Origin of the sequence: Blautia argi (assembly GCF_003287895.1) — a bacterium.
GTDB lineage: Bacteria > Bacillota > Clostridia > Lachnospirales > Lachnospiraceae > Blautia > Blautia argi.
This window is the reverse complement of the sequence record NZ_CP030280.1, coordinates 153,606-211,276: the sequence shown is the minus strand read 5'-3', so window position 1 is coordinate 211,276 and position 57,671 is coordinate 153,606. Positions and strand designations below refer to the sequence as shown.

Annotated in this window: 54 protein-coding genes, 1 tRNA gene and 3 pseudogenes (2 of these 58 cut by a window edge); 3 read left to right on the top strand and 55 right to left on the bottom strand. The window is 37.8% G+C overall.

The features are described from left to right. Positions 1 to 1,071, bottom strand: partial view of an MFS transporter gene (locus DQQ01_RS01160; protein ID WP_111917839.1) — the 5' portion only. 306 nt of this gene lie to the left of the window's left edge; the window shows 1,071 of its 1,377 coding nt (coding positions 1-1,071); the start codon lies at positions 1,069 to 1,071; the stop codon falls past the left edge of the window. Between the two features lie 248 nt (positions 1,072 to 1,319). Between DQQ01_RS01160 and DQQ01_RS01155 the strand changes: the two genes are divergently transcribed. Both DQQ01_RS01155 and DQQ01_RS01150 read left to right on the top strand, forming a co-directional pair. After that, positions 1,320 to 2,378: an AraC family transcriptional regulator gene (locus tag DQQ01_RS01155; protein WP_111917838.1), complete on the top strand. Its 1,059-nt coding sequence runs from the start codon at positions 1,320 to 1,322 to the stop codon at positions 2,376 to 2,378. A gap of 214 nt (positions 2,379 to 2,592) precedes the next feature. Next, positions 2,593 to 3,801 (top strand): metal-dependent hydrolase family protein, encoded by a 1,209-nt coding sequence (locus DQQ01_RS01150; protein ID WP_111917837.1) that lies wholly within the window; start codon positions 2,593 to 2,595, stop codon positions 3,799 to 3,801. An 883-nt stretch (positions 3,802 to 4,684) separates the two neighbouring features. Here DQQ01_RS01150 and DQQ01_RS16220 read toward each other — a convergent pair. The 14 genes and pseudogenes from DQQ01_RS16220 to DQQ01_RS01080 all read right to left on the bottom strand — a co-directional run bounded on the left by DQQ01_RS16220 (position 4,685) and on the right by DQQ01_RS01080 (position 16,280). Beyond that, a complete protein-coding gene (locus tag DQQ01_RS16220; protein WP_111917836.1) occupies positions 4,685 to 5,509 on the bottom strand; it encodes a ParB/RepB/Spo0J family partition protein in 825 nt (274 codons plus the stop codon). Further along, complete coding sequence (locus tag DQQ01_RS01140) at positions 5,499 to 6,284, bottom strand: ParA family protein (RefSeq protein WP_101695154.1); 786 nt, start codon at positions 6,282 to 6,284, stop codon at positions 5,499 to 5,501. The genes DQQ01_RS16220 and DQQ01_RS01140 overlap by 11 nt, the downstream gene beginning before the upstream one ends. Continuing rightward, complete coding sequence (locus DQQ01_RS01135; protein WP_072447189.1) at positions 6,263 to 6,520, bottom strand: DUF6462 family protein; 258 nt, start codon at positions 6,518 to 6,520, stop codon at positions 6,263 to 6,265. Before DQQ01_RS01135 ends, DQQ01_RS01140 begins: the two co-directional genes overlap by 22 nt. A gap of 32 nt (positions 6,521 to 6,552) precedes the next feature. Next, the gene (locus tag DQQ01_RS01130) at positions 6,553 to 6,789 is read right to left on the bottom strand and encodes a DUF6462 family protein (RefSeq protein ID WP_072447191.1); all 237 of its coding nucleotides are present in this window, start codon (positions 6,787 to 6,789) and stop codon (positions 6,553 to 6,555) included. Positions 6,790 to 7,028: 239 nt separating this feature from the next. Next, a complete protein-coding gene (gene lysS, locus DQQ01_RS01125; protein ID WP_111917835.1) occupies positions 7,029 to 8,984 on the bottom strand; it encodes a lysine--tRNA ligase in 1,956 nt (651 codons plus the stop codon). A gap of 34 nt (positions 8,985 to 9,018) precedes the next feature. Continuing rightward, a pseudogene (gene greA / locus DQQ01_RS17965) lies at positions 9,019 to 9,502 on the bottom strand (transcription elongation factor GreA). Positions 9,503 to 9,678: 176 nt separating this feature from the next. Continuing rightward, positions 9,679 to 10,635 carry a tRNA dihydrouridine synthase DusB gene (gene dusB / locus DQQ01_RS01115; RefSeq protein ID WP_111917834.1) on the bottom strand — a complete coding sequence of 319 codons (957 nt, stop codon included), beginning with the start codon at positions 10,633 to 10,635 and terminating at the stop codon, positions 9,679 to 9,681. A gap of 1 nt (position 10,636) precedes the next feature. Next, the gene (locus DQQ01_RS01110; protein WP_111917833.1) at positions 10,637 to 11,416 is read right to left on the bottom strand and encodes a type III pantothenate kinase; all 780 of its coding nucleotides are present in this window, start codon (positions 11,414 to 11,416) and stop codon (positions 10,637 to 10,639) included. A gap of 1 nt (position 11,417) precedes the next feature. Next, a pseudogene (locus DQQ01_RS01105) lies at positions 11,418 to 11,754 on the bottom strand (DUF6145 family protein). A gap of 12 nt (positions 11,755 to 11,766) precedes the next feature. Next, entirely contained in the window at positions 11,767 to 12,570 is an 804-nt protein-coding gene (locus tag DQQ01_RS01100) for a biotin--[acetyl-CoA-carboxylase] ligase (protein WP_242980475.1), read from the bottom strand. Positions 12,571 to 12,575: 5 nt separating this feature from the next. Next, positions 12,576 to 13,565 (bottom strand): ornithine carbamoyltransferase, encoded by a 990-nt coding sequence (gene argF / locus DQQ01_RS01095; RefSeq protein ID WP_111917832.1) that lies wholly within the window; start codon positions 13,563 to 13,565, stop codon positions 12,576 to 12,578. A gap of 43 nt (positions 13,566 to 13,608) precedes the next feature. Beyond that, positions 13,609 to 14,784 (bottom strand): annotated as a pseudogene (locus DQQ01_RS18330) (patatin-like phospholipase family protein). Positions 14,785 to 14,788: 4 nt separating this feature from the next. Then, positions 14,789 to 15,838, bottom strand: a complete 1,050-nt coding sequence (locus DQQ01_RS01085) for an SPFH domain-containing protein (protein WP_242980471.1) — start codon at positions 15,836 to 15,838, stop codon at positions 14,789 to 14,791. Position 15,839: 1 nt separating this feature from the next. Continuing rightward, positions 15,840 to 16,280 carry an NfeD family protein gene (locus tag DQQ01_RS01080; protein ID WP_111917831.1) on the bottom strand — a complete coding sequence of 147 codons (441 nt, stop codon included), beginning with the start codon at positions 16,278 to 16,280 and terminating at the stop codon, positions 15,840 to 15,842. A gap of 457 nt (positions 16,281 to 16,737) precedes the next feature. Here DQQ01_RS01080 and DQQ01_RS01075 point away from each other — a divergent pair, with 457 nt between their 5' ends. After that, the gene (locus DQQ01_RS01075; RefSeq protein WP_111917830.1) at positions 16,738 to 17,112 is read left to right on the top strand and encodes a helix-turn-helix domain-containing protein; all 375 of its coding nucleotides are present in this window, start codon (positions 16,738 to 16,740) and stop codon (positions 17,110 to 17,112) included. Here the strand turns inward: DQQ01_RS01075 and DQQ01_RS01070 are convergent. The 40 genes from DQQ01_RS01070 to DQQ01_RS00880 all read right to left on the bottom strand — a co-directional run. Next, on the bottom strand, positions 17,109 to 17,846 hold the full coding sequence (locus DQQ01_RS01070; RefSeq protein WP_111917829.1) for a cell wall hydrolase: 738 nt from the start codon (positions 17,844 to 17,846) through the stop codon (positions 17,109 to 17,111). The two genes, DQQ01_RS01075 and DQQ01_RS01070, sit on opposite strands and share 4 nt — an antisense overlap. Positions 17,847 to 18,042: 196 nt before the next feature. Next, positions 18,043 to 18,855, bottom strand: coding sequence for a TrmH family RNA methyltransferase (locus DQQ01_RS01065; RefSeq protein WP_111917828.1), 813 nt, complete (start codon positions 18,853 to 18,855; stop codon positions 18,043 to 18,045). Between the two features lie 80 nt (positions 18,856 to 18,935). Continuing rightward, positions 18,936 to 19,937 (bottom strand): 6-phosphofructokinase, encoded by a 1,002-nt coding sequence (pfkA, locus tag DQQ01_RS01060; RefSeq protein WP_111917827.1) that lies wholly within the window; start codon positions 19,935 to 19,937, stop codon positions 18,936 to 18,938. Positions 19,938 to 20,000: 63 nt separating this feature from the next. Then, complete coding sequence (locus DQQ01_RS01055) at positions 20,001 to 23,483, bottom strand: DNA polymerase III subunit alpha (RefSeq protein ID WP_111917826.1); 3,483 nt, start codon at positions 23,481 to 23,483, stop codon at positions 20,001 to 20,003. Positions 23,484 to 23,499: 16 nt separating this feature from the next. After that, entirely contained in the window at positions 23,500 to 24,090 is a 591-nt protein-coding gene (locus DQQ01_RS01050; protein ID WP_111917825.1) for a class I SAM-dependent methyltransferase, read from the bottom strand. A gap of 81 nt (positions 24,091 to 24,171) precedes the next feature. Continuing rightward, positions 24,172 to 25,011, bottom strand: coding sequence for a CvfB family protein (locus DQQ01_RS01045; RefSeq protein WP_111917824.1), 840 nt, complete (start codon positions 25,009 to 25,011; stop codon positions 24,172 to 24,174). Positions 25,012 to 25,022: 11 nt separating this feature from the next. Further along, on the bottom strand, positions 25,023 to 25,727 hold the full coding sequence (locus DQQ01_RS01040; protein WP_111917823.1) for an acyl-[acyl-carrier-protein] thioesterase: 705 nt from the start codon (positions 25,725 to 25,727) through the stop codon (positions 25,023 to 25,025). Positions 25,728 to 25,935: 208 nt separating this feature from the next. Then, positions 25,936 to 26,007 (bottom strand) — tRNA-Gln (locus tag DQQ01_RS01035). 244 nt (positions 26,008 to 26,251) lie between these two features. Beyond that, positions 26,252 to 26,845: a VanZ family protein gene (locus tag DQQ01_RS01030; RefSeq protein WP_111917822.1), complete on the bottom strand. Its 594-nt coding sequence runs from the start codon at positions 26,843 to 26,845 to the stop codon at positions 26,252 to 26,254. Positions 26,846 to 26,883: 38 nt separating this feature from the next. Then, complete coding sequence (locus DQQ01_RS01025) at positions 26,884 to 27,783, bottom strand: acyltransferase family protein (protein WP_162624211.1); 900 nt, start codon at positions 27,781 to 27,783, stop codon at positions 26,884 to 26,886. A 209-nt stretch (positions 27,784 to 27,992) separates the two neighbouring features. After that, complete coding sequence (locus DQQ01_RS01020) at positions 27,993 to 28,763, bottom strand: hypothetical protein (RefSeq protein WP_111917820.1); 771 nt, start codon at positions 28,761 to 28,763, stop codon at positions 27,993 to 27,995. Between the two features lie 71 nt (positions 28,764 to 28,834). Beyond that, positions 28,835 to 29,764 carry a glycosyltransferase family 2 protein gene (locus DQQ01_RS01015; RefSeq protein WP_111917819.1) on the bottom strand — a complete coding sequence of 310 codons (930 nt, stop codon included), beginning with the start codon at positions 29,762 to 29,764 and terminating at the stop codon, positions 28,835 to 28,837. A gap of 87 nt (positions 29,765 to 29,851) precedes the next feature. Then, positions 29,852 to 30,946 carry an acyltransferase gene (locus DQQ01_RS01010; protein ID WP_162624210.1) on the bottom strand — a complete coding sequence of 365 codons (1,095 nt, stop codon included), beginning with the start codon at positions 30,944 to 30,946 and terminating at the stop codon, positions 29,852 to 29,854. 14 nt (positions 30,947 to 30,960) lie between these two features. Beyond that, positions 30,961 to 31,956 carry a glycosyltransferase family 2 protein gene (locus DQQ01_RS01005; RefSeq protein WP_111917817.1) on the bottom strand — a complete coding sequence of 332 codons (996 nt, stop codon included), beginning with the start codon at positions 31,954 to 31,956 and terminating at the stop codon, positions 30,961 to 30,963. After that, complete coding sequence (locus DQQ01_RS01000) at positions 31,950 to 32,918, bottom strand: glycosyltransferase family A protein (RefSeq protein WP_111917816.1); 969 nt, start codon at positions 32,916 to 32,918, stop codon at positions 31,950 to 31,952. The genes DQQ01_RS01005 and DQQ01_RS01000 overlap by 7 nt, the downstream gene beginning before the upstream one ends. Positions 32,919 to 32,920: 2 nt before the next feature. Next, entirely contained in the window at positions 32,921 to 34,453 is a 1,533-nt protein-coding gene (locus tag DQQ01_RS00995; RefSeq protein WP_111917815.1) for a lipopolysaccharide biosynthesis protein, read from the bottom strand. Positions 34,454 to 34,465: 12 nt separating this feature from the next. Next, positions 34,466 to 35,629 (bottom strand): polysaccharide pyruvyl transferase family protein, encoded by a 1,164-nt coding sequence (locus tag DQQ01_RS00990; protein WP_111917814.1) that lies wholly within the window; start codon positions 35,627 to 35,629, stop codon positions 34,466 to 34,468. A 52-nt stretch (positions 35,630 to 35,681) separates the two neighbouring features. Beyond that, positions 35,682 to 36,608: a glycosyltransferase family 2 protein gene (locus DQQ01_RS00985; RefSeq protein ID WP_111917813.1), complete on the bottom strand. Its 927-nt coding sequence runs from the start codon at positions 36,606 to 36,608 to the stop codon at positions 35,682 to 35,684. Between the two features lie 52 nt (positions 36,609 to 36,660). After that, positions 36,661 to 37,656 (bottom strand): glycosyltransferase family 2 protein, encoded by a 996-nt coding sequence (locus DQQ01_RS00980; protein ID WP_111917812.1) that lies wholly within the window; start codon positions 37,654 to 37,656, stop codon positions 36,661 to 36,663. Positions 37,657 to 37,693: 37 nt separating this feature from the next. Next, complete coding sequence (locus DQQ01_RS00975; protein ID WP_111917811.1) at positions 37,694 to 38,692, bottom strand: glycosyltransferase family 2 protein; 999 nt, start codon at positions 38,690 to 38,692, stop codon at positions 37,694 to 37,696. Positions 38,693 to 38,704: 12 nt separating this feature from the next. Then, a complete protein-coding gene (locus DQQ01_RS00970) occupies positions 38,705 to 39,898 on the bottom strand; it encodes a glycosyltransferase (RefSeq protein ID WP_111917810.1) in 1,194 nt (397 codons plus the stop codon). Next, on the bottom strand, positions 39,898 to 40,608 hold the full coding sequence (locus DQQ01_RS00965; RefSeq protein ID WP_111917809.1) for a capsular polysaccharide synthesis protein: 711 nt from the start codon (positions 40,606 to 40,608) through the stop codon (positions 39,898 to 39,900). The genes DQQ01_RS00970 and DQQ01_RS00965 overlap by 1 nt, the downstream gene beginning before the upstream one ends. Positions 40,609 to 40,617: 9 nt before the next feature. Beyond that, positions 40,618 to 41,700 (bottom strand): EpsG family protein, encoded by a 1,083-nt coding sequence (locus DQQ01_RS00960; RefSeq protein WP_111917808.1) that lies wholly within the window; start codon positions 41,698 to 41,700, stop codon positions 40,618 to 40,620. A gap of 19 nt (positions 41,701 to 41,719) precedes the next feature. After that, entirely contained in the window at positions 41,720 to 42,514 is a 795-nt protein-coding gene (locus tag DQQ01_RS00955) for a glycosyltransferase (RefSeq protein ID WP_111917807.1), read from the bottom strand. After that, positions 42,507 to 43,634 (bottom strand): glycosyltransferase family 4 protein, encoded by a 1,128-nt coding sequence (locus DQQ01_RS00950; RefSeq protein ID WP_111917806.1) that lies wholly within the window; start codon positions 43,632 to 43,634, stop codon positions 42,507 to 42,509. The genes DQQ01_RS00955 and DQQ01_RS00950 overlap by 8 nt, the downstream gene beginning before the upstream one ends. A 14-nt stretch (positions 43,635 to 43,648) precedes the next feature. Next, a complete protein-coding gene (locus tag DQQ01_RS00945) occupies positions 43,649 to 45,019 on the bottom strand; it encodes a Na+/H+ antiporter NhaC family protein (RefSeq protein ID WP_111917805.1) in 1,371 nt (456 codons plus the stop codon). Further along, positions 45,019 to 46,650: a hypothetical protein gene (locus DQQ01_RS00940; RefSeq protein ID WP_111917804.1), complete on the bottom strand. Its 1,632-nt coding sequence runs from the start codon at positions 46,648 to 46,650 to the stop codon at positions 45,019 to 45,021. Before DQQ01_RS00940 ends, DQQ01_RS00945 begins: the two co-directional genes overlap by 1 nt. A gap of 2 nt (positions 46,651 to 46,652) precedes the next feature. Continuing rightward, positions 46,653 to 47,585: a sugar-transfer associated ATP-grasp domain-containing protein gene (locus tag DQQ01_RS00935; protein ID WP_111920789.1), complete on the bottom strand. Its 933-nt coding sequence runs from the start codon at positions 47,583 to 47,585 to the stop codon at positions 46,653 to 46,655. Between the two features lie 81 nt (positions 47,586 to 47,666). Next, positions 47,667 to 48,224 carry a hypothetical protein gene (locus DQQ01_RS16200; RefSeq protein ID WP_242980470.1) on the bottom strand — a complete coding sequence of 186 codons (558 nt, stop codon included), beginning with the start codon at positions 48,222 to 48,224 and terminating at the stop codon, positions 47,667 to 47,669. A gap of 13 nt (positions 48,225 to 48,237) precedes the next feature. Continuing rightward, the gene (locus DQQ01_RS16195; protein ID WP_242980469.1) at positions 48,238 to 48,687 is read right to left on the bottom strand and encodes a hypothetical protein; all 450 of its coding nucleotides are present in this window, start codon (positions 48,685 to 48,687) and stop codon (positions 48,238 to 48,240) included. Between the two features lie 276 nt (positions 48,688 to 48,963). Further along, entirely contained in the window at positions 48,964 to 49,860 is an 897-nt protein-coding gene (locus DQQ01_RS00925) for an NAD(P)-dependent oxidoreductase (protein WP_111917803.1), read from the bottom strand. Between the two features lie 13 nt (positions 49,861 to 49,873). Next, entirely contained in the window at positions 49,874 to 50,698 is an 825-nt protein-coding gene (locus DQQ01_RS00920) for an aldolase/citrate lyase family protein (protein WP_111917802.1), read from the bottom strand. Position 50,699: 1 nt separating this feature from the next. Then, complete coding sequence (locus DQQ01_RS00915; RefSeq protein WP_111917801.1) at positions 50,700 to 51,305, bottom strand: sugar transferase; 606 nt, start codon at positions 51,303 to 51,305, stop codon at positions 50,700 to 50,702. A 10-nt stretch (positions 51,306 to 51,315) separates the two neighbouring features. Continuing rightward, complete coding sequence (locus tag DQQ01_RS00910; protein WP_278278162.1) at positions 51,316 to 53,274, bottom strand: polysaccharide biosynthesis protein; 1,959 nt, start codon at positions 53,272 to 53,274, stop codon at positions 51,316 to 51,318. 108 nt (positions 53,275 to 53,382) lie between these two features. Next, on the bottom strand, positions 53,383 to 53,589 hold the full coding sequence (locus DQQ01_RS00905) for a hypothetical protein (protein ID WP_111917799.1): 207 nt from the start codon (positions 53,587 to 53,589) through the stop codon (positions 53,383 to 53,385). A 233-nt stretch (positions 53,590 to 53,822) separates the two neighbouring features. After that, a complete protein-coding gene (locus DQQ01_RS00900; protein WP_111917798.1) occupies positions 53,823 to 54,521 on the bottom strand; it encodes an LPXTG cell wall anchor domain-containing protein in 699 nt (232 codons plus the stop codon). 16 nt (positions 54,522 to 54,537) lie between these two features. After that, complete coding sequence (gene srtB / locus DQQ01_RS00895) at positions 54,538 to 55,311, bottom strand: class B sortase (RefSeq protein ID WP_111917797.1); 774 nt, start codon at positions 55,309 to 55,311, stop codon at positions 54,538 to 54,540. Then, positions 55,308 to 56,342, bottom strand: a complete 1,035-nt coding sequence (locus tag DQQ01_RS00890) for an LCP family protein (protein ID WP_242980468.1) — start codon at positions 56,340 to 56,342, stop codon at positions 55,308 to 55,310. The genes srtB and DQQ01_RS00890 overlap by 4 nt, the downstream gene beginning before the upstream one ends. 14 nt (positions 56,343 to 56,356) lie before the next feature. After that, positions 56,357 to 57,211, bottom strand: a complete 855-nt coding sequence (locus DQQ01_RS00885) for a hypothetical protein (RefSeq protein WP_111917796.1) — start codon at positions 57,209 to 57,211, stop codon at positions 56,357 to 56,359. A gap of 20 nt (positions 57,212 to 57,231) precedes the next feature. Continuing rightward, on the bottom strand, positions 57,232 to 57,671 hold the 3' portion of the coding sequence (locus DQQ01_RS00880; RefSeq protein ID WP_199797975.1) for a CpsD/CapB family tyrosine-protein kinase. It continues 250 nt past the right edge of the window; only the last 440 of its 690 coding nucleotides appear in the window; its start codon lies beyond the right edge, outside the window; it ends in the stop codon at positions 57,232 to 57,234.

Genomic DNA, 57,671 nt, shown 5'->3' with positions numbered 1-57,671 from the left:
AGCATTCACTCCGCCTCGCATTGGTGCAGTTCCAGCTGACTTTCCTACAAGACCGATAACAATTGCTATGAAACAGAATTCTGTATTCCCGCCGATGAGCGCCAGAATACCTCCTGCGATTCCAAATACTGCTCCCCAGATTGAGACCCTGCGAATGCCAAATTTTTCTGTAAGCTGTGGTACAAAAAGAAGAATGATCATTGCCGGGATCATACCAACCATGCTCAATGTTCCCAGCAATCCGGCATTGTTCAGTTTATATGTTGTATAATAAATACCAAGACCACTTGTTACTCCACTTGCTAGATACATAACGAGATACCAAACCAGGAGCATAATAAAATATTTATTTTTAAAAAGGAGCTTAACCGACTCTATAAATCCGATCTTATTCTCTTTTTCCGTTTCATTTCCACTTTCCATCAGTTCACTGTCTGATAATTCTTTTACCGCTAAAACAGGAATAAAAAGAAAAACAAAACAGATCAATGAATAGATCAATGACACGATCGTCCATCCGTGCTGTCCCCCGCCAAAATACTCTACCAGGTCAGATGTAAATGTACCGATCAAAATAACAGCCAATCCCGCAAAAATAAAACGGTAACTTCCCAATTGGACACGTTCTTTTTGATTTTTTGTTACGAGTGCAGTTAAAGATGAGTATGCAATATTGCTCATCGTGTAAAATACAACTCCCATAAGTGTATAGGCGATAAATATATACACATACTGCGTGTTCTTTGTAAAACCAGACGGTACGTTAAACAGCAAAAAGGTAAAAAAAGCTACCGGGAAAGCGCTGAGTGCATACCAGAATCTCGCCTTTCCCATTTTACTCTTTGTCCGATCGATAATCCTCCCCATTATAACATCTGATACTCCATCCAAAAATTTAGAAAGCATCATGATAACGCCGATCACTCCTGAGCTTATTCCTAAAGTATTCGTACAGTAGATCATAATAAATGATGCCACAAAGGTCCAACAATAATTAGATCCAAGATCCCCGACTCCGTATCCCACCTTCTGGATAAGGGTTAAATATTTTTTTTCTGACGTATTTTCCATTCCTCTTTTCCACCTTTCTCATAAAATTTGTTAAAATATAGTTTCCGGAAACATATGATAAATGTTAATTTAATACTACTTTTTTCTCCGAAATATCCAATAATAAAAACAGGACACAACCACCACTTTATATCAAAAACGCGCCAAAATACTGCAAAGCACTTTCATACAGATCTCATCCTATAGTATAATAAGCCTAACACAAGAATGGAAATTCGATCAGTCCACCAGAAGGGAGTTCAGAATACATGCACAATACCACTAGTTATCAAAATATGTATCCAGGTCCTCAAAATGCATTCGATATTTATTATTCTGACAGTTCCATATCAGCTCTATATGAGCTAAAATCCCCCTATCTGCTGATAAAAGAAGTATTTGACTATGACAGTGATCTCTTTAAGACATATGCAGAGGCTCCTCACTATTTTTACCAGAATGAGCATGTGCTCTCAGAAACTATTAAAAATTTTTCCCGACGACATCAACACAACTTTTTTGAGATCATGTTTGTAATGAGGGGAAGTACAGAACAAAAGATCGAGGACCAAAAATACCTCTATCACGAAGGACAGTGCTGTCTACTGGATTATTCGGTCCGTCATCGTGAATTACCTTTCCAAAATACCACTCTATACTTTTTAATGCTTTCAGATGATTTTGTTTCTAAATTAATGGCAAATGATCTTTCCATTAACAAGGAAGGGGTCCTCAGCCAAAGACAAAATAAAATATATGACTTTTTTCGAAGATCATTAAACAATCGAGAGAAACAATACCTTGATTTTTATCCAAAAGTTCCTGTTGACAGGATCACTCCTGCGCTGGAAGATCTCTTTGACCGATTATCGGAAGAAAACCAGCATTTTTCTTTCGGAAGTTATGCCGCAGCGCAAGGTATGATATCTAAAATTTTAGGGATAATGCTTGATTACTCTCTTTATACTTCACGTAAAATATCCGTGGACAATAGTAAAGATGAATATTTATTTATACAGATCCAAAGGCTTCTGGAATCCCACCGCGGTAAGATCAGCCGTCAGGAAATCTCGGATATCCTTCATTACAGTGACAGTTATCTGAATAAAATCGTCAACCGTTCTGTGGGAATGAGTTTGCTTGAATACCGAAAATTTTTTATGATCAAAGAGGCTGCACGCCTGCTTTCCTGCACTGACAAAACAATCTCGGAGATCATTGATGATCTGGGATTCTCAGGGCACACCTATTTTAATAGCTTTTTTAAAAAACAATACGGTGTTACGCCTGCCCAATATCGGAAAAACAGCCAGCTACGATCAAAATGAGGATCCTTTTTTCGTTAATTGGAACAGATCAACTAAATATCCTATTTTATTTTTTATGAAGAGTATTGTATTGATAATTGTGTTTATTTATTGAAGTTTTGAAAATATTAGATTTCGTTTTCAAAGCTCTAGTTGGTGGTTTTACAACTGTTACAATTGCTTCAGTTGTTTTTGCAGGTATTATTGTACCTATGATTTTTTAGGAGGTAGAGAGATGAAGAAAATAATAAAATGTGGTCAGCTATTTACAGCAGAGGATGAAAGTGTTCAACACAATATGTGTATTGTGATAGAGGATAATATAATTATAGATGTTATCAAAGAAAATTTGTGCAAGGATGAAGGTGAAGTTATTGATTTAACAGATAAGTTTATAATGCCCGGATTAATTGACGCCCATGTACATGTATGTTTAGATGGTTCACCCACAATAGATCCTATGTATCATAAACTTCCAGAAGAAGTTACAATCAGTGCTATGTTAGAGGCTAAAAAGGATCTTATGGCTGGATTTACTACTATAAGAGATGAAGGTGGAGTTAATTTTTCTGATATAGCAGTTAAGAAGGCTATTGATAATAAACTCATAAAAGGACCAAGAATGTTTGTTTCGGGTCCGGCCCTAACTTCTATAGGTGGACATGGTGATAGTCATTTTAGTCCCCAAATTTTGAATGCATCTTTGGGAATTGTTGTGAATGGAGCGGATGAGGCAAGAAATGCTGCCAGATTAAATTTAAAGTATGGAGCAGATCAAATAAAACTTTTTGCAACTGGAGGTGTTATGTCATTCGGAGATGAGCCAGGTGCAGCAGAATTAACATTTGACGAAATGAAGGCGGCATTAGAGATTGCTAATTTAAGGGGAAGAATTTCATCAGCACATGCACATGGAGCAGAAGGAATCAAAAATGCTATCAAGGCAGGCGTAACATCTATTGAACATGGAATGCTCATAGATGAGGAAGCAATGGAGATGATGGTAGAACATGGTGTATATTTAATTCCTACAATAATTGCGGCAGAACGAATTATTGAATTTGGGAAAAAAGGTGCACTTCCAAAATGGATGGCCGAAAAGGCGGAGGAATGTTTAAAAAATCATGGAAAGCATATTAAAAGAATGATTGATATGGGAGTTAAGATTGGATTTGGCTCAGATGCTGGATGTGCATTCGACAATCATGGTGATCAGGGTTTTGAGTTTGAGTTAATGACAAGGTATGGATTTTCTCCAGCTGGTGCACTACTTTCTGCAACAAAGGTAAATTCTGAACTTCTAAAACTACAGAACCAGATTGGAACAATTCAACCGGGAAAATTGGCAGATATTGTTGGATTTGATAAAAATCCATTGGAAGATATTTCTGTTATGACAGAGTGTTCATTTGTTATGAAAGATGGAGAAGTTTACAAATCATGAAATAATATAGAGTGATTTTAAAATAGCTATGATATTAGGGTACAGTAAACTGTGCTTTATGTCATAGCTATTTTATCTTATGCTTTATGTTGTTAACTTAATCATACTATTTTATGTAGAGATAAAGACGTTAGAGATAGATGATATTTCTTTTCAAACATATACGACGCCTCCTTACAGCTTGATTATAGGATAACTTTGATTATTTGGAAAATATGCAATATGGTAGGAACAATGACCGCAATAGCAAACGGTTTAGGGTTCGATATGATTCTAAAAACTTCTTAACACTTGCCTTGCAAATTAGCAAGGATTTTCAAAAATTTCAATTCAATTAGCTGGAAGGGCATTTTTATTAGCAGAAACACGTTTTTCTTGCTAATATTTCTTAGCAAACCATTTGCCTACTTGTTTTAAAAATCTCGATTAAAAATGAACTTGTCTTAGCAGAAAATTCTAACCTTTTTCCAAAATCGAATAATATCTCAAAAATAAAGAAAACCGAAAACCCGCATAAATACTGGGTTTTCGGTGGATTGTCTGGCGTCGCTAAGAGGATTTGAACCTCCGGCCTACCGCTTAGGAGAGCTCTGTGGTTACTAACAGATATCATATTCCGGCTACCATCCCCTTGCAAGCGGGAATGATAAACAATATGTAATCAGCAGAACCAAGCAGAAATACATAAAAATGGATCTGTGAGCTCGCTCACATGAGACATTTTTTGTAGTTTTATTTGGCGAAGCCACACACCGAGGAAAACCGCAGGTTTTTCGAGGTTGGCTCTGCCTGATTACATGAATATTCAATTGACCAGATTTCTATTATTACTATACACCGTTGTTGTTGATTTGTCTATGGCGATTCGACCACGACAGCTGATTTAAATACGAACATATCCAGTTGCCGGCCCGGCACCTACTTTTGCGATATATCCACTTTTAACCAGTTCCGTTAGGGTCCTTTCTACAGTTACTTTGCTTATATCCGGACATAACTCCATGATTTCTTTTTTGGTAATTTTCCCTACCTTATTATCAATCACTGCCTTTATTCGATCCGGCTTTGAAAGGCTTCTGTTTTTCAGGTGCTCTACACGTCCCTCAAACTCACTGTATGCTTTCAGAATAATTCCCAGATAATATTTCACAAATGACTCATATCTGTTTTCATTCTCGTGCCATCCATTGGAACTTTCCTGTAATGCTTCATAATAAGTTTCTTCTCTTGATTTCTTACCCAACTTGTGGCCATTATGACCACAAGTTAAATCAACTCTTTTTCCCTGTCTCTTTATCGCATCCAGTTTCATCTTATAAGCAAATCCCTTTTCACTCGGAAGTAACTCTTCTCGCTGAATATTCGCATCTACCATAGCAATCACTGCATCATCATCTGACAGTTCTCTCACGATTGCAGGAATAGTTTCCAATCCAGCTATAGCTGCCGCATGCATCCTTCGATGACCGGATATCATTTCATATCCATCTTCACCATCAGATCTTAATAAAACTGGTGTCAGTACCCCGTTGCCCTTTACACTCTCTATCAAATCTGCCATCTTTTCATCATCCAATACTTTGAAAGGATGATCTTTAAATGCATGGATTCTATTTATTTCTATTTCCATTGCAGATTCTTCATTGACTACTCCCAGCAATTCATCAATGCTTGTCAATTTGATTTTTTCTCCGCTTCTATTTTTCATTTTCCAAAACCTCCTGCGTCAAATTTTCATAAGCCATAGATACTTTTCCATTTGGACAATGACAATAAATACTTTTTCCTTCCGCACTTGCTTCAGCTACCTTAACTGACAGTGGAATGACATTTTCAAAGATAGAAATCTTAGATCCATAAGTTTCTCTCACTCTGGAAGCAATATCTTTGGCGTAATTAGTGCGAAAATCCACCATTGTCAAAAGAATTCCATGTATCGTTAACTTCCGGTTCAATCTCTTCTTTACCATAGAAATAGTCCTGATCAACTGTTGAAGTCCTTTAACCGGCAGATATGCAGCTTGTACAGGTATCAGAACCGTATCAGAAGCTACTAAGGCATTGATGGTCATCATGCCTAAACTCGGCATACAATCAATCAAAATATAATCGTATCGTGATCGCATCGTATCAATATATTCCTTCATGATCAGTTCTCTGCTCATTACATTACTCATGGTTACTTCCAGAGCAGATAACTCAATATTGGCCGGTAGGAGATCCACTTGTTCCTCATGATGTAAAATGCCTTCGTCCTCAGCAATTTCCTCGTCATTGATAATATTCATCATAATAGTTGCAAGTGTAGTTCCAATATCATCCGGTTCTACATACCCAAGACTAGCAGTCAAACTTCCCTGTGGATCCGCATCGATCAATAACACTTTTTTTCCTTGTCTTGCCAATCCTACCCCAAGATTTAAAGTCGTTGTACTTTTTGCAACTCCGCCTTTCTGGTTTGCTACTGAAATAACCTTTCCCATTCTTCTTTCTCCCTTCTGATATTTTCTCTCAGATATTTTTCAAATGTGCTTCGCTTAATTAGAACTTTTTTTCCAACCTTATAAACTGCTCCTGCCTTGTGAGATAATCTTACGATTGGCTTATATCCAAGCTCGTAATAATCCATAGCTTGTTTATAACTTATAAATTCATGTTGCATAAATTCTATATCTTCATCATCAATAAGATTAGAAAACATCCATACCTTTCCATGCATCTCAACTAAATTCCTTTCTCCGATTTGTCATCTTATTTTTCATGAAATTGTTCAAGATATTCATCAAAGATTTCTCTGTTTATCAAAACGATTCCTTCCATTCTGTAAATCGCACCCGCATCATTTGCAAGTTCCATCAACTTTTTATGTGACAGGCTATATACGATTTCTGCTTGTTGATAACGAAGAAATTTTCTTCTAAGTCGACGGGCTTCTTCTTTTACCTCTGAACGCTTCTGTTGGTTATAGTACATATTTTCTGTTTTCAAATCTGTTTCTCCTTTCAGCTTTTACTCAACCACAACGGACATTGTTAATGAATAAAAAAAGGGCACTCTCTGAAAGATTTTTCTTTCAAAAAGTGCCCTCAACAATCTATATTGTTGGAGTAGTATTACTGACAACTAATCACCATTCTTCATGATGATTCATGTTGGAATACAAATTTGTTGTCAAATTGTTGTCAAAGAAAATTTTTGTTGTCAAATTGTGAAGTATTTTTACTCACTTAGTACAATTTTGCTCCTGCCGGAATGTGATCATCCAGGATCAGAACATTCAATCCTTCTCTTCCTTCTACAAGGTGTGTAGCGGAGATGATCATACCGCAAGAATCAATTCCCATCATCTTACGTGGTGGAAGGTTTGTGATTGCAAGCAATGTCTTTCCAACCAGTTCTTCCGGCTCATAATAATCGTGAATTCCGCTTAAAATCACACGTTCTACGCCACTTCCATCGTCTAATACGAACTTCAAAAGCTTCTTAGATTTTGGAACTGCTTCACATTCTTTTACCTTTACAGCACGGAAATCTGACTTGCTAAATGTATCGAAATCAACCATGTCTTCGAATAATGGTTCTACTTCTACATTAGAGAAATCAATCTTTTCTGCCATGTCAGATGTAGCGGTAAATGTTGCAACAGATTTTGCCGGAGCAGACTGTGCAGCATTGTTAGCTTCATTCTTTGCGGCTCCCATGCTCTTCATTGTCGGGAACGCCAGAACGTCACGGATTGCCGCAGAATCTGTCAGCAGCATAACCATTCTGTCAATACCGAATCCGATACCGCCTGTTGGAGGCATACCGATTTCCAGCGCATGAAGGAAATCTTCGTCTGTGGTGTTTGCTTCCTCATCGCCCTGTGCCAGAAGTTCTTCCTGGGCTTTGAATCTTTCTCTCTGGTCAATGGGGTCGTTAAGCTCTGAGTAAGCATTTGCCATTTCCCAGCCGTTCATAAAGAACTCAAATCTCTCTGTATATTCCGGATTCTCCGGTTTCTTCTTCGTCAGCGGAGAAATCTCAATTGGATGATCCATAACAAAAGTTGGCTGAATCAGATGCTCTTCTGCAAACTCTTCAAAGAACAGGGACAGAATATCGCCTTTTTTGTGGCGTTCTTCGTATTCCACATGATGTTCTTTTGCCACAGCTCTTGCTTCTTTTAAGGTATGGATTTCATTAAAGTCCACGCCTGCATATTTCTTAACCGCATCTACCATAGTGATACGTTCAAACGGTTTTCCTAAATCCATTTCCACGCCATTATAGGAGATTTTTGTAGTACCCAGAACTTCCTGCGCCACATGACGGTACAGGTTTTCTGTCAAATCCATCATGCCGTGGTAGTCTGTGTAAGCCTGATATAATTCCATTAAGGTAAATTCAGGATTGTGTCTGGTATCCAGACCTTCATTACGGAACACACGTCCGATTTCGTATACGCGCTCCATACCGCCTACGATTAATCTCTTTAAGTATAATTCCAGAGAAATACGCAGCTTAAAGTCCTCGTCCAATGCGTTAAAGTGTGTTTCAAAAGGACGAGCTGCCGCACCGCCTGCATTGGCAACCAGCATTGGTGTTTCCACCTCTAAAAAGCCCTGGCTGTTCAGATAATTTCTCACACTGGCAATGATTTTTGAACGTTTGATAAAGGTTTCCTTTACGTCCTCGTTCATAATCAAATCCACATATCTCTGACGGTAACGCAGGTCTGTGTTTGTCAGACCATGGAATTTTTCCGGAAGAGGATTCAGGCTCTTGGAAAGCAGTGTCACTTCTGTAGCATGAATGGAGATTTCACCTGTTTTGGTCTTGAATACTTCACCCTTGATGCCTACAATGTCACCAATATCCATTTTCTTGAAATCTTTATAAGAATCTTCCCCGATATTATCTCTTGCTACATAAGACTGAATTGCGCCCTGTAAATCCTGAACACTGCAAAAAGAAGCTTTTCCCATAACACGCTTTGACATCATACGTCCTGCCAGGGAAACGCTCTTGCCTTCTAATTCCTCGAAAGCATTCTTAATTTCCATACTGTGATGTGTTACATCATACTTTGTAATCTGGAACGGATCTTTTCCTTCCTCCTGAAGCTGGGACAGCTTCTCACGGCGTACCTTTAATAACTGGTTCAAATCCTGCTCCTGTGCTTTCTTCTGCTGTTCTGCCACTTTCTCACACACTCCTTACATTTATTTGGTATCTTTAAATATTTCTTTCGATTTCGAGTACCTTATATTCCATAATACCTGCAGGCATTTCTACGGAAACGGTTTCTCCCTTTCTTGCACCGATAAGAGCCTTTCCAACCGGTGATTCATTGGAAATTTTACCTTCCAGGCTATTTGCCTCTGTAGAACCTACGATTTTAAACTCCATTTCCTCTTCAAATTTCTACATCGTAAACCTTTACCTTACAGCCAACGCTGATTTTATCCAGGTCAACCTCGTCTTCTACTACAACCTCAGCGTTTTTCAGAATCTTTTCGATTTCTTCGATTCTGGCCTCAATATCTCTCTGCTCATCTTTTGCTGCATCGTATTCTGCATTTTCAGATAAGTCGCCTTGTTCTCTTGCTTCTTTAATTTTTTCTGCTACTTCTTTTCTGCGTACAACCTTTAAGTCATGTAATTCTTCTTCCAGCTTTGTCAGTCCCGCATACGTCAGTATTGTTTTCTTTTCTTCCATTTTAATTCTACACCCTTTCTCATATATTCATAATGGAACCACGGATTTGGCACCCTGTCCACATAAATACCTCTACTTAACAGTCATAATATTATAAATAATAGATATGCGAATGTCAAGCCAAATAGCCCTTTCTGCCCAAAATACATGGTAAAATCAGCAAAATCCGGCTTTCTTTACATTCGACTCACCAATTCTTCCAACTGTTCATAGGTTTCCACCTCGTTCACCTGCCTGCGTACCGATGCAGAATGAGGCATGCCTGAGGTATACCATGCCACATGCTTCCGCATTTCCCGCATTCCTGTATAAGCTCCCTTGTATTCCAACTGCATTTTAGCATGACGCAGCATAGTCTTTTTCACTTCCTCCATGGACGGCGGCGGCAAAAGTTCTCCTGTATTCTGATAATGCAGAATCCGGGAAAACAACCAGGGATTTCCCTGTATGGCTCTTCCTATCATAATTCCATCGCAGCCGGTTTCCTGTACCAGCTTTTCTGCCTTTTCGGGAGAATCCACGTCCCCGTTTCCCATAACCGGAATGGACACAGCCTCCTTTACCCTGCGGATAATGTCCCAGTCTGCCTGCCCTGCATAATATTGCTCCCTGGTTCTTCCGTGTACCGCTACTGCCGCAGCGCCTGCGTCCTCTGCGATTTTTGCAATTTCCACTGCGTTGACCGAATCCTCTGTAAAGCCTTTTCTGATTTTTACGGTTACAGGCTTTTCGATGGCTCTGGACACCTTATACACAATTTCGTGTACCAGCGCCGGATTTTTCATCAGAGCAGAACCTTCTCCGTTATTTACCACCTTTGGCACCGGACAGCCCATGTTAATGTCCAGAATGTCGAAATTCCTATGTTCAATCTGCTTTGCAATCTCTGCCATCAAATCCGGTTCAGAGCCAAAAAGCTGCAGGGAAACCGGTCTTTCCCGCTCCTCAATCTCCATAAGGCTTTCTGTATTTTTATTTTTAAAATAAATGGCTTTTGCACTGACCATTTCCGTGCAGATAAGCCCTGCGCCCTGCTCCTTGCACAGCAAACGAAATGGCAGGTCTGTTACTCCTGCCATGGGCGCCAGTATCAGATTATTCTCAAGGGTTACATTTCCAATCTTAAGCTTCATCTCAACCTCTGCTTCTCTTCGTTTTTTCGTAAATAATCCGAAGCCCCTCCAGGGTCAACTGGGAATCATACACATCAATGCAGTCTGTTTCATCTGCAATGATTTTTCCCAGTCCGCCAGTAGCTACTACCTTCAGATTTTCAAGTCCTGCCTCTTCTTTTACCTTTTTCACAATATATTCCACCTGTCCGATATAGCCGTATACCAGACCGGCCTGCATACTGCTGATGGTTTCCCTTGCCAGAATGGACTTGGGCTTTTCAATGGCGATTTTAGGAAGCTTTGCTGCGTCCTGCCACAGGGCCTTTGCACTGATTTCAATTCCCGGTGAGGTGATTCCCGCCTCAAAGCTGCCGTCCTCGCTAATCAGGTCATAAGTAGTGGCTGTACCGAAATCCAGCACCAGAACAGGTCCGCCGTACATCTCGTAAGCTGCCACAGCGTCCACAATCCGGTCCGCGCCTACCTCCTTTGGATTCACTGCCGTAATGCGGATTCCGGTCTTGCAGCCCGGTCCCACATTCAGAGGTTTCCGGTCAAAGTATTTAATCACACTGCTGGTAAGGGAATGCATCACGTCCGGCACCACAGAGCTGATAATCACATCTTCGATTTTCTCCTTTGCAATCCCCCGGTATTCCAGCATGTTGCACATCAGAATCCCGTATTCATCAGAAGTTCGGCTCTGTCTTGTTGTCATACGAAAGGTTCCAAGCAGCTCCTTTTTTTCAAATACACCTAAAGTTATATGGGTATTTCCTACATCAATCACTAACAGCACTTTATTCTTCAACCTCCTCTCCCAGGAAGAACACCCGGTAGTAAAGCTCCAGAGATTCCAGCAGCTCTTTCTTTTTCTGCTGCAAAATCCTTAATTCTCAGCACACTTCCAATCTCATCAAACATGGCGTCTGCCTCCAGAGCTTCCACCTTAAACTGCAGACTTCCCTCTTCATCAAATTCCAGAGTCAGGACACCTCCGATTTCCTCTGTATACAGAACACACATAATATGCAGTTCGTCCTGTATAGACTGGGGAAGAGATGCAAAATCTTCATTAAAATAATATTTCTGTTCATAAGCGCTTGCACCGCAAAGCACTACCTTATCCTTGTACATTTTATTCTCCCTTTATACATAGCTGTACAGCCCTCTTACAGAAACCTCACCTGAAAGAATCTGCCGTACTGCCCCTTTTTCGTCCTCCACCAGAAGCTCTCCCGAAGCAGTGATTCCTCTGGCAATCCCCAGACTCTCGCTGTCCTTTTCCAGTATCCGTACCTGTTGGTTCAGATTCAGCAAAAGGTTTTCATACTCATTTTTCAAAAGGCTCAAATCCTGGGTCTTCAAAAAACACTTATAATTTTCCTCAAACCGTTCCAGAACCCTTGCCGTTACCTCTTCTCTGCAAACCGCGCCTCCCTTTTGAAGCGCCAGAGAGGTAGCCTTATCCTGAAGTTCCGGGGGGTAATCTGTCTGATTCATATTTATGCCCACACCAATGCTGACATATTCCGGCTTTTCTTTGCCGATTCTCATTTCTGTGAGAATCCCACAGATTTTCTTTCCTGCAAGCACCACATCATTTGGCCACTTAATTCCAGCCAAAAGTCCGGCGCTTTCCCGGACAGCCTGAGCTACGGAAAGCCCCATAACCAAAGTCAGGGAAGCAGCATTTACAGGCTCTATGGGCGGTCTTAAAAGCAGAAGTGTCATATAGACATTTTCCCCTGCCGGAGAGTCCCACACTCTTCCGAAACGCCCCTTTCCTGCGGTCTGCTTATCTGCCAGAAAAAGCACCGTGTTCCGGTTTGCCAAAAGACAGGACTCCGCCTCCTCCTTTGCCCAGGTAAGGGTGGAATCCACACTGTCCTTTTGATAAATCTGCTCTATCCACTTTGTTTTCAAAGCCTTCCTCATACTTTTTGCTGTCATATGTTTCATGCCCCTAAGGTGGCTGCCATCACAGCTTTTATGGTGTGCATTCTGTTTTCTGCTTCATCAAAAACCACAGACCGGGGAGATTCAAAGACCTCGTCTGTAACCTCCATCTCCGTAATGCCAAACCGTTCTCCCATTTCTTTTCCGATAACGGTTTCCAAATCATGAAACGCAGGCAGACAGTGCAGGAAAATCGCCTGTTCTCCTGCATTTTCCATAACCTGTTTTGTCACCTTATAAGGACTTAATTCCCGGATGCGCTCTTCCCACACCTCGTCAGGCTCTCCCATAGAAACCCATACGTCTGTGTAAACGACATCAGCGCCCTTTGTTCCTGCTTTTACATCTTCTGTAAGTGTAATGGTTCCGCCGGATTCCTCTGCAAATTTTTTACATTCCTGCACCAGCGCTTCATTTGGGAAATATTTCTTCGGCGCACAAGCCACAAAATGCATACCCATTTTCGCACAAAGCACCATAAGGGAATTTCCCATGTTATAGCGGGCATCTCCCATATATACCAGTTTCACACCTTCTACTCTTCCCAGATGTTCCTTTATGGTTAAAAGGTCTGCCAGCATCTGTGTGGGGTGATATTCATTAGTCAGTCCGTTCCACACCGGAACTCCTGCATATTTTGCCAGTTCTTCCACCAGTTCCTGTCCATAGCCTCTGTATTCAATTCCATCGTAAATTCGCCCCAGAACTCTGGCAGTATCTTTAATGCTCTCTTTTTTTCCAATCTGGGAGCTTTTGGGATCCAGATAAGTCGTTCCCATACCCAAATCATGAGCTGCCGTTTCAAAAGAACAGCGTGTCCTTGTGCTGGTCTTCTCAAAAATCAGAGCAATATTCTTTCCTCTTAGGGTATCTGTCAAAATCCCCTCTTTTTTCTTTCTTTTTAGCTCTGCCGCCAGATTTACCAAATATTCAATTTCTTCTTTTGTAAAATCCTTGAGTGTCAAAAAGCTGCGTCCTTTTAAGTCCATATCCGGTTCCTCCCTGTTTATCTCTCTTTATCACAATCAGCGCTTACAGCAGTATATCCTTTGACAAAATCTGCATAAAAGGCGCTGGCTGCTGCCCCTTAAATTTCTGCAGTTTCTCTTTTACCTTATCCTGCAGTTCTTTCAATGTGTAAATTTTATATTTTTGAATTCTGCACAGTCTTGCTGCTGCCTCCAACATGGACAGATACAATTCTCTGTAGCTCCAGTCCTTTGAAAGCTTGAGTCTGTCTGCGATCACCGGCAAAATAATCTCTGTGAGATTCCGTATTTTTCTGTTTTCCCCTGTATCCAACTTAAACTCCTCTGCCAGATACGCGTAAATCTCACTGTCCAACTCTGTCAGTTGCTTTAAATAATAGCACTCTTCTTCCTGTTCATCAATATAATATATTTTTCCTGCCAATCCGTAAATCAAAACGCATGGTGTCAAAATACCCGCGTTCCATATTTCTTTTGCTGGTTTTCGGGTTAAAATCCAGAATATTTCCCAGATTTACAGAAGGCGCCACAGTATAAACTGTGGTATCCTCCGGAATTTTCACCTTTTTTTCTCTTCCGATACCGAAAATCCGGATAACAAGAATATCCTTATATCCCCGCTGAATCAACGAGCTTAAAGGAACGTTGTTAATCGCGCCCCCGTCTATATAGGTTTTTCCGTGAAGCTTTTCATTCTTAAAAATAGGAAACACATAAGCGCTTGCCAGAAGATAATCCTTGATAAGCTCCGGCTCTGCCTCCTTAATATCAATATATCCAGCTCCCAAAATTCGTCTATACTAAAAGTAAGCACATACAAATCTATGGGAGAATTCTGTATTTTTTCCTCGTCCACGCAATCTGCGATTAACTGCTTCAAGGGCGTAACGTCCAGCCCTCCCCCGGCAAGATGATCCAGCATGCCCCGCAGCTCCTGTTTGTCAATTTTCTGATGCTGGAAAAGCTTTCCCACCACCTCATCGTCCACAGACATAATCTGGGAATAAGAAATATTCTTCCAAAGCCGCTCTGCTGCCTCTATATCATTCATACAGATAAGCGCCCCGTTTAAAGCTCCCACACTGGTTCCTGCAATCCCTTTCAGTTTCACCCCGGCTTCCTTTAACGCCTTCCATGCTCCAATCTGATAAGCGCCCTTGGCGCCTCCGCCCTCCAGCACCAGTCCGTATTCTTTTGTAAGGTCTATCTTTGCTTCCATATTCTCACCCCATGCATTCTCCTATAAAGTAAAGAAAAGGAACTGAGCACAAAACGCACACCCGGAATCTTCCTGCTTGCTGTTTCATGCCCAGTTCCCCCTTACCAATTTCAAAGCTTATACATTTTTTGGATTCCTTTGCAATCTCTACCAGGGAAGTGGTGAGCCCTGCAATTCCCTGAATATCGGAAGGAATAATAATCTTTGTTGCTTTACCGTCTGCCGCCTGTGCAAATGCCTCCAGGCTTTTCAAAGTCAGTACACTCTGATCTGCACCCGCCTCCTTGATAAAGCGGATACCATCTGCCTTGGCCTGCTGCACCTTAAGAATTGCCGCTGCCTGACCTTCGGCCTCTTTAATCATCTTCTCTTTTTCAGCCTCTGCCCGCAGGATTGCCGCCTGTTTTTCAGCCTCTGCGTCCAGAATTGCAGATTCTTTTTTACCTTCTGCCACAAGAATGGTAGATTTCTTTTCACCCTCTGCCTTTAAGATAGCTTCACGGCGTTCACGCTCTGCCTTCATCTGCTTCTCCATGGCTTCCTGAATCGCTGCCGGAGGAATGATGTTCTTTAATTCCACACGGTTTACCTTAATGCCCCATGGGTCTGTTGCCACGTCTAAGGACGCCCGCATCTTCGTATTGATAATCTCTCTGGAAGTCAGAGTAGCGTCCAGTTCCATATCACCGATAATATTACGCAACGTTGTAGCAGTCAGATTTTCAATGGCCATAATCGGATTTTCCACACCATAGGTAAACAGTCTTGGGTCTGTAATCTGGAAGAATACCACGGTATCAATCCGCATGGTAACATTATCCTTTGTAATAACCGGCTGAGGCGCAAAATCCACAACCTGCTCTTTTAAATTCACACGCTTTGCAACTCTGTCCACAAAAGGCATCTTAATATGAAGCCCTGTTCCCCAGGTATCCTTATACATTCCCAGGCGTTCAATAATCAGCGCATGTGCCTGAGGAACAATCCGGATACAGGAAGCTGCAATGATTAACACAATCACAAGAAAAACAATAAGCACTACAAAACCAAACATATTACTTTTCCTCCTCTACAATAAGCTTTACACCTTCTACACCATACACTCTGACGACTCTTCCCTCCTCAATCTGGCTGCCGTCCTTTGACCTTGCGGTCCACTCCATACCGTTTACCGTCACCTTGCCCTGAGCCTTCAGATTATCAATGCTCTGGGTTACAATGCCACTCTTTCCCGGCATACTGTCCACATTCGTCTTTTCCACCCCTTTATTCATGTACTTAAGCGCCAATGGTCTTGTAAACAACAGCAATACCACGGACACTGCAAGAAAAAGGGTAATCTGCAGCCACAAAGGGCCTCCGGCAAGGGCAATCAGAAAAGCAATCAGCGCACCTCCGGCAAACCAGATGGTAGTAAGACCCAAAGTTGCAATTTCGATTGCAAGAAGCACTGCCAGAATTGCCAGCCACACAACAGATATTGGTATTCCTGCCATTTTCTCACCTTCTCCTCTATAAATTCTCTGTACCAGTAAAGTTTCTACTGATTTGTTACCTTATTATATCCTAATATTCTGAAAATAACAACGCTTTTTTGCCTCTGGTTCTGTAAAATATTTGAAACTTCAGATAGATTTATCTGTGAACTTCTAAACAGAATAGATTCTCAAGAATTGCGGAATACTGGTCGTTCTCTTTAGTCTAATATCCCTGTCAGAAAATGATAAATGATTTTTAAAGTTCTGTCCGATGTCACTTTATTTAAAAGAAGAATAATTTCCTTCCTGTAATGTTCTTCCAACTTTCTCTCCTCCCAAAACCTGCTTTTAAACCTTTTATAAATGCAATAGATTCTCATGGTATCTGAATTTCCAATTTTTGTCAATAGTTTTTATTGACATACAACAAATATCATACTATACTCGGAGAAAATACGAGAAAGCAGGACATATTATGGGATTTGGAAAAAGAATTAAAGACAGACGTGCGGAACTGAAAATGTCCAGCACCCAGCTTGCCGAGAAAATCGGCGTATCAAAGCAAACCATCAGCGGATATGAACTGGAGCGAACCTATCCGAACCCGGAAAAGCTCAGCCGTATTATCGTGGCTTTAGACTGTGATGCAAATTATCTGTATCAGGATTTCATTAATATTGAAACTCTGAAAAAAAACAGAGCCGGACTTACGGAAGAAGAATTTGAACTTATCCGCAAGTACCGCCTCTTAAATGACCATGGTAAATTTGTGGTTTCACAGATTGCTGCTATTGAATATGACCGTATGCTGGAGGGTCTGGAACAGCAAAGAAAAGCCTCTAACCTTTAATAAAAGGTCTGATTACCTATGGTAAGACCATTGCCGCTTCCTGCATGGAAGAACAGACGATCTCCAATGGTATTGGCGCCGGCAAACACATCTCTGGCTGCATCATAGCAGGCCTGGCTGGCGCCCCGGCTCAAGACAGATGCCAGCTTCCCTGTAGCTGCCGGTGTAAACTGCCCACTCTGATAAATCACCTCGGACAAAGTATTCGGAAACTGACTGCTGCGAATACGGTTCATAATGACTGCACCAACGCCCACCTTACCTTCGTAAGACTCTCCCCCGGCCTCACATTCAATAATAGCCGCCATAAGCGCCAGATCTCCGTCAGATACAGAAATAGAAGTATTTGAAACAGGCGCTGCCTGTTCTGCCGGTATTTCCAGAGGTTGTGCGCCTACCAGCTCCCCATCTCCGTATACAGCTTCAAAAAGCTGCTGTGCTTCGTCCCCTGATACCAGCAAATCTTCTCTGATATATCCTGAGATCTCCCCTGATTCCACCTGAATCCAACCGTTTTCTTCTCCCACTACAGAAACAACTGCTCCTGCCGGAAGCATGCCTACCCTTTCGGAATTTATGTCAGCTCCTTTGCGGATATTGGCATATGTATTCACATCTGCCGCCGCTTTATCTGTCCAGTCAATAGTATCTGCCATAGCAGGTACTGCTGTCATAATTGTCATAACTCCTACTGTACCTGCACATGCCAAAATTCTTCTTGCTCTTGCTTTCATTGAAATATAACCTCCTGATAAGTCTGTGATTTCTTATTTGTTACAGATTTATTAAGTTTTGTTACGGACTTATTCTAACAAGATTACATTTGTTTGTCAACCCGGTATTTTTTGTAACATTTTACAGGATTTAGGGGGAGAAGACACAAAAAATGGCAAATGTGTCAAAACATTCACCATTTTTTATATTTTATATTCAATTTTTATTTCTGCGCTGTCTGCTGGCTTCATACATCAAAATTCCCGATGCCATGGCTGCATTTAAGGATTCCACACTTCCTTCCATGGGAATCCGAATCAGGGTATCTGCCTGCCCTGTCAGAGCATCTGTCAGGCCATTCCCCTCATTTCCGATAAAGAACGCCGTTCCCCCTTCATAATCTTCCCTGTCATAGGTGTTTTTTCCTTTTAAATGAGCCGCATAGGTTCTGATTTCCCGTTCCTTCAGCTTGCCAAGAACTTCTTCAATAATAGAATCCACATAAAGTACCGGCATTCTGTATATGGAACCCATGGTGGAACGAATCACCTTTGGGTTATACACATCTACAGAGGTTCTGCTTAAAATCACCCCGGTCACTCCTGCCCCCTCTCCTGTACGGATAATCGTCCCCAGATTTCCCGGGTCCTGCAAATCCTCCAGTATCATAAGAAGCGGGGTTTTCTCCCCTTCCAGAAGTCCCTTAAGCGTACAGGTCTGCATCTGAATCAGACACAACACCCCCTGAGGCGTAACCGTATCTGACAAAGCCCTGAATACCTTATCCTCCACAAGTTCCACCCTTTGCTCCCGTTCTCCTGCAAGCCCCTTTTCCCGCAAAATTGCGGTACACGCTTCCTTTTGGGCAAAGCTCTGGGAAAGATACACCTTCTGGATTCTCTCTATTGGCGCTTCCTTAAACATTTTAATCCCTTCTACAACAAAAACCCCCTCTTCCCGTCTGGTTTTTGCCTTTTTCAATAACTGCTGCACCCTCTTTATCTGTGCATTCGAACTGCTTGTAATCATATATTGCCTCCTTTCCTGAAAGAAAAGGGCTGCCGCACAAAATGGTGTGCACCAGCCCCTTATAACTTTTCTTCTTATTTTTAATCGTTGTTTTTGCTGTAGTTATGAGAAAGAGAGTAGCTGACCTCATACTGGTATTCAGAAATACTCTTTTTCATAGACAGAGCTTCATTGATATCCATATCAATGTACTCGCCATCTCTGTAGCAGATGACTCTCTTTGTCTTACCTTCCAGAAGAATATCTACAGCCTTTGCACCCATAATGGAAGCATACACACGGTCTTTGCAGGTAGGAGTTCCACCACGCTGCATGTGTCCCAGAATCGTTGCTCTTGTTTCAATACCTGTGGCAGCTTCAATACGTTTTGCCATAGCCTGAGAATGACCGATACCCTCTGCATTAATAATAATATGATGTTTTTTGCCTTTTTTACGATTGTCAATAATGTTATTGATAATTCTCTGTTCGTCATAATCGTATTTTTCAGGAAGAAGAATATCCTCCGCACCGTTGGCAATACCGCACCACAGAGCAAGGTATCCTGCATTTCTTCCCATAACCTCAATAATACTTACACGCTCATGGGAAGTAGAGGTATCACGAACCTTATCAATGGCTTCCATAGCTGTATTAACAGCAGTATCAAAACCAATGGTATATTCTGTACATGCAATATCCAGGTCAATGGTTCCCGGTACGCCTACTGCATTGATTCCCAGATTTGCCAGCTTCTGAGCGCCTGCAAAGGAACCGTCACCGCCGATAACTACAAGCCCGTCAATGCCGTGTTTTTTGCACACTTCTGCAGCTCTTTTCTGACCTTCCTCTGTACGCATCTCTGAACAGCGAGCTGTATAGAGAACAGTACCACCCTTCTGAATGGTATCGGAAACGTCTACAGCTGTCATATCAATAATTTCTTCATTAATCAGACCGCTGTATCCTTTTAAAATTCCCTTCATTTTGATGCCGCGGCTTAAACCTCTTCTGACAACCGCACGGATTGCGGCATTCATTCCCGGCGCATCTCCACCACTTGTTAAAACACCTATTGTCTTTATCTCTTTATTCGCAGTCATCTTTCTCCTCCATCTCGCTGGCAGTTTTCTTATTTTCGTTTATCTATCCAATCGAATCTTATTTTAATGCATTTTCCCCAGTTTTTCAATACTCTTTTCTACAACTTTTACGTTGTCTTTCCCATACTTTTCGTACAGTCTGTTCAATAAATTCTCATTGATTTTCACAGTTCTGGCGTTTCCCAGACGTTTTACCGCTTTTGGAGATTTGATGTACACAACTACCTGATCCTGACCGTCAGAATCCCGAAGTACATCATACACCTCCTGCTCCCTGGCAAGAAATGCATCCTTGTCTGCAAACTGCAGCCAAAGCTCTCTTGGCACCTCATCAAAAGAAACCATTTTTTCGCAGATAAGCTTGCTGGCCTTCTCATCCTCTGCAGCTACTCTTCCCTGAATAAATACCTTGTCGTCCACATTCATAAACTGTACGTTCTTTTCATAATCCCGTGGAAATACCACAACCTCTACGGTTCCTACCAGATCCTCCAGAGTGAGAAATGCCATAACCTTATTCGTCTTGGTATATTTAATGGTTTTCGCTGTAATCATACCGCCTACAATCGCCTTTGCACCGTCTGTCACTCTGGGATTTCCCGTTTCTTCGTCCGGCTGGAAATCTGCGGTCACTGCGGAAATATTTTTTCTCCACTTTTCCTCATATGCCTCTAAAGGGTGGCCGCTTACATAAATACCCAGAACCTCTTTCTCAAAGGCCAGCTTTGCTTCCTTGGGATATTCCTCTACCTTCGGCATGTGAATTTCATAGGCAGCCTTTTCCTCCTCAGGAACCAGGTCAAAAAGACTCATCTGGCCTGCCATGACGTTTTTCTTTTCCTGTGCCACTGCGTCCAGAATCTGTGCATAGACCATCATCTTCTGTCTTCTGTTTCCCGGTAACTCATCAAAAGCCCCTGCCTTAATAAAGTTCTCAATAACCTTTTTGTTGACTTCCTTCCCTGCCATGCGCTCAATAAAATCCTGCAGATTTTTGAAGATTCCATGTTCTGTGCGTTCCTTTACAATGGACTCAATCACAGAGCGTCCTACTCCCTTAATGGCAGAAAGCCCATAACGGATTGCACCGTTATCTACAGAAAACTCGCTGTTTCCTTTATTAATATCCGGGGGCAGAATTGCAATATTCATTTTACGGCTGGACAATATATATTCTGCCACCTTTGTAGGGTTATCAATCACAGAAGTCATAATTGCCGCCATAAATTCTACCGGAAAGTAATATTTCAGGTATGCTGTCTGATAGGAAACCACAGCATAAGCGGCTGCATGAGATTTATTAAAAGCGTATTTTGCAAAATCTATCATTTCATCGTAAATTTTATTTCCAATTTCCTCAGAAATCCCGTTTCTGATACAGCCGGGAACACCTTCCTCCTCATTTCCGTATACAAAACTCTGCCGTTCCTTTTCCATAACCGCAGCCTTCTTTTTACTCATGGCACGGCGCAGAAGGTCGCTTCGCCCCAGCGTATAACCTCCCAGGGTCTGCACGATCTGCATAACCTGTTCCTGATACACAATACAGCCATAGGTAGCTTTCAAAATCGGTTCTAATTCCGGGCAGTCATAGGTAATACTCTGGGCATTGTTCTTTCCTTTAATATACTGCGGAATAAAGTCCATGGGACCCGGACGGTACAAAGCAATTCCCGCAATCACGTCCTCCAGATTCTGAGGCTTTAATTCTTTCATGAAACTGGTCATACCGCTGCTTTCCACCTGAAATACACCATCTGTCTTTCCGGCGCCCAACATGGCGTATACCTTTTTATCATCATAATCAATCTTATCAATATCCAGCTTAATTCCCTTGGTTTCCTCTGCCAGTTTCACTGCATTCTGAATCACCGTCAGAGTGCGAAGCCCCAGGAAGTCCATTTTCAGAAGTCCCAGCTCCTCCAGCGTTGTCATGGTAAACTGAGTTACCAGAGAACCATCTGAAGCTCTGGACAGCGGCACATATTCGTCCACAGATTTCTGACTGATGACGACTCCGGCCGCATGCATGGAAGTATGCCTTGGCAATCCCTCCAGACGCCTACTCATGTCAATGAGTTTTCTCACAGTTTCATCTGTGTCATACAGCTCTTTTAATTCCGGATTCATTTTCAGCGCCAGGTCAATGGTAATGTTCAGCTCCTTTGGTATCATCTTTGCAATAGAGTCGCACTGGCTGTAGGGCAAATCCATAACACGCCCCACGTCCCGAATTACACCTCTTGCCGCCATAGTACCAAAGGTTACAATCTGTACCACCCGGTCCTTGCCGTATTTTCGCACCACATAATCAATGACTTCCTGCCGTCTTTCAAAACAGAAATCCACATCAATATCCGGCATGGATACACGCTCCGGATTTAAAAACCGTTCAAAGAGCAAATCATACTTAATGGGATCCAGCTTGGTAATTCCCAGGGTATAGGAAACCAGACTTCCCGCGGCGGAACCACGCCCCGGCCCTACCATAATGTCATGATCTCTGGCAAATTTAATGAAATCCCAGACAATCAGGAAGTAATCCACATATCCCATTTTCTGAATCACGCCCAGCTCATAGTTCAGACGTTCCTTTAGAGGTTCCAAATCTCCCTCATACCGTTCCTCCAGCCCTTCAAAGCACAGCTTGTTTAAATATTCCCAGGAAGTATAGGGCGCAGGCACATCAAATTTCGGCAGCTTTGTAACTCCGAACTCAATATCTACCTCACACCTGTCTGCAATTTTCTGGGTATTTGCAAGGGCTTCTGGAATATAAGGAAACAGCTCTGCCATTTCCTGTGGGGATTTTACATAATACTGACCACCCTCATACCGCATACGATCCTCGTCCTGAAGCCGTTTGCCGGTCTGCACGCAAAGGAGAATATCGTGTGCCTCCACGTCTGTGTCATAAGTATAATGTACGTCATTGGTAACAACTAAATCAATGCCTGTTTCCTGGTGCATACGAAGAAGCTGCTGATTCACGGTCTGCTGCTGAGGAATTCCGTGGTCCTGCATTTCCAGAAAGAAATTACCCTTTCCAAAAATCTCCTCATACCGAAGAGCAGCCTTTTTTGCCTCACCATACAGCCCTCTGGTAATATTTTTTGCAACTTCTCCTGCAAGACATGCGCTTAACGCAATAATTCCTTCATGATATTCTTCCAAAAGAGCCAAATCCACACGGGGCTTGTAGTAAAATCCATCAATAAATGCTTTTGAAACAATTTTCATCAGATTCTGATACCCCTGATTGTTCTCTGCCAGAAGTACCAAATGGTAATAACGGTCTTCTGAATGACCGGTTTCTCTGTCAAAGCGGGAACCCGGCGCAACATACACCTCACAGCCCAGAATCGGTTTAATGCCTGCGGCTTTTGCTGCCTTATAAAAATCAATGCAGCCAAACATGACTCCATGGTCTGTTATGGCCGCACTGTTCATTCCCAGTTCCTTCACTCTGGCTACATATTCATTTATCTTATTGGAACCGTCCAAAAGACTGTATTCCGTATGTACATGCAAATGAGCAAATTCCACTGTATCTCTCCTTTGATTAATCCTGCTTTTCCTTGCGAAGAAGGACATTGAACCAACGATTATCCTTGTCTGTCCTTACATCACTAGTCTTCCAGATATCTAAAACTTTTATATTAGAAAAAGAATCCAAAAGGTCATTGAGTGCCTCTCTGTCATAATCGTAGAAATACCTTCCGTTGTATCTGCCGTTTCTGTCACCTTTGCGGACAGAGAAGTACAGAATTCCATCTTCTTTTAATGCTTTCAGAATCTTTTCCATGGCAGGTTTTACCTCCTGGGGCGGAAAATGTCCCAAAATGGCACATGCCCAGATTCCATCAAACACATCATCAAATTCCATATCCTCCACTCTCAGATGAAGAACCTCTTTTCCTGTATGAATACTGGCCAGTTCACACATTTTTTCAGAGCCGTCCATAGCAGTCACAACACAGCCTTCTTCCTCCAGACTTACTGTATCTCTTCCTGACCCGCAGCCTAAATCAAGGACATCAGCACTTTCCGGCAGAAGCTCAACAAAACGGGCAATCTGTTCCTCCATGCCAAAATCCACGGTTTCTTCATAATAAGGTACTGCGTACCGGTCATAATAATCTATCGAGTCCACTTATTTTCCTCCTTCTGGACATAAAATCAGCAATTTTCAAATACGCTCTCAGTATAGCATATTCTTTCCTTTTGGAAAAGCCTACAACGCATAAATTTTTCCGTTTTTCAGCTCTATCTTCTTTTCCTTCAAAAGATGTCCCACTGCGCGTTTAAAGGCATTTTTGCTCAGTCCGAACTCTCTTTGAATCACCTCCGGGGCCGCCTTGTCATCAAAGGGCAGCTCTCCTTCAAATTCCTGAATGATTTCGTATACGCTTTCTGCATCTTCATGAAGCTGAATGTACGCCTTTTGCTTTGCGCTGAGCGTTAGCTTTCCGTCTTCCCTTACAGCTGTGATTCTGCAACTCAGTTCATCGCCTACCTTATAATTGCCCTGTGCCTCCTGCTTTGGAATCAGCGCAGAATATTTGTAATCCACAGCTACAAACACACCGAAATTATCACTGATTTCATATACCACACCAGTTACGTTATCTCCCTGTGCATAAGGAGAATCTGTCTGCAGATAATGGTATACCTTCATTGTGGCACACAGACGGCTGCTCTTGTCAATGTAAAGCGCCACCAGCACCTCTTCTCCCTCATGCAGCTTTTTCGTCTGTTCTTTATAGGGAAGAAACAAATCTTTCTCCAGACCCCAGTCCAGAAACGCACCGATGCGGCTGGTCTGTGCTACCTTTAAAACTCCAATCTGTCCCAGAGCAATTTTGGGTACTCTTACTGTGGCAATCAGACGGTCAGAAGAATCCCGGTAAATAAATACGGAAAGCTTTTCTCCCTTTTTGATGCCCTCCGGTACCTGTTTTCCCGGCAAAAGTACTGTATCCTTATCCTCTGCCTGCTGGCTCTCTCCCAGATACACACCGAAATCCACGATTTTTACAACTGTCAGTTCCTGCTTTACTCCTAATTTTATCATACTTTTCTCCTCTATTTTAACTCAACGATTGCATAAGTATCCCCTGCAGGGCTATCCAGTACAACCGTATAAATCCCCTGCTCCTCATGCATTCTGGGAATCATCTGATCTCCCAGCTTAGCCTGATTTTTATATTCTGCCCGCATCTGCCTTACCTTAAAATCCCGTGGAAGATATTCCTGTGCCATGAGAATATACTGTCCGTTATTTACATGGTGATTGGTATCCAGATGATGCGGTCTTACTGTAAAGGATGGATATTCCTTACAGGTATCCGGCTTTTTGATTTTTCTCGGCGCATACTCCATATTCAGTCTTTCTTCTTTCCCGTACGCCTGAATCTGCCTTTCATCAATAGAAACCGGACGACCGCTCTCCATATCCAGCAAAGTCCAGTATGTATTGGCATAGGCAAGCAAATTCTCCTCAGCATCTTCCATGGTAAAATTTCGGCTGCCCAGAAAATGTTTAAAATCATAAGCCCAGGTTGATACCTTTATATTTTCGCACAGTTCCGGGTATCGTTCAACCACAATCTGCCAGGCAGACAGTACCCATGCCTGTTTTTTTTTGCTCAGAAAGTCCATACCCACACCCAGGGATTCGGAATGAAAGGTACTGCAGTCCTGAAAGTAATTAATAATGCCATTCAGCGTCAGGTGTCTGTCCTCCCCGATTTCGCTGTAACGGACTCTGCTGTCAAAAGAATATTTCATTTTCTCATTCTCCTTTAATTTAAAAGAAAAAGCAATTTTTCTGTATAAAAAGAATCTTTCAAGCGAGATTCTCCGCCTGCGGCGTGTTGCATCAGCGACATATTTCCATTCCGCCGCAGTGCAATCCCCGTGGAACGTTTTATTTCATAGGACGTATTTTCCTATGAAATAAAAAATATCCCAGACATTCTGTCTGAGATATTTAAAGCTGGGCTACAAGGATTCGAACCTTGAAATGACGGAGTCAGAGTCCGTTGCCTTACCGTTTGGCGATAGCCCATTGTTTTGTGTTGTGCCTCACAACAAAATGTATTATATACGATTCTTTCACAAAATGCAAGCCCTTTTTTAAATTTTTTTTGATTTTTTTGAAATCCGTAAAATTTCCTCTGTTTTTGCATGTTCCAGATATGATAAGACCGGACATCAAAATCTGAGAAATTGTGTATTCTCATGGTCTACCTCTGAAGCAAACATTTCATACGGTCTTATATAATCCCCCTTTAAAATACCGGTATTTTCGTTCAACTTTTATTTTTCTCATTTGAGTTTCCTCTTCTTCCCAATTTTACCTTCCTGAAACTTCTGCTCAATATCCAATAAATCCCAAATCCAATCTCTGCCCCCAGTACATTTCCCAGAATATCATCAAACTCAAACATTCCTATTTTTGTTATGCCCTGGATTAGTTCAATAGTTCCTGATAAAATTAACGCCCCCAAAAGTACAAAACGATTTTTCTCAAACTTCTGAAAGCAACAGGGCAAAAAAAGACCAACAGGAACAAACATCACGATATTCATAATAATTTGAAGCAGAATCTCTATGTTCTTATTGCCAAAGGCTTCTATATACGAACCAAACAAGCGAAGGCGAAAGGCGAACTCTGTTCCCTGAGTCCGCCCATAAAGTGTCATAATTATAATTACTGCAACAGAAAGAGAAAGAACACAGCTGCAAAATAAAGTTCTGAAAGGATTTTCTGTATACTTTGTACTGCGTTTTTTCATCAAAACCCAAACTATGGCTGTGAGGAAAATTCCCAATACGAAAACCGGAATAATATAACTTCTATATAGCGATAAATATCCCAAAAAATTCGCCCATAACTCATTCATGCGTAATTCTCCCTCTTAATTTGTTTTAACACCTAAAATCAGATTGGTATTTTCTTTTGCAGTATAGTATAAATCCAGTCTACCACATAAGACGCTGCCAATGACAGCCCCACAAGAGTCAACATAATCACAAACACATTTCTTGAGGCAAATACTAAAGTGGGCGTAAATATCATATAAAACTGCATGTGTGTCAGCCACATGTTGGTGGAATGTTTACCAAAGAACAACAGTGTTTTTTCTCCGGCTTTTCCCCAATGATACGTTCCAAACAACACAATTAACGCAAATGCAGAAAACGGTGCAAATATCATATGGCGTAAATTTGCTCTCACTATAATTATAAGTATCAAAAATAGCCACGGCAATATCGGATTCTTTCTGATTTTTGATAAGAATTTACAATGTTCCAGTATATCTTCTTTTGCCAAAATCATTCCCACCACAAAGGAAAACTGTGAACGTAAGAAAAGCATCAGGGCATTTAACAGAAGTCCTAATACTTCCATGTCAATTCGTCCCAAAACTAAATATTCCATTCCAAATGCGCTAATATAAAGTACAAAGGAAATTGGCAAGATAATCCAATAGGAATACTTTCTAATCCATTTAAAGATACCCCCGGATAACAACGCCAATATAGTATAGGTCTGTACAAACCAGAATGCTCCCACATAGCTGTTTTTAATCAGACATACATTCAAAATAAAATTCAAAAGGCTTCCCGGAAATCTCTCCTTCATTCCAAGAGCATATCCTACGCAACAGGTAAGAATCATGATAATCCAGAAACGAATCAACAATTTCAAAATTCTCTGAACTCTCTTCTTCATGCTGCTGCCTGATTCCTCACTTCTGTACAGACCATATCCACTGCAAAAAAGATAAATAGGAACACAGGCATCAAATATGTAGGATATGTGGGTTAAAAGAGGCACCCCCCCCCTAAGTATAAATTTACATCATAGAAATCAGCAATATCACTTCTATTGAATAAGTGAAGTCCCAGCATAAATAGGATTGCGATTCCTTGTAAGCGTTTTGTTTCATTTCTATTTAATTTCATTTTCTCCATACACTCAAATTTATTTTTAGATATCTATTCTGTTTTTTATAATCTTCTATTAATGGAATTCATTTTGAAAAACTAATGTATTATTTTTGCTAATAATTTTGAAGTCAAAGAATCTTTCGTAAAAAAATGTAGTCTGGCCATTATATTACGTATTATCCTTTCTACTAATCGACCACTATAATTCTCTCCAGTTGCACCCATTTTCCCTTCAAAATACGGATATGTATAGAATGAACCCATTGAAATATCCGATGTACAAAGTCTGTTAAAAAATGAAATTTCAATGTCATTTACGGAAATTTCATCACAATCTAAATATACATCATTTAATACCGATAAATAATCTTCTTTGTTTGCTTTAAAGATATTAGTGAAACACCATTTCTTTCCTTGATACATAATAAATTCATTTCTATATTTATTCTTAGTTCTTAAAATACTTTTTGCATTTTTTAAATATATTCTACCTGATATTTTATAAAAAAATTCCACATTGGCTAACAAACTACTCTTTTCAAGTGCTTCAGCAATAAGATAAGCATCTCCAAAACTTTTCCCATGTGCTAATATTTCATCTTTGCAAATTTTCCCTGGTATAAACTCAAACTCTTTACCATAAATTTTAGCTAACTTTTTATATTTTAACTCATCAAATGCATATCCAGAATTTTCTATAAACACGATTATATCAAAAGGTGTTGAACTAATATATTTTTCAATAGGTGATTCATATTGATTTAATCTCTCTGCTACATTTTGAATAATATTTCCTGTATTATTATAAACACTGGAATCAATCGTTCCAGTCAATAACAAAGGAGTTGAATTTTTCTTATTTTCCATAGTCCTATAACCTTTTCACTTTATTTCGATTATTTTATACAATTCATAAATCTTAAAGCTAAACTTATCATCTATGATAAGTTTCTTTTGTTTACAGGGTCATCCCACTTAAACTGCTCTCTCCGTCTAAAACTCAATAATATCCCGTAAGGCAATGCTAACAAAGTAAGCCATCTTTTATTACTCTTTAAAATATAGGATGGGTATCCCGCCACAATTGATAAAGCTATATGCTGTCCTGCTGCTTTAAATTTCTCTTTAAAACATTGATTAGTTAACACCTGCATATTACTCAACATGGCATATCCCATCTTATTTTTTCTTAATAGATTCCAATTTCCTTTTGTAAGCCCTTCTTCCTGATATTCACAAATATAGATGCCTTCATTGTACCAGCGAATCTTGTATCCCAACATCGCTAATTTATCAGATTGTAGTTGCTCTGGTGCAAACATTTCACCTTCCCATACTGGAAACTTATACTTTTGCATAATTTCTGTCTTATATGCTTCACACATATCTGCATCTAAATCATACTTTTTCCGTTCTAAATTAGTGCAATCTACAAATCCTTTTTCGTTCACTTTCGGCCATACCTTTTTCAATGGTTGCCCATCTTCTGTGACACGAACAAACCCTACTGCCACAAAATCTTCTTTATCATCAATTTCATTTATCCTTTGAACTATTTTCTCAACTGCATCAAAACGTAAGCAATCGTCCGAATCTAGTCGAAAATAATATTTACCATTTGCAATAGAAATTGCATGATTTACAGCTCTAATCAGCCCCTCATGTTTTAATTTAATGTATCTGATATGAAATGGATTGTTTTCTTTTATCCAACCTTCCACTAATATTTCTGTCCCATCAGTAGAACCATCGTCTGTAATTAACCATTCAAAATTCATTACCGTCTGCTTTTGTAAAGAACGGTATGCTTTCTCTAAAATATATGCACGATTGTATGTTGCTGTATGTATGGTTAAAATCGGCTTCATATAAACCTCCCTCCAGTTCTCTATTTGTAACTGATAATTTTTTCTCAACTTTTTAGATAAAATAATTTCTTCCGACTATTTCATTCTTTATCCACCAATTTTATTAAAGCATTTATTCAATACTGAATCCAACCTTCTCTCCAAAATTTGTATCAATCGATTGATTTTTAGAATTTCAAACAAGACAAGTCTTAATTTTTCAATTAAAAGGCATATTATAAAAATTCCGCCTGCACATCCTACTACAATAAAAGGAATCCTATATGTCTTATAATTTGCAATCCAAGAAAATCTATCAGATATAAGTCCCCTCCATACCCAAGTCTGTGTATGTATTAAGTAAACACCAAAAGCTGCTGGTGAAAAGAAACGTACTATAGAAATCATTTTTGAACTTAATTGAAGTCTTGAAAATATTGCTACCATTCCAACTGCTATTAAAACAATTGTAACACTAATATAGGATACAAAAAGCCGCTTAGCAACCGGAGCAAATGTTTCCCACAGCCATGTTACTGCTATACAAATAGTAATCATAATACCCCAAGATGATACACGCCATTTTTCATTAATTCTATTTTTCTTTATCCATGCACCTACAATATATAAGATTATAAGCCAGGCAAAATCATATCCCCCCCCGAGTGTAAATGTATCTGCAAACCAAGTAGAAAATGTCAGATACACAGAAAAAACCATAAACAGCACAAATATCAATCTATTTAATTCTTTTTCAGTAATATTTTGTATTAATCTATTGATCCACGGTATTAAGAAAAATAAAGCCGTATATGCATTCACATACCAATATTCATATGTAGTAACAGGAAAAAAAGCCCATATAATCTCTTTAATACCAACACTTCCGGAATTTATAACATAAAAAATAATTGTGATTCCCACGCTATAGAAAAAAACGGGAATCCAAAATTTCAAATATTTTGTGTAATGATAATTGCCTTCTTCTTTATAACCAACATATCCACTGATAATGGCATAACAATTTACTGCACAATATGCCACTATTAACAAAAGGCTACTTACATTATAGTTATATCCCGTTGCATTTTTCATTGCTCCACCATGCCCTAATACATGGAGTATTACAACAAAAAACATTGCTATTAAACGGAGCATATCTATTCCGTAATTACGTTTCACTTTCATAATAGGTTCTTTCATTTTCATTCCCTCTTCTAAAACATTTCTTGTTGTTTTTCTCTAAGCTTCCGTATTATTCTTAAAAAAATCCCTTTTATCGGTGATACAAACATATACATTCTAATTCTATCCTGTTCTGTTTGCAGTTTTGTATCCTGCAATTCTTTATATGCTCGCTTACACAAATTTTTATCGTTCAATTCAATCGCTAATTCTATTCTCCGCCTAGAAAATGTGGCTATTATCATCTTTTCATACATACTTAATTTTTGATTTTCTTTGCATATCTCTTTGATAACATGCATATAAATATCCTGGAAACCATATGTATTATTCAATCTTTTTTCTCCGTATTCATCTTTTTGATGTGTCATGGATTCTCCGTGTATATAATACATCATCAGTGGAAAACGTATGTACCCTCCTCTATTACCATACGCTGCCGGCAAAAGTAATTGCAAATTCTGACCATATTTAGATGGGTAAATTTCCCTTGAAGGACATCTTTCCAGCCATTTTTCCGTGCGGATCATATATGTTCCTGCCCAATTATAAATTTTCCCATTTAGAATATCCTGAAATATATCTGGTGAAGCTTGATAATCTTCAGGATAAAAAAGTTTTTTCACTTTGTCGGGAAATAAAAAATATCCATTAGTTCTCACCAATGCATACGAAGGATTCCTTTTTAACCATTTAACCCTTTCCGAAATAGAATTTGGCATCATTAAATCATCTATATCTAATGAGGTCAAAAACTCCCCTGTAACCTTTTTTAATGCAGCATTCATTGCTGCTCCTACTCCTTGATTTTTCTGATAGATGTAACAAAATTTCCATAATTTTTGATCTAGGATATCTTTCATTTGGAAAATAATTTCTTCTGTCTTATCAGTAGAACCATCATTTATCAAAATCATCTCTATATTATTTACATAATCCTGCTCCAGAATATTTCTCATACATCTTTCCACAAACTGTTCCCCATTATAGCAGGGAATTATCAAGCTTACTATGTCTTTATTCAGCATATTTTTCTATTTCTCCACTTTTGCTTTATTGATACTACTATGTTTTTAAATTCCCTTTTCATATCTGTTCTATATATTTTCAATTCAAAATATAATTTAATAAACTTAATTGGGTTCCCATATTTAACATAAATTTTAGATGTGTCTTCCCACTGCAATTTTTTTAAATGCTCAAAACAAAACTTCTTTGTTTTATCATCCATTGGAATTTGTTTAAATGTCCACATCAACATTTCTATATATTCATTAATTCTGTCCAACATTGATTCTCGAGTGGTATCAGGCGTAGACATTGATTTCTCATATATAATATAATTATAAAGCGGCTCATCTATAAATCCATGTTTATATTTATAATAAATCGGAAGCAACATTTGGTTGTTTTGTCCCCTTCTCGCCGGATAGATATATCTATCCGGATTCACATCTAAAAAACTGGTTGTTCGAAGCATATGGCAGCCAGAACAGAATAAAGACTGCCCTTTTAACATCCATTCAAATTGCCACTCATCCTCTTTATATTTCATCCAACTTGCCATTGTTCCCACTGGTTCTGACAAATTGTCTTCTATATATTTATTTGCATCGCTACTGACACTTCCATATTCCTTATGGGCTTCTAAAAAATTTACTCTTTTTTCTACTGAAGTATCCTCAAAATAATCATCAATATCTGGCCAGCACAAATAATCTCCGGTAAAAACTTTCAGTCCTGCATTAATTGCCGCTCCCAGTCCTTGATTGCTCTGATAAATATAAATAGTTTTTATTCCATTTCTTTTAAATTTCTTTTCGTATTCAAACCATATTTCCTCTGAACGGTCTGTTGAACCATCATTTACTAAAATAAACTCTATATTATTATATGTCTGTGATAAAATACTATCCAGCAAACGATGCATTACCTTTTCTCCATTATAACATGGAGTAATAATACTCACTAATGGTTTTCCTGTTTTCAAATTTATACCTTCCTTTTTATTACTCTCGTTATTGTACCTTTCAAATATGCAAACTCTTTCGTTCTTGAATACACAAGCATAAATGTCAGATTAGGAATCACAATAACAACAATCATTCGAATCATAAAATTTAAAATGGTACTTTCTGCTAACCATGTATTGGAAATAATATAAGTAATCGCTCCTGCCAATATTGTCACTAACAGGTTTCCCAATCCTTGTCTAAAATATAAACTTGGTTTTACTTTAAATAAATCCCGATAAACAATGATTGGTTTTATAATAGTACTGATAAGTCCTTGTACAATGGTTCCCACATATACACCTGGCAGTCCAATTTTTTTAATCATAACTATTGATATTACTACATTAACAATTGCCTGTAAAAATGCCACATATCTGTCCTGCCAGAAAACACCTCCTGCAACTTTTACATTATTCATACATATTCTCTGTCCGACTAAATAAAAATCAGCTATCAAAAGCAACACAGTTCCATAACTAATCGTTCTACTTTCCCCAACCCAAAGAGTGATGAAAGGAGATGCCAAAATTGCAAACGCAATACTGCAAAATCCATATACCCAAAATCCCAAAAACTTATAACAACGAAAAAGTTCGTATTTTCTTTCATCATCACTATTCGCCATCAGATTTCCAAAACTAGGAATAGCTGAATTAAAAATAATATCAACAAATCCTTTTACAGAAGAAATAAGCAATGTATAGTTTGAAACTAATCCTACCGTTTTAATTCCTTCAAACATTGAAATAATAATATTATCTGTTTGATACACACTGATTTCTCCTATCTTATGAATAATCAATGCCTTTACATTCTTTTTGATCGGAGATAATTCCTCTTTTCTTAATTTCTGAACTGGTTTTTCCAAAAGATATGGGTATAACTTACGCAAATAAAGGCTAATACCTATCTTTTGAAGAACTCCTATAATAGAAGCCGTTAACAAATATACAAGGAAATTTTTAAAAAGTAATAAAACAACAATCTGAAAAGTTACTGTTAAAAAATTAGTAATTGAATTTATTATTGTAAATATATAACTTTTTTGTTCTGCATTTACCAGACTAAATTTGTATGTAACAAAATAGCTAATGACTGTATTAAACAAATAAATTAAGTAATATACATAAATTTCATTTCCTCTTAAAACGCCGTTGCTATCATGAATAATATACTTTAAAAAAGGACAAATTGCTAACCCAACTATTGCCACAACTGTTGCTATAACTCGATAAGCAATCTTATAAAAATTCATTAAAGATTTTATTTTTTCAATATCATGGTTTGCAACGGGCTTATACAATTCATAATTCATCGCTGTTCCAATGCCTAATTCTGCAAATGACAAAATTCCAAGGACATTGCCGAAAAGTCCACTGATTCCTAAATAAGAATCCCCTAATGTATAAATAAAAACTGTTCTGGAAACAAAATTAAGAATTAATGCAACAATATTGGATATGTATCCAAATGTAATATTTTTTGCTATAAACTTACTTCTTGACGTCATATCTTTTACCCATTAAAGACCTTTCACTGCATCATACGCACGAAGAGCTCTCATTTTATAGTTTTCCATTGTCTTTCTTAAATTTTCTCTAATTTCTTTTTCTTTATCACAAAGCCATTTAAAATGATTCAAAACTTCCTCTTCTCCTTGCAAATTTTGAACCGGAATAACATAATTTTCTTCTGTTCCAAACAAATCCCTAGCTATCCCAATCGCTTTCACCGAATATCCGACTACCAATGTCGGAACACAACTAGAATAAGCAGCTATTGTAGAATGAGTTCTGGCTCCTATAAAAAATCTGCACTTTGCAATATAACCTTTTATTCTTTCGCAGGACATGTCTTCCAATAAAACTATACGTTTTGACTCTTTATATCTCTCATAAAGTTTTTTCAGAGGAATTCTGTCATCATTAAACTCCCAAATTACATGAGGTACTAACATAATGCTTAAATTGGTATGTTCCAAAATATATTCTATTAATTTTTCATAATTTTTAACCGTTATACCATTATTCGATTCATTCTCTACGATCATAGGACTTAGATTAATTCCTACAAATTCTTTATTTTCTAATTCTTTAGGTAAAATAACCTCTTTTCTATCTAACATAAATGCCGGATCTGAAACTAAAATGGTATTTGGATTTACACACTTTAAAGCATTATAAGAAATAGTTTCTCTCGCTGTAATCAACGAATAACGCTTTAAATCATTGGCAATTTCCGGTTTTCTGACCAAATCAGGCTCCACAGAACAACCCCATAGTACAGTTTTTGCCCCTCGTTCCAAAAACAAATCCTGAAGCATTGTATACCGCTTATTATCTGCATAACAATAATTATCACCTCCAATAGACAAAGCAATATTACCTTTTTGTACCTTTGAAATTGCTTTTCTATAATCTAATTTGTCCATTGGCATATAATCATTTTTTAATTTCAAACTCATATAGGCTTTAGCAAATGCCAGACTTTTTTTTGAATAGGATTCTTTTTCTGCTATAACAGTACATAGATTATGAATCCCATATTTTTTATCTTCTTCTGGTCGGGTAGAAAATAACTCTTTCTCCGCATCCAAATTTTCTAATATTTTCAAAGTAGAGCGTACAATTGCTTCACATCCATGATTTCCACTTCCACCATGGGCATACATATATATTCTATTCACGATCTTTCATCTCCCTTTTATCTTTTTTATTCTTCCATCTGTATAAACCCAATTATGTGCATATAAATAAAATAATACTTTCTCCTTCCACGGTATTGCACTGCATTTTAAAATTTGTTTCATATATTTTATGTAAAGTTTTTCTTGTTTTCCATGTAAACTCACATTCTTTATACTGATTGCTAATTGTTAGCGGTAATGCATACTGAAACAAATGAGAAATTGTTATATAAAAGCATTTAGCTTCTAAATCACTTCTACTGGTAATAAACTTCATTATCTCTGCTGTAGCTGTAACAATATCCAGTGATGGTGATTTCCGATTATTTCCCATTGTACCTGTATCTTCCTGAATATAATAATATGTTGTTTCATTCGTTATTGCTATCTGTTTACTTTTACAAAAAGCCTCCATTACAAACAAAATATCTTCATATACTCTTAATGGAGGAAATTTTATATCCTGGATAATTTTACGTTGAAATAATTTGCCACAAGGACCTGAATTTATTTCCTGTCTAATAAGTAATTTATTCAATGCCTGGCTTTGTGTTATCCTTGAGTCACTACTCGTAAATCGGAAAGTTTCCATATTCTTTCTATACACCGCAATATCACAAACTGCAATTTCTGCATGCCTGCAGTATTTGAATAAAACCTCTAAATAATTTTTATCAATCACATCGTCCGCATCCAAAAAAGCAATATATTGACCTTTTGACTTCTCCAGTCCTAAATTTCTGGCTGCAAATGCCCCTTGATTGTTTTGAGCAAACAAAAAATAATTAGGTTTATTTCTGACTATTTTTTCACATATATTTTGTGAATCATCTGTACTTCCATCATTAACAAGAATCACTTCAAAATTCTGAAATGTTTGTTGCTCTAAACACTTTATCATTCTATATACTAAAATTCCTGTATTATATACAGGAATAATAACAGAAATGCTAGGATTATATACTGTTTCTCTTTCCATATATCCTTTATTAAAATCCTTTCAACCTTTTATACAGGTACTATAATTACCATTATATTCTAATGCATTTTTTTATAGCTCTATAAAACTTAATCGAATATCTTATTTCTCTTTCTCTATTATTTTTTAATAAAAATAATAACCATTTAGAGAATATGTTTTCCGTTACAAATTCTATTTTTATCTCTTTATATATGCTATATAATTTTTGAAAAACATTTTTAAACTGTGACATATCACAATAAAACAAGGAAAAATAAAAATAATTACTGATTATTTCAGTCAATATCCTTTTATTGCTATCACAAAACACATTTTTATACTCCAAAAATTCTTTATATCTCAAATTAATTTTCAACTGAGCCATATAGTCTATATCATAGTCATTTTTTGCCACAGATGAATTTTCAGCCTCCTGCAGATATAAGTAATTCTGAGCATCATCAAAATAAATTGTTTTTATTTTTCTATAGAGTTTTAAATAAAAATCAAAATCTTCAGCCAGCCGAAGTGAAGTATCAAAATAAATATCTTTACATAATTCTCTGGGAAATATCTTTGCCCAACAATAACCGAAAATACCTGATTCCTTTTGCCATTCCGCAAAACGTGGTAATATATCCACCATATTTACCAAGCCATGTACATTCATCTTTCCAGGCTCTATTCTATCCGATTCTTCCCATATTTTCTTATACCCACTAATTACTATGTCGGCCTTTGATGTTCTAATACAATCATATAAGTTTCTCAAATACTCTATATCGATTTTATCATCCGCATCTATAAATGTAATATATTGACCTTCTGCCATATCAAGCCCTATATTTCTTGCATTTGATACTCCACTATTCTTAATATGAATCACTTTAATTCGATTATCTTTTTCTGCAAATTTATCACAAATAGTCCCTGATTTGTCTACTGAGCCATCATCTATAATGATAAACTCAAATTCACGTAAACTTTGATTTAAAATTGATTTTATTGACACTTCTACGTACTTTTCTTTGTTGAACACAGGCATTATAACTGTTATTTTCTTCATCTTATAATCTTTCTATTATTTGAATTTCAATTACTTTTTAAGTAAAAAGCCAAACAAACTGATATTTATAAAGTAATGTTATCACTTTTAATTTATTTGAAATCGGTAGCTTAAATATATTTATTCTCCTAAACATTTTCTTCACTTTGTTGTCTTTTAAGATATTTAAAACCATTCTTCGTTTTTCATGTGTATTTAGGCTTTGTTCTCTCCAAATATCACCTACAGCATTATACAAAAAGAACAATAAGCATAAATCTATTTGATGTTGAAAATCAAATGTCTTATCATTCTCAAAATATTCTTCTATTTTTCTATGTAGTTTCTGGTAATCTTGCCACTTATCTGGAACAAACTTATGTGTAACAGATTCCGGGTTCATACAATAATGATAATATGCTTGTCCTTTCATATAATAGAACGAGTCCGCCTGTCTTAACAATCGAGCTCCAAATAATAAGTCCTCCGAATAGCGGATTCCCGGTTCATATTCAATGGCAAAATCTTTTCCACCCCTCTTATTTTTAAATACACATAACCAATTTGAAATCGTTGCAGGATATTCTACATTTTCCATCATTAATAAGTGAGGATAGTATTCTTCTTTTAACTGTTTTTCATTATAATATCCACTCCGAATATCATGTGTATATAATTCTTTGTGTGTTCCAAATTCTTTTACGCAATCACACATCACAACATCACACTGATATTGTTCAATAATTTCAAACATAGATACATACATTTCTCTATCAATATAATCATCACTATCTACAAAAGTAATATAATCTCCTGTAGCCATTCTCATTCCGGCATTTCTTGCAACTGCTACTCCTGAATTTTTCTGATGAATTACTCTTACTCTTTTATCTTTTTTTTGATACTGATCACACATCTCCGGGCACCAATCCGGTGAACCGTCGTCTACAAGTATCAATTCAATATCTCTATAATTTTGTTCCAATATGCTGTCTATACATCTTCTAAGATATTTTTCCACCTTATAAACCGGAACTATGACACTTAATTTCAACATTTTTTCCCTCTTTTATTCAAACAAATCATACACCTTTTTTATTTCCTTATAATTTGAATAATCTCTTATGGCACATGCCTGCGACAGCTGCTCCATTTTTGATTTGTCCTTTAACAATTCGGCAATCGCACACGCACACTTCTCATTTTCCAACGGCACAATCATACCGTCCACGCCATCTTCTAACTGACTATCCGCCGTTGCATAATTCGTAATAACCACTGGTTTACCTAATAACTGTGCCTCTCTAACTGCCACACTTTTTCCTTCATATCGACTTGGTTGCACATACACATCACAAGCTTTCATATAAGGATATGGATTTTCTTTCTTGCCTAAAAGAATGACATTCTTTTCCATATGTTCTTCTTTAATTTTTGCTCTAATAAGCGTTTCATCACCGCCAAACCCTATAATATACCATGTTACATCAATTCCTAATTGTAAAATATGCGAACAAATATTTGGAACATTATCAAAGTTTTTTGCATTACAGTATCTTCCTATGGACAGCAGTTTTATCCCCTGCCCGGACATTTCTGATAAAGCATCAAACTCATTCATTTGTTTTTTTATCAATTGTATCGGTAATATATTTTCTATCACTAATACCTTTTCTCTCAAACTTGGAAAAATTGTTGTAAAACTTTTTGCTGCGGCTTCTGAAATGGATACTATACAATCATAAGCTGACCACATTTTTAATTCTGACTTTGCATCAATCTGAACTTTTGAATAATCTGTGTGAATCCAGGCTATCTTCTTTTTTGCTTTTACTTTTCTATCCACAAAATAGTGTGGTGTCAAAAAGCTAATTGCCATATCGTATTTTTTTTGTTCTTGAATTTTAGGCATAAAGGGGCTTGTATATTTATGGCTATATTCTAATGCCACACCACCATCTACAATATTTTTTTGCTTTTCATATTGTTCTGCTTTTATTTTTCCTACAAGACGTGCTGCGGCTAAAACAAAATGTTTTTCTCTAATTACATCCTTAAATGGTCTTGCCAGAACTGTATAAGCCGGTATTTCCGGTAATAAATTTATATGCTTAGGAATATCCTCTAATAAACTGCCTTCATGTCGCATTAAAAATAAATCAATGGAATATTCTTTTGGATCAATTGCATTGAGCAATCCTAACAAACTCCTCTCAGCTCCACCCAACTCCATTGTATGCGATAAAATCAATAGTGTTTTCATTATCTAAATCTCCTAAAGCAATCTGTCCCAAAAAATCTATGCAGAATCCTTGTAATCTTATTTCTAATTTTCTGTTTCGATTCCATCCATGTTTTTGAATACCAATGAATTGCATATGTATTTTCTGTCTTCTTCAAAACTCCCGTTTGGTCATTAAAAGGACAAAAATACTCTTTCGGATATATGGTAAATGTTCCGCACTTCTGCTTCTCTCCATTTCCTACAAGTCCGTACTGTTTTAGAAGTTCTGTGAAATAAATACATATCGTTGTCGTATTGTATGTGCCATCTTCGTTTATAAATGATAAATCTTCATAATATTTCAACATCTTCTGCATGAACTCATTATGTTTATCTTTTACCCAAAGTACTAAACCCGGTGCAACGTATTCGTCTGTTTCAAATCCCGCAAATGCTTCATCATTTAATAATTCACCAAAATCTTTTACCACTTCTACATCTGTGTCAAAATAGATACCACCAAATTTTTCCAATGCATAGAATCTGGCAACATCGCTAACAAATGCGAACTTCCCACTTTTATATGCTTCTTCCACATATTTATTATAATGAATATCGAAATTTTTTTCATTCCACTCCATAATCTCAAAGTCAGGAAAAAATTTTTTCCAGCTATTTATACACTTTTCTACTATCTGTGGTTTTTCTTTTTCTCCAAACCAACAATAATGAATCATCTTGGTAATCATTTTCTCTCCTTACAATACACCCATCTCAAAACAATAATAAATAAAATAAAGCACTATCATTAATATGTTAACTAACTTTTGCGAATCTTTTGTAAATGCATTTCTTATCAAATACGGCATAATAATGAAACTATACAAACTTGTATATATTGCCATTCTTCCCATCAAAATTCCACTTGTAACCATTGCTACAAGGTTTAAACCTACAGTAATAACCGACATGTTTACACAAATATGTATTACCCGGTTTTCTTCTCTTTCAATACGCTTTCTTTGTAGAAATGCCAAAAATACCGGGACTACACTTACCAAAACTCGAATTGGATTTACCCCATCATCACCCATTCTCTGCATTTCAGTCAAAGCGCCTTCATATTCGGTTCCTTCTAAAAACATATCTGCCAATGCCGGATTTTTACTTAGAATGAACATAACAACTATGGCCAAAGCAATAAATCCCATTGTTTTTTTGTTTCCTGCACTTCCTTGTACAATAAAAACTATCGGAATCATAAATAAAGCGGAAATATGTATTGTTGATGCCAATAAAACAACAATAAGAACTGGGATATGTTTCTTTTTTATCATTAATGGAAGGACAGCTAAAATCATTACTACGGCGATAAACTGTCTAAGACCATTCATCATCCAACCAATATGTGTTGCCGAAGCTACAAACAAATACATTGTAACCCAATAACTCTCGGAATACTTTTTAAAAATCAAAATAACCGGAACGCTATGAATTATGGCTATAATTACTCGAAATGCTGTAAGATTATTCCCGAACACCAGCTTAATCAGCCACTCTATAATTGCAAACCCCTGACCCGAATCCATGGTTGAAAGATAAATTGCCAAATCAGATACTGTCAACGGAATAATTTTATATGCACGAAGATATTCCGGAATATCATTAATCGCCGGTCCCATACAAGCTAACCAAAATATTGGAAAAAATAAAATAGTTGCACTTATCCAGTTCCAACGTTTTACCTTCATACCATTTATATATTCAATATTAAAAAGTTTTGTTTGCTTCAGTACTATTCCTGCAAATATCAGCCATATAAAAATATATCCACCAAACATAATCTAATATCCCTCTACGTTACTTATTTCTATGGAGAATTCGATATAAATTCTCTGGTAACAATCCTATTATAATTGGTCTAAAACACCAAATATAATTCCATTTCTGCAAATTTAACGCTTTGATTGCATATCCTTTTACATATGCCTCATTCAATCTATACTTAAATTTTCTTCGGCCTTGTGCCTCTCTGTCATCTCTCATAGAATATAGAGGTTCCTGTATATTCATTCCTCTATATCCTTTCGCATACATTTTTATCCAGAGATGATAATCTTCTACTCGCAACAACCGCTCACTCACGCTATATCCTTCAACATCTATGTAAGCTTTCTTCCTTACCATACATGCCGCATGACAAAATGGTGTCCCCTTCAAAAAGCTCTTCTTTGTAGGGAATACTTCGGTATATGTTTTTCCCCAAATGCCATTCTCGTCAAAAAAGTGCATATCTGTACTGACAATTGCAATCTCTGTATTCTGTTCCAATACATTTATTTCTTTTTCAAAACGTTCTTTTGCACACAAATCATCTCCATCCATGCGTGCAATATATTCTCCTGTTGCAATTTTTAAACACTTATTAAGTGTATAATTTAATCCATGGTTTTCTTGATTTTTTAATAAAATAAACTTACCCGGATATTTTTTTACATATTGTTCTGCTATCTCTGCCGTATTATCTGATGAGCAGTCATCACACATAACAACTTCCCAATTCGTATAACTTTGATTCAAAATACAATCCAAAGCTTCCTCTAACGTATTAGCACAATTATAAATCCCCATTATAACGCTTACTTTTTTACTCATCTTTCAATCCATACACTTTCGTAAGTTCTCTTTTTACATTATCAAACGTATATGACTGTGCATAATTTTGGGCACTGGTTTGAATTCTTTCATACACTTTATTATCTGCTAACAATGTTAATATCCTTTTACTCAACGAATGATAATCGTCCACTTCAATTAAAAATCCATTTTTCCCATCACAGATTAACTCTCTATGTCCTCTGTTTTTAGTTGCCACCACCGGCGTTCCTGATAACATCGCCTCAACAACATTTAATGGTAATCCTTCTCTCTTACTACATGTGACAGACACATCTGCTATTTGTTGATACTCCTGCAAATTTGTCACATATCCTAACATAGTAACCCTTTTTTCTAAATCATTATCTAAAATTAACATTTCCAAATTTTCTCTTTCAGGACCATTTCCCGCAAGTAATAGTTTTATATTTGGATACTGACTTACAAGATCTTTCATTGCATAAATAATCATTTTTTGATTTTTATTTGGCAGTAGTTCTCCTACACAAAGTATAATCTTTTCTTCTTCTAAAAATCCAAGCTTCTTTTTCAGCTCACCTTTTTCTTCATTTGAAACAGAATGATATCTTTTTCCATCTACCCCAACACCATGAATATGTTCCACTTCACAATGAAACTTCTGACTTGCCAATTTATAGTCCTCTTGTGTGATTGTAATTACTTTATCTGTAATTCTTGAAAAAAACCTTTCTATTGGATAAAACACAATCCAATTCTTCTTTGGCGCACCTTTATAAAAATGAAATCCATGGGCAGTATAATACACCTTAGTTCCTTTTATTCTCGCCTTTTTTGCGGCAAGCCTTGTTACAATCCCTCCCATTGGAGTATTACAATGTATAATTTCATAATGTTCTTTCTCAATAATTCCTTTTAATTCTTTATATGCGCGTAAATTATCTTTACTCTTTGGAGAACGTGCAAATGGCACATTATATACTTTATCAACAAAATCTAACTTCAATCCGTTTTTTTCAGCTAAATTATCTCTAGCTGCCACATGAATCTCATATCCATGTCTATGAAGCACCTCAACAAGAGGTTTATGGAACTGGCAAATATGACTTTGCACAGTTGCTGTTAACAGAACTTTCATAAATAATTCTCCTATCAAAAAAGATATCCTGATACTAAAAACAGGATGCTGGCTATAACAGCAGAAATAATAGTATATGGCAGCTGTGAATAAACATGATCCATATTTTCAATCCCACAGCTAGCTGACGTAATTACTGTTGCATCTGAATAAAAACAAGCATGACTACAAAAAGTTCCGCCACACACAATAGCAGCCATAACACTTAGCAAATTAGCTCCACATGCCGCCCCTAAAGGAATAATAATTGGTGCACAAACTGCTGGAATACCCCAATTACTTCCTGTGATAAATCCTAATACCGCTACAACCAAAAATGCAATCATTGGATATATATGAGGAGTAACAAACGGTTCTACTAATCCGATTATATATTCAGGCAAATTCAAATCTGCAGATGCCTGTCTCATCCATAAAGCTGCAACAATAATTGCTAATGCTGAAACTGAATCTGCAAACCCCTGTATCCACAGATCACAAAATTCATTCAGTTTAATTTTTTTCCGCGGTATGTATATAATAGCCGCTGATAAAATTGCGGATATGATTGCTATAAACATATCTCCTACTGTTAACTGAACAATAATCATAGTTGCAATAGGAATTAAAAAGTCTATGATTTTTGCCTCTTCACTGGACTCATCTTCTTCCCTTTTATTTAACTTATTACTATTTTCACTATAAACCTTTCCAGTTATCTCTACTCTCTGGTAAGCTTTTTTCATTGCTCCTATTTTAGGAACAATTCCCATTATAAAAAAAGGGACTACTATTACTGCTACCATTGCATAAAACATATATGGAATGGTATGTATATATGTCGACATCGCACTATTATATCCTAATGCTGCAATTTCTTTTTGTTCATAAAAAATACCTGCAAAAAATATAGCCCATGTCGAGAATGGCAACAGTACACAAATAGGCGCCCCTGTAGAATCAATCACATAAGCAAGGGCTTCTCTAGGAACCTTTCTTAAGTCTGACAATTTCTTTGTACATGCGCTAATCGTCATAATATTCATATAGTCATCTACAAAAATAATAATTCCCAACAACCATGATGTAAGTAATGTACTTTTTCCCGTTTTACAGATTTTCCCCAAAAAGTTCGCAATCGCATGAGTCCCTTTAGCAGCATTTATAACGGCAATTAAGCTCCCAAACAATCCACATACAATAAGTAACCATACTGTATCATAGTCTGTAATGATTGAAAAAAATGAGTCAACCATCAAAGTAACCGGATTTTTTCTGTTAGCTATTGCTATTATGGCGTAGGAAGATACGCAACCCATCAAAAGAGCTTCTGTTGTTCTTTTTGATTTTATAGCCACAACTATAACAAGTAACGCGGGTAACAGTGTTATGATTCCGTAATTCATTAAAACTTCTCCTTTTTCTTTCCGAATCTGATTCTGGAGAAAATTTCTAGATAGGTTCGAACCACAAAAGCTCTGAAATTTGTATGAGAAATATCATGAACAGTTATCCCTGTTTCTACAATTCTTGGTTCCATATATGTAATTAAATCAATTGGAATATCATCTACTTTACGTTTTTCAAGCGGGACTGTAAGCATCAACTCAACATATTTTCTATTATTAAATGGAATTGTAATGTCATATGACACCCTATGTTCAGTTGTCAAAAAAATCCCTTCTCCGCCACTCCATGCAAACTCCCAAAAATATAATTCTAACCATGAAATTCTATCAAAAGTTTCTTTATCATAATATTTTTCTAAGTATTCAGCAAATACTTTATCTGTTTCTGTAATTAGATACTTTCCTAAATAAACTTTATGCATTGCTCTCCAATAGCTTGCATATGGATATTTAGGAAACTTTTTCTTATTATATTTATTATAATACCACCCTCTCCCCATTTCATTTACCCAAGATTTAATCTCTATATCACAGGGTGGATTTTGTGTAAAATATAATCTTTTCTTTAAGTCATTTGTATTATTAGCCCCAATGCAGCCATTATTACATTCCATAACTTTCTTAAATACTGATAAATCTTTATATCCAGCCCATTCTTCCGGAATCTCATAAAGTTCATGTTCTAAACCTAAATGCTGCAAGATTTCCTTCGCAGCATAGGCATCTACTGATTCATCTATATTAGAAATATAACTGAAATACTTAAACTTGTCATATACTTTGTTTGCACATGCTAATGCTGTCATGCTATCCCGACCGCCTGTTACAGAAATAGAAATTTTCTTCTCCGGCCATTTATTTGCAATACATTTCATAGTATTTGACATAATTCTTCCAAGTTCACAGATAGTTTCTTTATATTCTTTTTCTGTACTTGTTTCTATAATTTTTTGAGTAGGATAAAATCTGAACACATTTATATTTTTCGTTTTATTTGAATATTCCCCGGCATGATTGGGAACCATTCTTTTTAGCTCACTAAACGGTGACAAATCTCCTGGCAACCAGGTTCCCCAATAGTGCCAGTACTTATTAGTAGTTAATCGTTTGATATATTCCGACTGTTCCAGTCCTTTTAAATCTGCCACAAGCTTTCCGTGAGATGTAATAAACAACATATTATTAATCAGACCATGATACACAAGCTGCATTCCTGCACAATCTGTTGTATAAACAATTTCATCTTTTATAATATATCCTATACAAAATACACCTGTTAATTTACTTTCTTCTTCCCAATATTTCTCATCACTTTTTTCTTTCGCAATCGCTAAATGCTCTAATATTTCGTTTTCATCAACAAGCATATTATATGGATCATATGCATGTCCAACGATAAAATATATAATATTACCCTTTTCATATGTATATGCATAGGTTTCTTCATGTGTATACATATAAAAATATGAATTTATCTGCTTCTCTTTCCAATTTGAATAAAACGGATATTCACTATTAACATTCTGTTTTTCATTTGTAATTAAAAAACCTTTACAATATAATCTTTTCTGAAACTGGGGATACTCCCTCAAAGTTTCTCGCATTTCACTAACATTATAATATGCCATTGCTATCTCCTTGCTTTTTCAATTTTTCTGTATAATTCTTTATATTGCGCTTTTCTTCCGCCTGCACCTGCAATTTGAATAACATTTGCCATTCCATTTGGATTCGCCTCAATTAAAACACAATCATTCTCGCGAACAGCTATATCCCATGCCACATATTTCAGCGAATAATTCATCGCGCATTCCTTTACAAATTCTAATATCATGTTCCAATTAGGAATCTTAAAACCTTGTATTTTTATTTTAGATATAGGGTGCATCGAATATCTTTTTCCGATTGCATCTTCAGCATCTTCCATTACAATCCCTGTATTAACATCAATAGCTCCTACTAATCCTCCCGCGGAATAATTATCTATAATTGTATTTCCTTTTCCTATTCTCAGGGCTGCTCCTATAATCTCGCACTCTTCTTTCCCCAAAACAACCGTAAAAATCCTCACTGTATTTACACTGCTTGGATTTAGCTTACTTAATAAATGATGTTGCTGTACTAATTCATCTAAGACTGCCGATTCTTTTTTAAATTTAGCATATAAACTTTCTATATCTGTATTAGTGAATGTCCACTTTTCTATTCCTCTTCCACAATCTGCTACATCTGGCTTATACAATGCTTCTGAATGTTTACCTATAAAATTCTTAAACTCTTCCAACGTACATTTTTCAGAGTATAGCTGCTCTCTTTTCGTAAACTTTCCCAGTTCCTTATACATTGCTTGTTTACTACATAATTTTATAAATATGTCTTCCGAATCAACATATTGTGCAAATTGTAATCCTTGTTTCGATGTTAAATATTCTTTTTTCTTTTCTCTGCTTTTCTCAAATAATCTTAATTCAAAATAATCTGAAATCGTTGCCTCATAAAATATATAATTCCATATGATACCAATTCCGTATCGTAATCTATACTTCCAGCTATAAATGAGCAAATATTGAAATTTGCACAAAACTACCCTACCAGTTTCAAAACAGCTTCAAGTGACGCGCCATTTTTTATGAACTGGTGCAGATTACCGATTCGCTCTGTTTTGACTTGATCTTGAAAATACCGGTATCCTTCCTCGAAGGTATTGTATTTCCCAGAATGCATACAGCACATGTAATGAACCAATGACATGATCAGCCAATACCGCTCGATTCCCTGCCGTGAGCGGATCTGACATTTGTCCAGCGCAAGTTTGTTTTTGCTCTGACGGAAAATAATTCGATTGGCCACCGTTCTGTATATGTGTCAAGGATTTCCTGTGTGATATTCCGGCATTTGTGGATATAAATACCCTCAGCGATTTCGGATTTCCAAAAGCTTCCCGGGGATAGCTGATAATAACCACCGCGTTTGGAATATCATTGAGTTCTCCTTCGTAGCGATACACATAGAATTCACGGCCGCCAACGGTCACAAGGCTGACAGCACGGTCTGTTTTTCTCAAATGAAGGGCAAACTCACTGACTTTCTGGCGGATTCCGCATGGATAGATGACCCGGTTGGTCTCAGCGCTCCAATCGTATAAAATCCTTTCCGGATAAAACTCTCCATTACCTTTACGGAGGTATACCAGCTGTCGCATAGGAAATAGGAAATCACCGGTGCCACAGGAAGTTCATCCGCAATCTCCTGGACAATCTGTATCTTTGACTTTGATTTGTCATACAGGATGTCGGCATAATCAGTATGAGCCCATTACAGGAAAGCATGACAGAAACAATCTGATGCCCATAATCCTGACAGCCCTTTAAATGGGATTGATGAAAGTACGCCGCTTCAATTGGATGCCCGGCCTGTAACGAAGGCCTGGTATGCGAAGCAATCGTATCATCCACAATACAGAAAACAGGCTGTCCTGAGCGTTGCGCTTCCAGATAAATAACCTGTATGACGGCATTTTTCAAAGTATCCTGGAGAGCGGAATCATTCCACTTGCCGTGGTTCAGGAAATAGGCGGTTGTGGTTCTATGCTGGTTACTTACTTCGGCGAAATCTACAGTTTTCCCCCTGTAACCACGGAGGAAAACGGAAACAATGATAGTCATCAGATGGTTTAGGTACACATCGGATAAAAATAAGCCGAGTTTTAAGGTTTTAAAGTAATTGTAAATACTGTTAGAATGATGTATACTGTTTGCAACGGGCACCCCCTTGTTGTTTGAGTATGTTGTTTGTTGGTACTTCAATTATACATCATTCAACAGCGGGTGTCTTTATTTTGTGCAATATTTGGTATTTACTCATTTATAGCTTCCAGTTAATTTTTCCTTTATTTAAAAAAATGAATTTATCCATTTTCTTTAACATCTCTTTAAAAATCTCTAAATGCATGTTAAATTCTCCATTATCACTCCATCTAATCTTCTATCATTTCCCTCCCCTGCAAAACTATTATGGGGTGTAATAATTACATTTTCCATATCCCAAAGTGGGTTATCTTCATTAAAAGGTTCCTCTTCAAATACATCTAATACCACACCACCAAGCTTTGGCAAAGCGCTCGTAAGAGCATGGATATCTACAATTGCTCCCCTGGCTATATTTATAAGAATAGTACCCTCCTTCATCTTTTCCACTTTTGCTTTATCTATTAAATGTCTTGTTTTATCAGTCAACGGAAGCGTTAATATAACAATATCGCTTTTAAGAATCATATCTTCTAATTTCTCAAGTCCAAATATTTTTTCATAATTATCATCACACCGTGGAAAAATATCAATTCCGCTTACTATACAGCCAAATGCCCGGAATCGTTTTGCACATTCTGTTCCTACACTTCCACAACCTACAATACATACTTTCTTTCCAAAAAGCTCGTATAAATTTCTTTGCTTTTCCCAAATATGTTGTTTTTGATTTTCAAAAAATTTTCTTCCCTTCTTATATAATTCCAGCACTCCAAATAATGCAAATTCGGCCATAGGAATACTATATACTCCTCTTGCATTATTAATGACAATATTATGCTCCTTTACATAATCCATTGGTACTCGGTCAAATCCGGCACTGGTAAGTTGTATGTATCTCAAATTAATAATAAATTTTCTTATATCATGTGTCAGAAATAATCCATTACAGATTACTCCTTCTACCCATTCATAAGAACATGGAAGTTCATCTTTCTCAAATTGAAAAAAATGCACTTTGTGTCCATCTGCTTCTATCTTTCTAATATATTCTTTTGCATCTTTCCATGCTCCTGTTATCAATAAATTCACTATTATCCCCTCATTAATGACAGATATTCTCTATCTTTTCTATTACTTGCTTTCTATTCTCTCTGAAATAATTACTATGTTTCTCACATTCTTTTTCTAATTCTCTAATTTTAGGAATCTCTCTTTCAAAAATATGACGAACTTCGTTCAAATCTTCTACAGCGTCTATTCTACAAAAAGTTCTGGAAAGAATTGCACAGCTAGATTCTAATCGATAGTGCTCCCGGATAATATATTCTGAAGGAAGCATTCCTTTCCCTAAAGCAGCAATTCCTCCAAAACCAAATGGAATACCCTTCTGTCTAAACTTCATACACAATGTTTCCAAAGTACCATCTATTAACAGTTCAAACATAAAAGTTTTACCATATCCTAACGACAAATCATTTAGCCCAACAAAAATCTCATCTAATCCTTCAAGTGTCAGAATTTCATCGATACAGTTTACTGCCTCTACAGTTTCTATTAATGGTAATACTTTAGCGCGTCCATCAACATATTTTATAAATCTTTTTACATCTTCTACCTGCTTAAAATAGGGAAGCATAATAATATCTGCTCCTGCCTTAACTACAGCATCTATTTCATCTCTTGATGACAGATATCCTTCTATTTCATCATGAAGTGGATTTACACGAACCATAATTTCTGCACGTTTTACTGCATGTTTTACCTTTACAATATCTGAGATAGAATGATCTGATTGAACAGTATCCATACCACCCTGTCGTTCCCTTTTACCTATTTTTTCTAAGTCAATAAAAATTCTGTCTACACCATTTTTATCTGCAATTTTTGCAATTTCCGGTTGATTTGTAATATACATTAGCTTCAACATTTTAGTCCCTCTTTGCCGTTTCTGTTGAATTCACATTATCGGCATTTGTAAATACTTTAAAAATAGTCTTAAAAAAGATTTTTAAATCTAACAAAAATGACATATGTTCTACATACCATACATTCATTTCAATTCGCCTTGGCCATTCGACTTCTTTACGTCCATTTACCTGCGCCCAGCCAGTCACACCTGGTCTAACCTGAAACATTTTTTTCTGTTCCTCTGTATACTCCTCATATGTCCACGGGTGATAGGTAAGTGCTGGCCTAGGTCCAATAAAACTCATTTCTCCTTTAAAAATATTAATCAACTGTGGCAGCTCATCAATACTTGTTGCTCGCAATATTTTTCCTATTGGAGTCACCCTGGCATCATTTTTTCCCGAATAAACACCACTTCCCTGTTTCTCTGCCCCTACAACCATTGAACGAAATTTATAAATTTCAAATACTTTTCCGTCTTTACCGAGGCGTTTTTGTTTAAATAACGCTGGTCCTTTCGACGTTATTCTTACCAGTATCCCTACAATGCACAAAGGTATTGCCCCTAAAATTAATAATATTCCGGAAAATATGATATCCATTGCTCTTTTTATCTTCTTATACATTCCTGCTCTCTCAATCCTTCATCTTATAAGTCGTAACAATCTGCGCTACTTTTTCTTTAATATCCGGCTTATTGGCATAAGCAATCTCTGTCAGTTCATCAAGCTCTGCCAGAAATTCCTCAACATCAAACGGAATCGGCATACCAATATGAATCAAATCATTCTCTGTCTTTTTCAGACCTTCCTCTGCCATAAGCTTTTCTTCATAAAGCTTTTCACCTGGACGAAGTCCTGTATACTGAATCTTGATATCTTCGTCCGGCTTAAATCCTGACAGGCGAATCAGGTTTCTTGCCAGAGTATCTATCTTTACAGGCTCACCCATATCAAGTACAAAGATTTCTCCGCCCTTTGCATAAGTTCCCGCCTGCATAACAAGGCTGACAGCCTCCGGGATTGTCATGAAGTAACGGATAATCTCCGGGTCTGTTACTGTAACCGGACCTCCTGCTGCAATCTGCTTCTTAAATAACGGAATAACGGAACCGTTACTTCCCAGTACGTTTCCGAAACGCACTGCCACAAATTCTGTTCTGGCCGCCCTTAAATTTTCCAGCAGATTAATGTTTGCAAAGTCTTTATTAATCTTATGTGTGAAAAGCTGGGGAATTTCCTCTGCCTTCCCTTCTTTTACCTTGCTGTCAAACGCCTGGATAATCATTTCACAAAGTCGTTTGCTGGCTCCCATGATATTAGTGGGATTTACCGCTTTATCTGTACTGATAAGCACAAACTTCTTAGTTCCGTGAGCAAGTGCCGCAAAAGCTGTTTTATAAGTTCCGATAGCATTGTTTTTCACTGCCTCACAGGGACTGTCTTCCATAAGGGGAACATGCTTATGTGCTGCTGCATGATAAACAATATCCGGGTGATAGGTTCCAAATATCTTGAAAATCTTACGGCTGTCACGAACAGAACCAATGATGACCTCCAGATTCAGTTCCGGATATTTCTTTCTCAGTTCCATCTGGATATCATAGGCATTGTTTTCATAGATATCCAGAATAATAAGCTGCTTTGGTTCTCTGGCTGCCACCTGACGACAAAGCTCCGAACCGATACTTCCGCCGCCACCGGTCACAAGGACTACCTTTCCTTTGATATACTCATTGATTTCGTCCATGTTTACCAGAATCTGCTTCCGTCCCAAAAGATCAGAAATCTCAATTTCACGAAGCTTTGTCATACTGACTTCTTCATTGACAATCTGGCTCACACTGGGAACCGTCTGCATACGGCATCCGGTTTCTTTACACAGATTCATAATATCCTTGCGGTTCTGTCCTGTTGTGGAAGGAATGGCATAAATGATTCGATTAACATCGTATTTCTTTACCATTTTTACAATATCATAACGGTTTCCCACAATGGGGATTCCCTCCAGCATACGTCCGATTTTTTCAGGATTATCATCAATGGCACAGACTACCTTTGCATGTACAGAATCTGCTTTTCGTATTTCCCGCATCAGTGTCTGTCCTACGGTACCGGCTCCAATCACCATAATACGGTCTGTCTTGGTTTCCTTCTCTGTCTTTTCTTCTTTCAGATATTCCATGTAAAAGCGAATATAACGGTAAGAAAAACGGACTCCTGCACAAAGTACGCAACTTAAAATATATCCCATTACAAAATAAGACATAGGCATGTGCATATCCATAAACACTGCGCCTGCAGCATAAACCGGAATCAATACCAGGTCTGCCATCATAAGTCTTTTCAGTTCCGTAATGCTTACAAACGCCCATATGCTGTGATACAGCTTGTAGATATAATAAACTACAATGGTTGATACAATCCAGAAAGGCATTGACCAAAGATATCCGGCTATATATTCCTCCGGTATCATATCAAGCTGAAAATCAAACCTCAGAAACAGGGCTCCAAAATACGCCGCCATTACTATTAATCCATCTGCCATGCACAATAACAACGCCTTATAAATCCATCGCAAATTCCATTTTTTCATTTTCTTTTCTCCACTCATTTCTTATTTCCGGTATGTTACAAAACCTGCTTACACACAAAAAGACTGTCTATTTAAATAGTCAGTCTTTTCTACCAGATGTCCTTATTATCAGTTGCTCTTATTTCGTTTAATATATACCCCTACACCGATTACAAGCATAACAACGGTTGCTATTACTGTATGAATCGGATTGATTACAATGGTTCTAAAGTTCCACCACTTCGTATCCACATATACAAAAAGCAGAATAAATGCTGCTGCTAATAAAACCAGACTCACCGTCAATACACGAAAGAATATTTTCTTTTCTTCCATTTCACCACTCCCAAGTTTATATATTTTTTATCAAATCTTTAATATTATACTAAATATGACAAATTTCTTCAATATTTTCTTTGAGAAAAAGATGAACGATTTTTCATAAAATTACAAGATGTATTTTTGTATTTTGACAAAAAAAGGCTGCCGCACAAACACACCGCATGAATATTTATGCACATTCATGACGGTTGCTTTGTACGGCAGCCTCTTATACTATGTTGCCTGTTTTATGCTTTTTTTCTGCGAACGCTTACAAAGATACATGCTCCCATTCCCAAAAGCGCTGCTGCACTGGCCAGATAAACCCACCAATCAGATTCTACACCTGTTTTCGGTGAAGTTCCTGTAGCTGTTCCAGTACCTGTACCATGTCCCTCAGTCAGCTTTGACTCATCCATATCAGAAATAACAGCTACTGGTGACAAATCTTTAAATACTGCGGTAATCTGCTTTGTGTCATAATTCACGTCTGACGGTGTAATCACTTCCCACACATTACGCACAGTACTGTAATGAAGAAGTTTTACATTTACCATGGCTCTTGTCAGCTCCGGCACAGCCAGGGTTACTTCATGGCTTCCATCCGGCAATGGCTTTCCTCCATTGATGGGCGTCAGTTCAAAGAATTTTGTAACCAGAGTCTTTCCTTCCAGTTCTGCCGCAATTGCAGGAACCGCTTCTGCAAGGTCTTCCAGTTTTTTTTCTCCCTCGTTGACGTCCATAATCAATTCCAAAACTTCTGATCCACCCTCTGTTTCTTCCAGATAAGCAAAATTTTCTCTGCTTGTCCCTGCTATGTCATACCACTGTGCAGACTCTCCGGAAGTTGTCACATCGGTTGTACTGCTTCCTGCTGCAAAGGCTGTCACTGCCTGGGACACGACTAATACGGCTGCCAACATAGTTCCTAATAATCTTTTTTTCATAGCTTTTTCCTCTCTTTCATTCTTCTATGGATTCCAGTACTGCCTGTACCAGATATCTTTGACTTGATATTCCTGCATAGCAGGTAGATAAAGTAATAATTTTATCCTCTGGGGTCACTTCCATGTTTGTATCTACAAACGCATTCATATTTCTCATAGAAAATATCTGCTGCAAATATCCTTCATATTGTTCTTTATCCCAGAAATCAAAGCTGAGATGCAGATGCCGGTTATCATACAAATACGCTGCAAAAATCTTATAATGCAGAATTTTATCCGGAAGGTAAACCGTAATATCCCGGTTTGCATCAAAAAAGCTTCTGTCCATATATTTATGAAGACTTTGAAACATGGATCCGTTTTTCATATCATGTCCGTAAATTACTGTATTCGGATCCTGAAAAGTCTTTGTATTATAATTCTCTGTAAAAATGGCGCCCTCTGCTTTTTTCTCTCCGCTGATTGTATGATTCAGATAATAACCATTATCCTCGCTGTGCTGAAGAACAGGATAATCCACAGCAGTTTCCGGAATCTGAATCCATGCATATACATCTGGATTCTGTTTCTGCAGAGCTTTAAAATCAATGGGAATTTCCACAGACGGCTTTTCTTCTTTCTTCTCAGGCTGCGGATTTTGCAAATCCGGCTCTTCTTTTTCCGCCTGTTTCTGAAGTTCCATATATTCCTCTCCGGCCTGTTTTTCTTCTATATACTTACAGATACCGACAATTCCGAAAAGCAGCCCGAGAAGAATACATAGGATTGCTGCAATTCTCCTCTTTTTCATTTTCTGCTCTCCTCTATATAAAAGGTTTCTATAATCTTCTCATAGAGCGCCTCATCATCTGGGTAATATTCATCAAAATCTGTGCCTTCTCCTCCCTCTCCCGGCAGTGTCCAATCCTCTGTAATACCATTTTCTCCCAGGCCCTCCATAAGCTTCAGGAACTGGTCATTTCCTATATTTGTCACCATATAGGATTTCATGGCAGCATACAGTTCTCCTGCAATTCCCGGATTACTTTTATAGGTTTTCTGCATTTTTTCTCCAAGAGCCATGAGAAAGATTTTCTGATGTTCCATACGCTTCAGCGCACTTTGACTCTGCTCTGTATCACGATATCTTAAAAACACTTCTGTTGTTTCTTTATCCAGAGTTACTTCTGTCCCTTTTTTCCACCGGGGATTTACTGCTTCCAGACTATCATCAGGTATTGTTACCGTCACACCGTCTGCCGCCTCTGCCAGAACCGGAATCCCGTCCAGGTTTAACGCACAGCTCCCATTTATCGGCAGACCGTAAAAAAGATGGGATACAGCGTCTTCCATAAGCTGACAGCTTTCTCTGTCGCCATCTCCAAAAGCATATGCCAGATTCAAATGCTGCAGAGAGGTTCCTGCAGGATTTCCCTCCTGGTCAAAAATCTGAATCTCTGTCATGGTATCCCTGGGAATGGTAATCCAGGCGACATCTCCTTTCACCCGATCCCAGGAAGCAAGGAAAATACTATCCGCCTGACCTGCATCAGCCTTCCCTGTTTCTGTTTCCGCCTTTCCTTCCCGGTCAATTCCCAGGAATAAAAAGTTACTCAGATGTTCATTATAACGATATTCTTTTCCCTGATAAGTAACGGTCTGTGTCGAACTTTTATTCTCTGAATCCATGCTGTCAGAAGAAGCTGCAAGATCCGCATTTTCCTTTTGTCTGTTATAAATGCCCCATGCAAGGATTCCTGCTGCCAGCACAATACCTGCACCGAGAAATCCTCCTGTCATGGCATAAATTCTCTTCTTACTTTTTTTTTTGGGTAATTTCATTTCTTTAACCCTCTTTATTTACTGATATAGCCCAGTTCTTCCAGTTTCCGGATTATCCCCTGAGCCATCACTTCCTGGGTATCATAGTTTTCTGCCGGCTGTGTAGTAAGAGCTGCCAGACTGATATAATGTTCTCCCCATTTCTCACTCATCACTGCATCTAAGGAAGCGCTGTCAACACTTCCGTCTAAAGGTCTGGTTCCCACAATCAGGAAACGCTCCTGCCGGGGAAAGGTATGCAGAATATTTTCCTGCTGTCCTGCCAATTCTGCCGGGTCATGATTCCAGCCCCCATAGTATCCCATGAAAATAATCGGAATATATTCCAAATCATTTCTCTCCGTCTGATCCGGCGTCAAATCCCGGATTCCTGTTTCTGTCACAGGAAGTTCACTGCCTCCCGCTGCTTCCTGGTGAGCCGTAATATATCCCTGCACGGTTTCCTCCGGAACACCTGCCATAGTCATCATAGACAGAGTCCCTGCACCCTGAAGGGTTTTATCCAAAACCGGAAGGGCATATCCATTCTCATCTAAAAACTTCTGAAGATGCACTTTATAGGAATAAGTCCCTGCATCTTCACCCGGTACCAGCTCATCTCCCCAGCAGACCAGTCCTTTTGCCTTTTCTGTCTGCGCTTCGTTCTCCTGCTTTGCCTCTGCAGCCAGAGTATCCTTTTCCTTCGGTTCTTTTGATTCTTTGTCTGCTGATACTGCTTTATCGGACTCAGACTCTTCCTGAATCTTCTGCATAACCTCTGCATCTCTTTTATTACTCCATCTCAGCAGTCCTGCCAGCAAAACAAATAAAAGAATACATATAACAGCCAGAATTCTGTTTCTCAGGTTTCTGTCAATTTCATCAAACACCCTATCACCCGTCCTCTTTTTTATCTTTTGTAATATCCTCCGTAGCGGCCGTAATAGTGCGAATAATATTTATCTTTCTTCACATCTACTTTGTTCAGCACTGCGCCCAAAATATGGCAACCACTTCTTTCCAACTGCTTTTTCGCCTTCTGTGCTGCCTTATAGCTGACTGCCTCACTCTCAATCACAAGAATAGCTCCATCGCTTTTTTCTGCCACAACCGCTGCGTCAATAATGGTTCCAATAGGTGGTGTATCAATGAAAATGTAATCATATTCTTCTCTTTTTTCTTTCAGAAGCTCGTCAAATAAAGCATCACTCAAAAGTTCAGAAGGATTGGGGGCTGAAGGTCCTGCAAAAATCACGTCCATATTCGCATAATTTGTCTGGTACACCAGCAAATCCCTGCCAATCTGACCACTTAAATACTGAGAAAGACCATTTACCTTCTGGTCTACAC

What these genes read in the sequence shown, in the direction of transcription:
- DQQ01_RS01155 (WP_111917838.1), top strand. Translation starts at nt 1,320, where the DNA reads ATGCACAATACCACTAGTTATCAAAATATGTATCCAGGTCCTCAAAAT.
- DQQ01_RS01150 (WP_111917837.1), top strand. Translation starts at nt 2,593, where the DNA reads ATGAAGAAAATAATAAAATGTGGTCAGCTATTTACAGCAGAGGATGAA.
- DQQ01_RS16220 (WP_111917836.1), bottom strand. Translation starts at nt 5,509, where the DNA reads ATGAAAAATAGAAGCGGAGAAAAAATCAAATTGACAAGCATTGATGAA.
- DQQ01_RS01140 (WP_101695154.1), bottom strand. Translation starts at nt 6,284, where the DNA reads ATGGGAAAGGTTATTTCAGTAGCAAACCAGAAAGGCGGAGTTGCAAAA.
- DQQ01_RS01135 (WP_072447189.1), bottom strand. Translation starts at nt 6,520, where the DNA reads ATGCATGGAAAGGTATGGATGTTTTCTAATCTTATTGATGATGAAGAT.
- dusB (WP_111917834.1), bottom strand. Translation starts at nt 10,635, where the DNA reads ATGAAGCTTAAGATTGGAAATGTAACCCTTGAGAATAATCTGATACTG.
- DQQ01_RS01100 (WP_242980475.1), bottom strand. Translation starts at nt 12,570, where the DNA reads ATGACAGCAAAAAGTATGAGGAAGGCTTTGAAAACAAAGTGGATAGAG.
- argF (WP_111917832.1), bottom strand. Translation starts at nt 13,565, where the DNA reads ATGGACTTAAAAGGACGCAGCTTTTTGACACTCAAGGATTTTACAAAA.
- DQQ01_RS01085 (WP_242980471.1), bottom strand. Translation starts at nt 15,838, where the DNA reads ATGTTTGGTTTTGTAGTGCTTATTGTTTTTCTTGTGATTGTGTTAATC.
- DQQ01_RS01080 (WP_111917831.1), bottom strand. Translation starts at nt 16,280, where the DNA reads ATGGCAGGAATACCAATATCTGTTGTGTGGCTGGCAATTCTGGCAGTG.
- DQQ01_RS01075 (WP_111917830.1), top strand. Translation starts at nt 16,738, where the DNA reads ATGGGATTTGGAAAAAGAATTAAAGACAGACGTGCGGAACTGAAAATG.
- DQQ01_RS01070 (WP_111917829.1), bottom strand. Translation starts at nt 17,846, where the DNA reads ATGAAAGCAAGAGCAAGAAGAATTTTGGCATGTGCAGGTACAGTAGGA.
- DQQ01_RS01065 (WP_111917828.1), bottom strand. Translation starts at nt 18,855, where the DNA reads ATGATTACAAGCAGTTCGAATGCACAGATAAAGAGGGTGCAGCAGTTA.
- pfkA (WP_111917827.1), bottom strand. Translation starts at nt 19,937, where the DNA reads ATGACTGCGAATAAAGAGATAAAGACAATAGGTGTTTTAACAAGTGGT.
- DQQ01_RS01045 (WP_111917824.1), bottom strand. Translation starts at nt 25,011, where the DNA reads ATGATAAAATTAGGAGTAAAGCAGGAACTGACAGTTGTAAAAATCGTG.
- DQQ01_RS01040 (WP_111917823.1), bottom strand. Translation starts at nt 25,727, where the DNA reads ATGAAATATTCTTTTGACAGCAGAGTCCGTTACAGCGAAATCGGGGAG.
- DQQ01_RS01030 (WP_111917822.1), bottom strand. Translation starts at nt 26,845, where the DNA reads ATGAATGAGTTATGGGCGAATTTTTTGGGATATTTATCGCTATATAGA.
- DQQ01_RS01020 (WP_111917820.1), bottom strand. Translation starts at nt 28,763, where the DNA reads ATGGAAAATAAGAAAAATTCAACTCCTTTGTTATTGACTGGAACGATT.
- DQQ01_RS01015 (WP_111917819.1), bottom strand. Translation starts at nt 29,764, where the DNA reads ATGAAGCCGATTTTAACCATACATACAGCAACATACAATCGTGCATAT.
- DQQ01_RS01010 (WP_162624210.1), bottom strand. Translation starts at nt 30,946, where the DNA reads ATGAAAGAACCTATTATGAAAGTGAAACGTAATTACGGAATAGATATG.
- DQQ01_RS01005 (WP_111917817.1), bottom strand. Translation starts at nt 31,956, where the DNA reads ATGCTGAATAAAGACATAGTAAGCTTGATAATTCCCTGCTATAATGGG.
- DQQ01_RS00995 (WP_111917815.1), bottom strand. Translation starts at nt 34,453, where the DNA reads ATGACGTCAAGAAGTAAGTTTATAGCAAAAAATATTACATTTGGATAC.
- DQQ01_RS00985 (WP_111917813.1), bottom strand. Translation starts at nt 36,608, where the DNA reads ATGGAAAGAGAAACAGTATATAATCCTAGCATTTCTGTTATTATTCCT.
- DQQ01_RS00980 (WP_111917812.1), bottom strand. Translation starts at nt 37,656, where the DNA reads ATGAAGAAAATAACAGTTATAATGCCTGTGTTCAACAAAGAAAAGTAC.
- DQQ01_RS00975 (WP_111917811.1), bottom strand. Translation starts at nt 38,692, where the DNA reads ATGTTGAAATTAAGTGTCATAGTTCCGGTTTATAAGGTGGAAAAATAT.
- DQQ01_RS00970 (WP_111917810.1), bottom strand. Translation starts at nt 39,898, where the DNA reads ATGAAAACACTATTGATTTTATCGCATACAATGGAGTTGGGTGGAGCT.
- DQQ01_RS00965 (WP_111917809.1), bottom strand. Translation starts at nt 40,608, where the DNA reads ATGATTACCAAGATGATTCATTATTGTTGGTTTGGAGAAAAAGAAAAA.
- DQQ01_RS00960 (WP_111917808.1), bottom strand. Translation starts at nt 41,700, where the DNA reads ATGTTTGGTGGATATATTTTTATATGGCTGATATTTGCAGGAATAGTA.
- DQQ01_RS00955 (WP_111917807.1), bottom strand. Translation starts at nt 42,514, where the DNA reads ATGAGTAAAAAAGTAAGCGTTATAATGGGGATTTATAATTGTGCTAAT.
- DQQ01_RS00950 (WP_111917806.1), bottom strand. Translation starts at nt 43,634, where the DNA reads ATGAAAGTTCTGTTAACAGCAACTGTGCAAAGTCATATTTGCCAGTTC.
- DQQ01_RS00945 (WP_111917805.1), bottom strand. Translation starts at nt 45,019, where the DNA reads ATGAATTACGGAATCATAACACTGTTACCCGCGTTACTTGTTATAGTT.
- DQQ01_RS00940 (WP_111917804.1), bottom strand. Translation starts at nt 46,650, where the DNA reads ATGGCATATTATAATGTTAGTGAAATGCGAGAAACTTTGAGGGAGTAT.
- DQQ01_RS16200 (WP_242980470.1), bottom strand. Translation starts at nt 48,224, where the DNA reads ATGCGACAGCTGGTATACCTCCGTAAAGGTAATGGAGAGTTTTATCCG.
- DQQ01_RS16195 (WP_242980469.1), bottom strand. Translation starts at nt 48,687, where the DNA reads ATGACTATCATTGTTTCCGTTTTCCTCCGTGGTTACAGGGGGAAAACT.
- DQQ01_RS00920 (WP_111917802.1), bottom strand. Translation starts at nt 50,698, where the DNA reads ATGTTGAAGCTAATGTATATTACAAATCAACCGGAAATTGCAAAAATT.
- DQQ01_RS00915 (WP_111917801.1), bottom strand. Translation starts at nt 51,305, where the DNA reads ATGTATAAGAAGATAAAAAGAGCAATGGATATCATATTTTCCGGAATA.
- DQQ01_RS00910 (WP_278278162.1), bottom strand. Translation starts at nt 53,274, where the DNA reads ATGAAAAAATGGAATTTGCGATGGATTTATAAGGCGTTGTTATTGTGC.
- DQQ01_RS00905 (WP_111917799.1), bottom strand. Translation starts at nt 53,589, where the DNA reads ATGGAAGAAAAGAAAATATTCTTTCGTGTATTGACGGTGAGTCTGGTT.
- DQQ01_RS00900 (WP_111917798.1), bottom strand. Translation starts at nt 54,521, where the DNA reads ATGAAAAAAAGATTATTAGGAACTATGTTGGCAGCCGTATTAGTCGTG.
- srtB (WP_111917797.1), bottom strand. Translation starts at nt 55,311, where the DNA reads ATGAAAAAGAGGAGAATTGCAGCAATCCTATGTATTCTTCTCGGGCTG.
- DQQ01_RS00890 (WP_242980468.1), bottom strand. Translation starts at nt 56,342, where the DNA reads ATGAAATTACCCAAAAAAAAAAGTAAGAAGAGAATTTATGCCATGACA.